This window comes from Nocardioides sp. NPDC092400, from assembly GCF_040684155.1.
Lineage (GTDB): Bacteria > Actinomycetota > Actinomycetes > Propionibacteriales > Nocardioidaceae > Nocardioides.
The window spans coordinates 164,320-220,747 of sequence record NZ_JBFBFJ010000003.1; the positions used below are offsets into that span (position 1 = coordinate 164,320).

Annotated in this window: 54 protein-coding genes (2 of these 54 running past the window's edge); 36 read left to right on the forward strand and 18 right to left on the reverse strand. The window is 73.6% G+C overall.

Annotated elements, in window-relative coordinates; genetic code table 11:
- From AB0N29_RS12615 to rplQ, 11 genes are all read left to right on the forward strand, one after another.
- Positions 1-344 carry the 3' portion of an adenylate kinase gene (locus AB0N29_RS12615; RefSeq protein WP_302268073.1) on the forward strand. 232 nt of this gene lie to the left of the window's left edge, so 344 of the gene's 576 nt are visible here — the last part of the coding sequence; the start codon falls outside the window, past its left edge; it ends in the stop codon at positions 342-344.
- Between the two features lie 16 nt (positions 345-360).
- A complete protein-coding gene (gene map, locus AB0N29_RS12620; protein ID WP_302271710.1) occupies positions 361-1,182 on the forward strand; it encodes a type I methionyl aminopeptidase in 822 nt (273 codons plus the stop codon).
- A gap of 224 nt (positions 1,183-1,406) precedes the next feature.
- The gene (locus tag AB0N29_RS12625; protein ID WP_302268072.1) at positions 1,407-2,399 is read left to right on the forward strand and encodes a TerC family protein; all 993 of its coding nucleotides are present in this window, start codon (positions 1,407-1,409) and stop codon (positions 2,397-2,399) included.
- Between the two features lie 37 nt (positions 2,400-2,436).
- Positions 2,437-3,489 (forward strand): LLM class flavin-dependent oxidoreductase, encoded by a 1,053-nt coding sequence (locus AB0N29_RS12630; protein ID WP_364867142.1) that lies wholly within the window; start codon positions 2,437-2,439, stop codon positions 3,487-3,489.
- A 324-nt stretch (positions 3,490-3,813) separates the two neighbouring features.
- Positions 3,814-4,035, forward strand: coding sequence for a translation initiation factor IF-1 (gene infA, locus AB0N29_RS12635; protein ID WP_011757309.1), 222 nt, complete (start codon positions 3,814-3,816; stop codon positions 4,033-4,035).
- A 28-nt stretch (positions 4,036-4,063) separates the two neighbouring features.
- Positions 4,064-4,177 (forward strand): 50S ribosomal protein L36, encoded by a 114-nt coding sequence (gene rpmJ, locus AB0N29_RS12640; protein WP_056862094.1) that lies wholly within the window; start codon positions 4,064-4,066, stop codon positions 4,175-4,177.
- A 170-nt stretch (positions 4,178-4,347) separates the two neighbouring features.
- Positions 4,348-4,722 carry a 30S ribosomal protein S13 gene (rpsM, locus tag AB0N29_RS12645; RefSeq protein WP_302268065.1) on the forward strand — a complete coding sequence of 125 codons (375 nt, stop codon included), beginning with the start codon at positions 4,348-4,350 and terminating at the stop codon, positions 4,720-4,722.
- A gap of 62 nt (positions 4,723-4,784) precedes the next feature.
- Positions 4,785-5,192 carry a 30S ribosomal protein S11 gene (rpsK, locus tag AB0N29_RS12650; protein ID WP_154615536.1) on the forward strand — a complete coding sequence of 136 codons (408 nt, stop codon included), beginning with the start codon at positions 4,785-4,787 and terminating at the stop codon, positions 5,190-5,192.
- Positions 5,193-5,222: 30 nt separating this feature from the next.
- Complete coding sequence (gene rpsD, locus AB0N29_RS12655; RefSeq protein ID WP_302268063.1) at positions 5,223-5,831, forward strand: 30S ribosomal protein S4; 609 nt, start codon at positions 5,223-5,225, stop codon at positions 5,829-5,831.
- 142 nt (positions 5,832-5,973) lie between these two features.
- Positions 5,974-6,990, forward strand: coding sequence for a DNA-directed RNA polymerase subunit alpha (locus AB0N29_RS12660; RefSeq protein ID WP_302268062.1), 1,017 nt, complete (start codon positions 5,974-5,976; stop codon positions 6,988-6,990).
- Positions 6,991-7,227: 237 nt separating this feature from the next.
- Positions 7,228-7,818 carry a 50S ribosomal protein L17 gene (gene rplQ, locus AB0N29_RS12665; protein WP_302268061.1) on the forward strand — a complete coding sequence of 197 codons (591 nt, stop codon included), beginning with the start codon at positions 7,228-7,230 and terminating at the stop codon, positions 7,816-7,818.
- 89 nt (positions 7,819-7,907) lie between these two features.
- On the opposite strand, the gene AB0N29_RS12670 is transcribed toward rplQ, so the two are convergent.
- Entirely contained in the window at positions 7,908-8,273 is a 366-nt protein-coding gene (locus AB0N29_RS12670) for a GntR family transcriptional regulator (RefSeq protein WP_364867149.1), read from the reverse strand.
- A gap of 22 nt (positions 8,274-8,295) precedes the next feature.
- On the opposite strand from AB0N29_RS12670, the gene AB0N29_RS12675 reads away from it, so the two are divergent.
- On the forward strand, positions 8,296-9,216 hold the full coding sequence (locus tag AB0N29_RS12675) for a carbohydrate kinase (RefSeq protein WP_364867152.1): 921 nt from the start codon (positions 8,296-8,298) through the stop codon (positions 9,214-9,216).
- Positions 9,217-9,238: 22 nt separating this feature from the next.
- Here the strand turns inward: AB0N29_RS12675 and AB0N29_RS12680 are convergent, their stop codons facing one another.
- Positions 9,239-10,894, reverse strand: coding sequence for an FAD-dependent oxidoreductase (locus AB0N29_RS12680; protein WP_364867154.1), 1,656 nt, complete (start codon positions 10,892-10,894; stop codon positions 9,239-9,241).
- 27 nt (positions 10,895-10,921) lie between these two features.
- On the opposite strand from AB0N29_RS12680, the gene truA reads away from it, so the two are divergent.
- Positions 10,922-11,752, forward strand: a complete 831-nt coding sequence (truA, locus tag AB0N29_RS12685; protein ID WP_302268057.1) for a tRNA pseudouridine(38-40) synthase TruA — start codon at positions 10,922-10,924, stop codon at positions 11,750-11,752.
- A complete protein-coding gene (locus tag AB0N29_RS12690) occupies positions 11,749-12,402 on the forward strand; it encodes a methyltransferase (RefSeq protein WP_364867156.1) in 654 nt (217 codons plus the stop codon). The genes truA and AB0N29_RS12690 overlap by 4 nt, the downstream gene beginning before the upstream one ends.
- A 24-nt stretch (positions 12,403-12,426) precedes the next feature.
- Here AB0N29_RS12690 and AB0N29_RS12695 read toward each other — a convergent pair whose 3' ends face one another.
- Positions 12,427-12,975: a hypothetical protein gene (locus tag AB0N29_RS12695; RefSeq protein ID WP_302268056.1), complete on the reverse strand. Its 549-nt coding sequence runs from the start codon at positions 12,973-12,975 to the stop codon at positions 12,427-12,429.
- Between the two features lie 91 nt (positions 12,976-13,066).
- Positions 13,067-13,825, reverse strand: a complete 759-nt coding sequence (locus tag AB0N29_RS12700) for a ZIP family zinc transporter (RefSeq protein WP_302268055.1) — start codon at positions 13,823-13,825, stop codon at positions 13,067-13,069.
- A 494-nt stretch (positions 13,826-14,319) separates the two neighbouring features.
- Between AB0N29_RS12700 and AB0N29_RS12705 the strand changes: the two genes are divergently transcribed.
- Positions 14,320-15,612, forward strand: coding sequence for an HNH endonuclease signature motif containing protein (locus tag AB0N29_RS12705; RefSeq protein WP_364867158.1), 1,293 nt, complete (start codon positions 14,320-14,322; stop codon positions 15,610-15,612).
- A 422-nt stretch (positions 15,613-16,034) separates the two neighbouring features.
- Positions 16,035-16,310 (forward strand): hypothetical protein, encoded by a 276-nt coding sequence (locus tag AB0N29_RS12710; protein WP_364867161.1) that lies wholly within the window; start codon positions 16,035-16,037, stop codon positions 16,308-16,310.
- Positions 16,311-16,347: 37 nt separating this feature from the next.
- Here AB0N29_RS12710 and AB0N29_RS12715 read toward each other — a convergent pair whose 3' ends face one another.
- Genes AB0N29_RS12715 through AB0N29_RS12725 form a run of 3 tightly spaced genes read right to left on the reverse strand, consistent with a single transcriptional unit; the run spans position 16,348 to position 19,504 of the window.
- Entirely contained in the window at positions 16,348-17,295 is a 948-nt protein-coding gene (locus tag AB0N29_RS12715; RefSeq protein WP_364867164.1) for an alpha/beta hydrolase, read from the reverse strand.
- 43 nt (positions 17,296-17,338) lie between these two features.
- A complete protein-coding gene (locus AB0N29_RS12720) occupies positions 17,339-18,490 on the reverse strand; it encodes an acyl-CoA dehydrogenase family protein (protein ID WP_364867166.1) in 1,152 nt (383 codons plus the stop codon).
- A gap of 48 nt (positions 18,491-18,538) precedes the next feature.
- A complete protein-coding gene (locus tag AB0N29_RS12725; protein ID WP_364867168.1) occupies positions 18,539-19,504 on the reverse strand; it encodes a phosphatase PAP2 family protein in 966 nt (321 codons plus the stop codon).
- Between the two features lie 149 nt (positions 19,505-19,653).
- Between AB0N29_RS12725 and AB0N29_RS12730 the strand changes: the two genes are divergently transcribed.
- Positions 19,654-21,351 (forward strand): ATP-binding cassette domain-containing protein, encoded by a 1,698-nt coding sequence (locus AB0N29_RS12730; RefSeq protein ID WP_364867170.1) that lies wholly within the window; start codon positions 19,654-19,656, stop codon positions 21,349-21,351.
- A gap of 36 nt (positions 21,352-21,387) precedes the next feature.
- Here the strand turns inward: AB0N29_RS12730 and AB0N29_RS12735 are convergent, their stop codons facing one another.
- A complete protein-coding gene (locus AB0N29_RS12735; RefSeq protein WP_364867172.1) occupies positions 21,388-22,752 on the reverse strand; it encodes a trypsin-like peptidase domain-containing protein in 1,365 nt (454 codons plus the stop codon).
- 101 nt (positions 22,753-22,853) lie between these two features.
- Between AB0N29_RS12735 and AB0N29_RS12740 the strand changes: the two genes are divergently transcribed.
- Entirely contained in the window at positions 22,854-24,467 is a 1,614-nt protein-coding gene (locus tag AB0N29_RS12740; RefSeq protein ID WP_364867174.1) for a long-chain-fatty-acid--CoA ligase, read from the forward strand.
- A 209-nt stretch (positions 24,468-24,676) separates the two neighbouring features.
- Positions 24,677-27,085, forward strand: a complete 2,409-nt coding sequence (locus tag AB0N29_RS12745) for a choice-of-anchor A family protein (RefSeq protein ID WP_364867176.1) — start codon at positions 24,677-24,679, stop codon at positions 27,083-27,085.
- A gap of 18 nt (positions 27,086-27,103) precedes the next feature.
- Here AB0N29_RS12745 and AB0N29_RS12750 read toward each other — a convergent pair whose 3' ends face one another.
- Entirely contained in the window at positions 27,104-27,775 is a 672-nt protein-coding gene (locus AB0N29_RS12750) for an HAD family phosphatase (RefSeq protein ID WP_364867178.1), read from the reverse strand.
- Positions 27,766-29,055, reverse strand: a complete 1,290-nt coding sequence (locus AB0N29_RS12755; RefSeq protein ID WP_302268039.1) for a citrate synthase — start codon at positions 29,053-29,055, stop codon at positions 27,766-27,768. The genes AB0N29_RS12750 and AB0N29_RS12755 overlap by 10 nt, the downstream gene beginning before the upstream one ends.
- A 271-nt stretch (positions 29,056-29,326) precedes the next feature.
- Between AB0N29_RS12755 and rplM the strand changes: the two genes are divergently transcribed.
- The 3 genes from rplM to glmM are packed head-to-tail and all read left to right on the forward strand — an operon-like array spanning position 29,327 to position 31,668.
- The gene (gene rplM / locus AB0N29_RS12760) at positions 29,327-29,770 is read left to right on the forward strand and encodes a 50S ribosomal protein L13 (protein WP_300961843.1); all 444 of its coding nucleotides are present in this window, start codon (positions 29,327-29,329) and stop codon (positions 29,768-29,770) included.
- A gap of 36 nt (positions 29,771-29,806) precedes the next feature.
- Positions 29,807-30,316 (forward strand): 30S ribosomal protein S9, encoded by a 510-nt coding sequence (rpsI, locus tag AB0N29_RS12765; RefSeq protein WP_300952885.1) that lies wholly within the window; start codon positions 29,807-29,809, stop codon positions 30,314-30,316.
- 8 nt (positions 30,317-30,324) lie between these two features.
- Positions 30,325-31,668, forward strand: a complete 1,344-nt coding sequence (glmM, locus tag AB0N29_RS12770) for a phosphoglucosamine mutase (RefSeq protein WP_302268036.1) — start codon at positions 30,325-30,327, stop codon at positions 31,666-31,668.
- Positions 31,669-31,720: 52 nt separating this feature from the next.
- Here glmM and coaA read toward each other — a convergent pair whose 3' ends face one another.
- Entirely contained in the window at positions 31,721-32,731 is a 1,011-nt protein-coding gene (gene coaA, locus AB0N29_RS12775) for a type I pantothenate kinase (protein WP_302268035.1), read from the reverse strand.
- 66 nt (positions 32,732-32,797) lie between these two features.
- Here coaA and glmS point away from each other — a divergent pair, with 66 nt between their 5' ends.
- Together glmS and AB0N29_RS12785 are read left to right on the forward strand one after the other, a co-directional pair.
- Complete coding sequence (gene glmS, locus AB0N29_RS12780) at positions 32,798-34,642, forward strand: glutamine--fructose-6-phosphate transaminase (isomerizing) (RefSeq protein ID WP_302268034.1); 1,845 nt, start codon at positions 32,798-32,800, stop codon at positions 34,640-34,642.
- A gap of 13 nt (positions 34,643-34,655) precedes the next feature.
- Positions 34,656-35,009 carry a holo-ACP synthase gene (locus AB0N29_RS12785; protein WP_302268033.1) on the forward strand — a complete coding sequence of 118 codons (354 nt, stop codon included), beginning with the start codon at positions 34,656-34,658 and terminating at the stop codon, positions 35,007-35,009.
- Between the two features lie 37 nt (positions 35,010-35,046).
- Here the strand turns inward: AB0N29_RS12785 and AB0N29_RS12790 are convergent, their stop codons facing one another.
- Complete coding sequence (locus AB0N29_RS12790) at positions 35,047-35,244, reverse strand: hypothetical protein (protein WP_364867184.1); 198 nt, start codon at positions 35,242-35,244, stop codon at positions 35,047-35,049.
- An 882-nt stretch (positions 35,245-36,126) separates the two neighbouring features.
- Here AB0N29_RS12790 and AB0N29_RS12795 point away from each other — a divergent pair.
- From AB0N29_RS12795 to tsaD, 7 genes are all read left to right on the forward strand, one after another.
- Entirely contained in the window at positions 36,127-37,503 is a 1,377-nt protein-coding gene (locus AB0N29_RS12795; protein WP_364867186.1) for an NAD(P)H-hydrate dehydratase, read from the forward strand.
- Between the two features lie 28 nt (positions 37,504-37,531).
- Positions 37,532-38,686 (forward strand): alanine racemase, encoded by a 1,155-nt coding sequence (alr, locus tag AB0N29_RS12800; protein WP_364867188.1) that lies wholly within the window; start codon positions 37,532-37,534, stop codon positions 38,684-38,686.
- A complete protein-coding gene (locus AB0N29_RS12805) occupies positions 38,683-39,750 on the forward strand; it encodes an alpha/beta hydrolase (RefSeq protein WP_364867190.1) in 1,068 nt (355 codons plus the stop codon). Before alr ends, AB0N29_RS12805 begins: the two co-directional genes overlap by 4 nt.
- Positions 39,747-40,682 carry a tRNA (adenosine(37)-N6)-threonylcarbamoyltransferase complex ATPase subunit type 1 TsaE gene (gene tsaE / locus AB0N29_RS12810; protein ID WP_302268028.1) on the forward strand — a complete coding sequence of 312 codons (936 nt, stop codon included), beginning with the start codon at positions 39,747-39,749 and terminating at the stop codon, positions 40,680-40,682. The genes AB0N29_RS12805 and tsaE overlap by 4 nt, the downstream gene beginning before the upstream one ends.
- A complete protein-coding gene (gene tsaB / locus AB0N29_RS12815) occupies positions 40,679-41,320 on the forward strand; it encodes a tRNA (adenosine(37)-N6)-threonylcarbamoyltransferase complex dimerization subunit type 1 TsaB (protein ID WP_364867192.1) in 642 nt (213 codons plus the stop codon). Before tsaE ends, tsaB begins: the two co-directional genes overlap by 4 nt.
- On the forward strand, positions 41,317-41,769 hold the full coding sequence (rimI, locus tag AB0N29_RS12820) for a ribosomal protein S18-alanine N-acetyltransferase (protein ID WP_364867194.1): 453 nt from the start codon (positions 41,317-41,319) through the stop codon (positions 41,767-41,769). The genes tsaB and rimI overlap by 4 nt, the downstream gene beginning before the upstream one ends.
- A gap of 61 nt (positions 41,770-41,830) precedes the next feature.
- Positions 41,831-42,895: a tRNA (adenosine(37)-N6)-threonylcarbamoyltransferase complex transferase subunit TsaD gene (gene tsaD, locus AB0N29_RS12825; RefSeq protein WP_364867196.1), complete on the forward strand. Its 1,065-nt coding sequence runs from the start codon at positions 41,831-41,833 to the stop codon at positions 42,893-42,895.
- A gap of 27 nt (positions 42,896-42,922) precedes the next feature.
- Here the strand turns inward: tsaD and AB0N29_RS12830 are convergent, their stop codons facing one another.
- The 4 genes from AB0N29_RS12830 to AB0N29_RS12845 form a co-directional block, all read right to left on the reverse strand.
- Positions 42,923-44,671, reverse strand: coding sequence for a phytase (locus AB0N29_RS12830; RefSeq protein WP_364867198.1), 1,749 nt, complete (start codon positions 44,669-44,671; stop codon positions 42,923-42,925).
- 119 nt (positions 44,672-44,790) lie between these two features.
- On the reverse strand, positions 44,791-47,010 hold the full coding sequence (locus tag AB0N29_RS12835) for an MMPL family transporter (RefSeq protein WP_364867200.1): 2,220 nt from the start codon (positions 47,008-47,010) through the stop codon (positions 44,791-44,793).
- Between the two features lie 118 nt (positions 47,011-47,128).
- Positions 47,129-48,283 carry a hypothetical protein gene (locus AB0N29_RS12840; RefSeq protein WP_364867202.1) on the reverse strand — a complete coding sequence of 385 codons (1,155 nt, stop codon included), beginning with the start codon at positions 48,281-48,283 and terminating at the stop codon, positions 47,129-47,131.
- The gene (locus AB0N29_RS12845; RefSeq protein WP_302268019.1) at positions 48,280-48,813 is read right to left on the reverse strand and encodes a SigE family RNA polymerase sigma factor; all 534 of its coding nucleotides are present in this window, start codon (positions 48,811-48,813) and stop codon (positions 48,280-48,282) included. The genes AB0N29_RS12840 and AB0N29_RS12845 overlap by 4 nt, the downstream gene beginning before the upstream one ends.
- A gap of 158 nt (positions 48,814-48,971) precedes the next feature.
- Between AB0N29_RS12845 and AB0N29_RS12850 the strand changes: the two genes are divergently transcribed.
- From AB0N29_RS12850 to AB0N29_RS12860, 3 genes are all read left to right on the forward strand, one after another.
- Positions 48,972-50,084, forward strand: coding sequence for an S-(hydroxymethyl)mycothiol dehydrogenase (locus tag AB0N29_RS12850; protein ID WP_364867205.1), 1,113 nt, complete (start codon positions 48,972-48,974; stop codon positions 50,082-50,084).
- The gene (locus AB0N29_RS12855) at positions 50,084-50,728 is read left to right on the forward strand and encodes an MBL fold metallo-hydrolase (protein WP_364867207.1); all 645 of its coding nucleotides are present in this window, start codon (positions 50,084-50,086) and stop codon (positions 50,726-50,728) included. The genes AB0N29_RS12850 and AB0N29_RS12855 overlap by 1 nt, the downstream gene beginning before the upstream one ends.
- A gap of 77 nt (positions 50,729-50,805) precedes the next feature.
- Positions 50,806-51,840, forward strand: coding sequence for a B12-binding domain-containing protein (locus AB0N29_RS12860; protein ID WP_364867209.1), 1,035 nt, complete (start codon positions 50,806-50,808; stop codon positions 51,838-51,840).
- A gap of 6 nt (positions 51,841-51,846) precedes the next feature.
- Here AB0N29_RS12860 and AB0N29_RS12865 read toward each other — a convergent pair whose 3' ends face one another.
- Positions 51,847-53,025 carry a class I SAM-dependent methyltransferase gene (locus tag AB0N29_RS12865; RefSeq protein WP_364867211.1) on the reverse strand — a complete coding sequence of 393 codons (1,179 nt, stop codon included), beginning with the start codon at positions 53,023-53,025 and terminating at the stop codon, positions 51,847-51,849.
- A 197-nt stretch (positions 53,026-53,222) separates the two neighbouring features.
- Between AB0N29_RS12865 and groES the strand changes: the two genes are divergently transcribed.
- Positions 53,223-53,519, forward strand: a complete 297-nt coding sequence (groES, locus tag AB0N29_RS12870; protein WP_166195350.1) for a co-chaperone GroES — start codon at positions 53,223-53,225, stop codon at positions 53,517-53,519.
- 92 nt (positions 53,520-53,611) lie between these two features.
- Positions 53,612-55,234 carry a chaperonin GroEL gene (groL, locus tag AB0N29_RS12875; RefSeq protein WP_302268013.1) on the forward strand — a complete coding sequence of 541 codons (1,623 nt, stop codon included), beginning with the start codon at positions 53,612-53,614 and terminating at the stop codon, positions 55,232-55,234.
- 103 nt (positions 55,235-55,337) lie between these two features.
- On the opposite strand, the gene AB0N29_RS12880 is transcribed toward groL, so the two are convergent.
- Positions 55,338-56,428, reverse strand: partial view of a glycosyltransferase family 39 protein gene (locus tag AB0N29_RS12880; RefSeq protein WP_364867213.1) — the 3' portion only. It continues 421 nt past the right edge of the window; only the last 1,091 of its 1,512 coding nucleotides appear in the window; its start codon lies beyond the right edge, outside the window; the stop codon is at positions 55,338-55,340.

A 56,428-nucleotide genomic window follows, 5' to 3' on the forward strand; every position in this document is an offset into this window, starting at 1 on the left:
AGCCCGGCTTCCTGCTCGACGGCTACCCGCGCACCCTCGCGCAGGTCGAGGAGCTCGACGGGATGATCGCCTTCACCGGCCACTCCCTCGACGCCGTGGTCTGCCTGACCGTCGACGCCGACGAGATCGTCCAGCGGCTGCTCCAGCGCGCGCAGGTCGAGGGCCGGGCCGACGACACCGAGGACGTCATCCGGCGTCGCCAGGAGGTGTACGTCGAGCAGACCGAGCCGCTCATCGCGGTCTACGGCGAGCGCGGCATCCTGGTCTCGGTCGACGGCATGGGCGAGGTCGACGAGGTCACGAAGCGGATCTTCGACGCCCTCGACGCCATCCCCGAGTCCTGACCGGGACGGGGCCGGGCTGATGGGGCTGCGCGACCGGGGCGTCGAGATCAAGACCCCCGAGCAGATCGCGTCGATGCGACGCGCCGGGCTGGTCGTGGGGGAGACCCTCGAGCTGCTGCGCGGCCACGTCCGCGCCGGCACCAGCACCGGTGAGCTCGACGCCATCGCCGAGGACAACATCCGCTCCTCCGGCGCGACGCCGTCGTTCAAGGGCTACCACGGCTTCCCCGGCTCGATCTGCGCCTCGGTCAACGACGAGGTCGTCCACGGGATCCCCGGCGACCGCGTGCTGGCCGAGGGCGACGTGGTCTCGATCGACTGCGGGGCCATCGTCGACGGCTGGCACGGCGACGCCGCGGTCACGGTCGCGGTCGGCGCCGTGCCGGCCGAGGTCACCGAGCTGATGCGGGTGACCGAGGAGGCGATGTGGCGCGGGATCGCGGCAGCCCGCCTGGGCGGCCGGGTCACCGACATCTCCCACGCCGTCGAGCAGCACGTGCGCTCGCAGGGGTCCTACGGGATCCTCGAGGACTACACCGGCCACGGCATCGGCTCGGCCATGCACCAGCCGCCCGACGTCCCCAACTACGGCCGGCCGGGCCGCGGCCCCAAGCTGGTCCGCGGCCTCGCGCTCGCGGTCGAGCCCATGGTCACCCTCGGCGGCAAGGACGTCTCGACGCTCGCCGACGACTGGACGGTCGTCACTGACGACGGCACCTGGGCCGCCCACTTCGAGCACAGCTTCACCCTCACCGAGCGCGGCGCCTGGGTGCTCACCGCGCTCGACGGCGGCGAGGCGGCCCTGACCGCGCTCGGCGTGCCGTACGGCGGCTCCTGAGCCGCCCGGCCCGCTCGCACGCCCGGCCCGCGGGGGTCGCGGACGCCCGGGATGGGTAACGCACCCCCAAGCCCGTGCGAGGATGTCCCCCGCAGGGGGGAGTATTCCTTCGCCGCGGTCTCGTCAGCACGTCCGGTGATCCGAACCGGTCCGGGGCCGTGGGTCGCCACCGCGGCGGAAGAGACCTCTGACGTTCTGTCGTCCGCCTGACCAGGAGGAACCCTGTGGAAGTCTCCGCCCTCGAGTGGGGCATCACGATCGGCATCACCGTCGCGGTGCTGCTGTTCGACGTCGTCGTCATCGCCCGCAAGCCGCACGAGCCCTCGCTGCGCGAGTGCACGGTCTACCTGAGCATCTACGTCGGTGCGGCGATCATCTTCGGCGCCTGGGTGTGGATCTTCCACGGGCACGACTTCGGGATCGAGTTCTACACCGGCTGGTTGGTGGAGTACTCGCTGTCGGTCGACAACCTGTTCGTCTTCATCGTCTTGATGTCGGCGCTGGCGGTGCCGCGGAAGTACCAGCAGGAAGCCCTGATGGTGGGCATCATCCTGGCGCTGATCTTCCGCGCGATCTTCATCGCGGTCGGCTACCAGCTGGTCGAGAACTTCTCGTGGGTCTTCTACATCTTCGGCGCGTTCCTCATCTACACCGCCGTCAGCCTGGTGCGCAGCTACCGGGGCGGCGAGGAGGAGCACCCGGAGGAGAACCGCCTGGTGAAGTTCGCCCAGCGCCGGCTCAACGTCGCCGAGGACTACCGCGGCCTGAGCCTGTGGTGGAAGGAGAACGGCGTCCGCGTCGTGTCCCCGATGCTCATCGTGATCGTCGCGCTCGGTGCCACGGACATCATGTTCGCGCTCGACTCGATCCCGGCGATCTTCGGCATCACCCAGGAGCCGTACCTCGTCTTCACGGCGAACGTCTTCGCGCTGATGGGCCTGCGCCAGCTCTACTTCCTGCTCGGCGGGCTCCTGCAGCGGCTGGTCTACCTCTCGCTCGGGCTCGCGTTCATCCTGGCCTGGATCGGCGTCAAGCTGATCGTCCACGCGCTGCACGAGGGCCACGTCATCGGCTTCGAGGTGCCCACCCTGGCGAGCCTCGCGGTCATCATCCTGACCCTGGCGATCACCGCGTGGCTGAGCCTGGCCAAGACCCGGCGCGACGAGAAGGCCGAGATGACGGCCTCCAACCCGCCGGCGCCCAAGCCCTCGGAGTGACGGAATAGGGCGGGGCCGGGTCGGCGTTCCCCGGGGGATGACCGACCACAGCCCCGCCCTCTCCGTGCTCGACCTGGTCCCGGTCCGCAGCGACCAGGCGACCACCGACGCCCTGCGTGCGTCGACGTCGCTCGCCCGGGCGGCCGACCGCCTCGGCTTCCGTCGCTACTGGGTGGCCGAGCACCACAACATGGCCGCCGTCGCCGCCACCAACCCGCCGGTGCTCATCGGCGTGCTGGCCGCGGCGACGGAGCGCATCCGGCTGGGGTCCGGGGGAGTGATGCTCCCCAACCACGCACCGCTCGTGGTGGCCGAGCAGTTCGCGCTGCTCGAGGCGGCGTTCCCGGGTCGGATCGACCTGGGCATCGGCCGCGCGCCGGGCACCGACCCGGTGACGAGCTGGGCGCTGCGGCACGGCGCCGGCGGGGTGAGCGACGAGGCCGTCACCCGGTTCCCCGAGTACGTCGACAACGTGCTGGCGATGATGGACACCGCCGGCGTCGGGATCTCGGTCCAGGGCCGCACCCACGCGTTGCGGGCGACCCCGGCCGCCACCTCGGTGCCGGCCATCTGGCTGCTCGGCTCCTCGGACTACTCGGCGCGCCTCGCGGCGGAGAAGGGCATGCCTTACGTCTTCGCCCACCACTTCTCCGGGCAGGGGACCGCCGAGGCGCTCGAGCTCTACCGCAGCACCTTCCGGCCCTCGCCCGAGCTGGCCGAGCCGCGCACCTTCCTGACCGTCAACGCCGTCGTGGCCGACGACGCGGCGGAGGCACGCCGGCTGGCGCTGCCCCAGCTGCAGATGATGCTCGCGCTGCGCACCGGCCAGCCGCTGGGTCCGGGCCGCCTGGTCGAGGAGGCCGAGAAGCTGCAGGCCGAGATGCCGCCGGCGCACCAGCAGCTCATGGACTCCATGGCCGAGCGCTGGATCATCGGTGGCCCCGAGGAGTCCCGCTCGCGCCTGGCCGGGCTGGCGGCGACGTACGGCGTCGACGAGGTCATGGTGGCCCCGGTCGCCGCGGCGTACGTCGGCACCGAGCCGACCGCGAGCCCCACCCGCGAGCGCACGCTCGAGCTGCTCGCGGCCTGAGACGTCCTCCGGGCGGCACGCCCGGGGGTGTGCGCACCTCCCCGGCACGGATTCGTGTTATGGAGCGCGGTGCGCCTAGACTGCAACGTCGGCCCAACGTGGGTCTGTTTCGTGGTGCCTCGCGGCTGCCCGGAGCCAGTGCGGACGTCCCGCTCCTCGGAGCGATCGTCGGTGCGTGCCGGGAAGAGGACCACGGACGGCTGCACGAGGTCCACCGGCGCGCTGGAGACAGCACGCCGGAGGTTCCCGGGCCACCCGCAGGCGGTCCGCGCCGCAGGCGGTGCAGACACGGTGGACGACGACCGACAACAGATTGTGGAGGACATGCCGAAGAAAGAAGGCGTGATCGAGATCGAGGGCACCGTCGTGGAGGCCCTGCCCAACGCCATGTTCCGCGTCGAGCTGAGCAACGGCCACAAGGTTCTCGCCCACATCAGCGGCAAGATGCGGCAGCACTACATCCGGATCCTCCCCGAGGACCGCGTGGTGGTGGAGCTCTCGCCGTACGACCTCACGCGGGGTCGCATCGTCTACCGCTACAAGTAGCAGCCGACCCACCAGAAGGGCCTGAACAATGAAGGTCAACCCGAGCGTCAAGAAGATCTGCGACAAGTGCCAGGTGATCCGTCGCCACGGCCGCGTCATGGTGATCTGCGAGAACCCTCGCCACAAGCAGCGCCAGGGCTGAGTCCCGCTGCCGCCGGCCCCCGGGCCGCGCACAACTGAACAACAACAACGTGATCGCTCACCCGCCACCCGGCGGGTCAACCACCTCCGGTGCAGAGGCCGGAGCCTGGTCCACCACGGACCAGGGCGCGACACGACCGACACCTCTGCGGAACTGCAAAGGAACGCCACATGGCACGCCTCGTTGGTGTGGACCTCCCGCGCGACAAGCGCATCGAGATCGCACTCACCTACATCTACGGCATCGGCCGTACCCGCTCCCAGCAGCTGCTCGCGGCCACCGGGGTCAACCCGAACCTCCGCGTGCACGAGCTGGGTGACGAGGAGCTGGTCAAGCTCCGCGACGAGATCGAAGCCAACTTCAAGATCGAGGGTGACCTCCGTCGCGAGGTCCAGGCTGACATCCGCCGCAAGATCGAGATCGGCAGCTACCAGGGTCGCCGCCACCGCATGGGCCTCCCGGTCCGCGGTCAGCGCACCAAGACCAACGCGCGTACCCGCAAGGGCCCCAAGCGCACGGTTGCCGGCAAGAAGAAGGCCAAGTGATCCGACGCCTCGGCGTCTCACTGCCTTCCACCTCACAGACCAGCTAACTCAGGAGATACTGCATGCCTCCCAAGAGCCGCAACGCGGCCGGCGCCAAGAAGGTGCGCCGCAAGGAGAAGAAGAACGTCGCCCAGGGCGAAGCCCACATCAAGAGCACGTTCAACAACACCATCGTCACGATCACCGACCCCACCGGTGCGGTGATCTCGTGGGCCTCGGCCGGCACCGTCGGCTTCAAGGGCTCGCGCAAGTCCACCCCGTTCGCCGCGCAGATGGCCGCTGAGGCCGCCGGTCGTCGGGCGATGGAGCACGGCATGAAGAAGATCGACGTCTTCGTGAAGGGCCCGGGTTCGGGCCGCGAGACGGCGATCCGCTCGCTGGGTGCGATCGGCCTCGAGGTCGGCACCATCCAGGACGTCACGCCCGCTCCGCACAACGGCTGCCGCCCGCCCAAGCGCCGCCGCGTCTGATCGCCCGCTGAGAACAGGAGACTTTGAGAAATGGCCCGTTACACCGGCCCCATGACCCGGAAGTCGCGCCGTCTCGGCGTCGACCTCGTCGGCGGTGACGGCGCGTTCGAGCGTCGTCCCTACCCGCCTGGCCAGCACGGCCGCGGCCGCATCAAGGAGAGCGAGTACCTCCTGCAGCTGCGCGAGAAGCAGAAGGCCCGCTTCACGTACGGCGTGATGGAGAAGCAGTTCCACAACTACTACACCGAGGCCTCGCGTCGCGCCGGCAAGACCGGTGACAACCTGCTCCAGCTGCTGGAGTGCCGCCTCGACAACGTGGTCTACCGCGCCGGCTTCGCCCGGACCCGCCGCCACGCCCGCCAGCTGGTCGTCCACGGCCACTTCAAGGTCAACGGCAAGAAGGTCGACATCCCGTCGTACCAGGTGAGCGCCCACGACGTCATCGACGTCCGGGAGAAGTCGCTCGAGACCACGCCGTTCATCGTGGCCCGCGAGACCCACGGCGAGCGCGTCGTCCCCGCCTGGCTCGAGGCGCTGCCGACCCGCATGCGGATCCTCGTGCACCAGCTCCCCGTCCGGGCCCAGATCGACATCCCGGTCCAGGAGCAGCTCATCGTGGAGTACTACTCCAAGAAGTGATCCGAGGGGGCTCCGCCTCCTCACCCCTCGTCGGGGTCCGGCCGGCTCCGGCCGCCGGGCCCCGTCGGGACCCAGCTACAACTTCCGCCGACTGCAGTTCGGGCCCGTCATATAGCGGGTGGGCCCGGGAAGGAAAACACCAGTGCTGATCGCACAGCGCCCCACCCTGTCGGAAGAGACCGTCGACGAGTTCCGCTCGCGGTTCGTGATCGAGCCCCTCGAGCCCGGCTTCGGCTACACGCTCGGCAACTCGCTGCGCCGTACCCTCCTGTCGTCGATCCCCGGTGCCTCGGTCACGAGCATCAAGGTCGACACCGTCCTCCACGAGTTCTCGACGATCGAGGGCGTCAAGGAGGACGTCACCGAGATCATCCTGAACCTCAAGGGCCTCGTCGTCTCCTCCGAGCACGACGAGCCGGTCACCATGTACCTGCGCAAGTCCGGTGCCGGTGACGTCACCGCCGCCGACATCGCGCCCCCGGCCGGTGTCGAGGTGCACAACCCCGACCTGAAGATCGCGACCCTCTCGGAGAACGGCAAGCTCGAGATGGAGCTCGTCGTCGAGCGTGGCCGCGGCTACGTCTCCGCGGTGCAGAACAAGGGCGCCGACAACGAGATCGGCCGGATGCCGGTCGACTCGATCTACAGCCCCGTGCTGAAGGTGACCTACAAGGTCGAGGCCACCCGAGTCGAGCAGCGCACCGACTTCGACAAGCTCGTCATCGACGTCGAGACCAAGCCGTCGATCCGTCCCCGCGACGCGATCGCCTCGGCCGGCAAGACCCTCGTCGAGCTCTTCGGCCTCGCTCGTGAGCTCAACGTCGAGGCCGAGGGCATCGACATCGGCCCCTCGCCCGTCGACGAGCAGCTCGCCGCCGACCTCGCCCTCCCGGTCGAGGACCTGCAGCTGACCGTCCGGTCCTACAACTGCCTCAAGCGCGAGGGCATCCACACCGTGGGTGAGCTCATCAGCCGCTCGGAGCAGGACCTGCTCGACATCCGCAACTTCGGTGCGAAGTCGATCGACGAGGTCAAGGCCAAGCTGGTCGAGATGGGTCTGTCCCTCAAGGACAGCGCCCCCGGCTTCGACGCCGCCGCCGCCCTCGCGGCGTACGGCGACGACGACGACGACGCGTTCGTCGAGGACGAGCAGTACTGAGCTGGATGGCGGGAGCGTGTCGCCAGTGGGACTCCGTCCCACGCGGCTTCGCCGCCGGGCGACACGCTGCCCCGCTCCGCAGTTGACGTGGGTGCCGCTCGAGGTCCACTGGCGGCCCTCGGGCCGCCACCTCGGGTGACCACCACGTCGCACGACTGAGACAAGCTGACCGAGGGCGAACCCGCCCGCGGCCTACTACCCCGGTACCTGGTACGGCCGGGGAGGAACGAGAGAGACATGCCGAAGCCCACCAAGGGTCCCCGCCTCGGCGGCGGCCCGGCGCACCAGCGCCTCATCCTGGCGAACCTGGCCACCCAGCTCTTCGAGCACGGCCGGATCGTCACGACCGAGGCCAAGGCGCGCGCGCTGCGCCCGCACGCCGAGAAGCTGATCACCAAGGCGAAGAAGGGCGACCTGCACAACCGCCGCGAGGTCCTCAAGACCGTCCGCGACAAGGGTGTCGTCCACACGCTCTTCACCGAGATCGCGCCGACCTTCTCCGAGCGCCCGGGTGGCTACACCCGGATCACCAAGCTCGGCCCCCGCAAGGGCGACAACGCCCCCATGGCGGTCATCGAGCTGGTGACCGAGGCCTACGCCCCGTCGGCCCCCAAGGCGAAGGCCGCGCCGGCCGCCGCCGCGGCGCCCGCCGAGGAGACCGTCTCGGAGGACACCACCACCGAGGCCGGCCCGACCGAGCTCGCCGAGGAGGCCTCCCCCGAGGAGAGCGTCGTCGCCGAGGAGGGCACCGAGCTCACCGAGCCCGTGTCCGAGGAGGCCGCCGAGGCCGAGGCCGCTGCGGAGTCCGAGGACGAGTCCAAGGCCTGATCGGCCGCAGCGATCCACCTGCACCACCACCGACCCGCCCGGTCCTCCGGGCGGGTCGGTGCCATTTCCGGGGGCGCGCGGCCCGGCGGCTACCAGCCGCCCTCGACCAGCCGGACCGCCTCGGGGAGCGTCAGCCCCGCGCGGCGCGCGGCAGCGACGTACGCCGCCCCTGCACGCTCGGCCTCGGCCCTGGTCCCGGCGTCCGCCCCGGCGGGCCGGGAGGCGACGAAGGTGCCGCGACGGCCCTCGGTGACCACGACGCCGTCGGCCTCCAGCGCACGGTAGGCCTTGGCGACGGTGTTGACCGCCAGACCCAGCTCGGCGGCGACGCCCCGCACCGTCGGCAGGCGCGTGCCGGCGGGTAGGTCGCCGGCGGCCACGCGACCCGCGAGCTGGGCCCGCAGCTGCTCGAACGGCGGGGTCGGGTCGTCGGCGTCCAGCGGGTGCACCTGCATGGCGTCACCCTAGGGTGGCGCCATGGAGCCGGGTGCGGAGCAGGACGTGCTGGTGGTGGGGGAGTCGCTCGTCGACGTCGTGCGCGCGGCGGACGGGACGACGCGCGAGCACCCCGGGGGCAGCGCGGCGAACGTCGCCGTCGCGCTGGCCCGGCTCGGGCGGCCCGTGCGGTTCGCGACGGCGTACGCCGAGGACGACCACGGGGCGATGCTCGCCGAGCACCTCGCGGGCTCCGGCGTCCGGCTCGCCACCGACCCCGCGACGATCAGCCGCACCTCGACCGCGCTCGCCACGATCGGCACCGACGGGGCGGCCAGCTACACCTTCGACCTGGCCTGGGAGCTCGGGCCGGTGGACCCGGACCCCGCGCCCGTCGTGGTGCACACCTGCTCCCTGGGCGCGGTGCTGGCGCCCGGCGCGGAGGACGTCGTCGCCCTGCTCCGGCGGCTGCGGGACCGGGCGACGGTGACGTACGACGTGAACGCGCGGCCGGCGGTCACCGGCACCGGACCGGACGTGGTCGCCCGGGTGGAGCGGGTCGCGGCACTGGCGGACCTGGTCAAGGCCAGTGACGAGGACGTCGCCGCCCTGTGGCCGGACCTCGACGAGGCCTCCGCCGTCTCCCGCCTGCTGGACCTCGGGCCGGCCGCGGTGGTGGTGACGCGGGGTGGCGAGGGGGCGACGTGGACCGGTGCGCGGAGCGCGGTCGAGGTGGCCTCCCTGCCGGTCGAGGTCGCGGACACGATCGGGGCCGGCGACACCTTCGGGGCGGCGCTGGTCGACGCGCTGTGGGAGCGGGGCCTGCTCGGCGCCGACCGGCGCGCGGCACTGGGCGCGATCGGCGACGAGGAGGTGGCCGCCGTGCTCGACCACGCCGCGCGGGCGGCGGCGGTGACGGTGTCCCGGCCCGGCGCCGACCCGCCGTACCGCCACGAGCTCTGACGCGGCGGCCTGAGGCAGCTCGCTAGGGCGCCAGCCACTGGTGGACGAGCGGCACCACCGAGGCGCCCTCGCCGCTCGCGGCCGCGACCCGCTTCATCGAGCCGGCGCGGATGTCGCCGGCGGCGAAGACGCCGGGCAGGGTCGTCGCGAGGTTGGCGGGCGGCAGGCCGTCGTGCCAGCGGTCCTTGGGCACGTCGCGACCGGTGAGCACGAAGCCGCGGTCGTCGCGCGCCACGGCATCGGGCAGCCAGTCCGCCTGCGGCTCGGCGCCGAGCAGGAGGAACAGGCCTCCCACGCTGCGTCGCGTGAGTTTCCCGTCGCGGGTGTCGCGGACGGAGATCCACTCCAACCGGCCGTCGCCGCCGCCGTCGACCACCTCGCTGCAGGTGGTCACCGTGATCCGGGGGTTGTAGGCGATCTCGCCGAGGAGGTACTGCGACATGGTCTCGGCCAGGCTGGGGCGGCGGACGAGGACGGTGACCGAGCGGGCGAAGCGGGCCAGGTGCACCGCGGCCTGGCCGGCCGAGTTGCCGCCGCCCACGACGACCACGTCCTGGTCCTCCATCTCGCGCGCGGCGGTCATCGCGGCGCCGTAGAAGACGCCGCTGCCCACCAGCTCCTCGAGCGGCTCGACCCGGAGCTTGCGGTAGGCGACGCCGGTCGAGACCACCACGGCGCGGGCGGCGACGTCGCCGCCGTCGGTGCGCACAACGTGCGGCACCTCGCCCTCGCCGGGCACCAGCCCGTGCACGGTCCAGCCGGTGACGAAGCGGGTGCCGAACCGCAGGGCCTGGTTCCGCGCCCGCTGGGCCAGCCGCATCCCGGAGATGCCGCGCGGGAAGCCCAGGTAGTTGCGGATCATCGAGCTGGTGCCGGCCTGCCCACCGATGGCCTCGGCCTCCAGCACCACGCAGGTGAGCCCCTCGGAGGCGGCGTACACCGCCGTCGCCAGCCCGGCCGGCCCGCCGCCGACCACGCACACGTCGACGGTGCCGTCCACGTCGAGGTCGCTCGGCGCGCCGTACAGGCTCATCGCCACGGTGCGCACCGTGGCGTCCTCGACGACCGGGCGCTCGGGCGCCCACACGAGGGGGTACGCCGCGTCGTCGGAGCCGTCGCCGAGGAGGTGGCGCGCGACGGGGTCGTCGGGGTGGTAGACGCGGCTGGCCATGCCCATCCGGTCCAGGAAGTCGCGGATGGCGAGCACCCGGCCGTCGCGGACGGGGCTGATGATCTTCGCGGAGACGACCTCCGGCTCCGCGATGGTGGCGCCCCAGTCGCTCAGCAGGTCGGTGACGGCGTGGTGGAACTCCTCGTCGCGGGTGCCGCGCGGCATCAGCAGGTAGGCGTCGTACTTGCCCTTGGCCATGCCCGCGCGCAGGGCGGGGGCGTCGGCCAGGAACCGGTCCCAGTGCGCGGCGATCATCCGGCGGGCGTTGGGGACGACGGCACGCCAGCGGTGGAAGCCCTCGAGCACGTGGCAGTCGGGCAGCACCGACTCGGCGACGAACATCGCGACCGTGCCGCCGCCCGCCACGATGTCGCGGGCGACCTCCTCGGCCTCCGCGCAGCTGCGGGCGCAGCGCACGTCGTACTCCCGCTCGTAGCGTCCGAAGGCGTCCTGGAGGTCGTCGACGTGGTGCTCGGAGACCAGGACGATCGCGGGGGCTGCGCTCACGGGGACAGCGTACGGAAGGATGAGGGGGTGCGGATCCGGATCGACCTCGCCTACGACGGCGGCGGCTTCCACGGCTGGGCGGCCCAGCCCGGCCTGCGGACCGTGCAGGGGGAGCTCTCGGCGGCCGCGGCGACCGCGCTGCGGGTGCCCTCCGTGCACCTGGTGTGCGCTGGCCGCACCGACACCGGCGTCCACGCCCGCGGGCAGGTGGTCCACCTCGACGTCGAGCCCGAGGCACTGGCCCACTCGGCCGGCCGCTCCCCGGACCCGCCGCTCGAGGCGCTCGTGCGGCGGCTCAACGGCATCCTCCCCGCCGACGTGCGGGTACGCCGCGCGGTAGAGGCGGCACCGGGCTTCGACGCCCGCTTCTCCGCGCTGTGGCGGCGCTACGCCTACCGGGTCGCCGACAGCCCGGCGGCCGTCGACCCGCTGGTGCGCGGCCACGTGCTCGCGTGGCCGCGCCCGCTCGACGTCGACCTCCTCAACGAGGCCGCCGTCCTGCTCGTCGGCCAGCACGACTTCGCGTCGTTCTGCAAGCAGCGCGAGGGCGCGACGACGATCCGCGTGCTGCAGGAGCTGTCCTGGCGGCGGCTGCCGTCGGGCGTGCTGGAGGCGACCGTGCGCGCCGACGCGTTCTGCCACAGCATGGTGCGCTCGCTGGTGGGTTGCCTGATCGCCGTCGGCGAGGGCCGCCGGCCGGTGGCCTGGGCGGGCGACGTCCTGGCCGCCGAGCGCCGCGACGCCTCCGTGGCCGTCGTGCACGCGCACGGACTGACGTTGGAGGAGGTGGCCTACCCGCCCGACGCCGAGCTCGGGGCGCGGGTCGAGCTCACCCGCGCGAGGAGGACCGCACCGTGACCGATGCCCACCCCGATGCCCACCCCGAGGACCAGCCCGAGGACCTGCCCGGGCAGGACGAGCACTACTTCTCCGCCGACCCGACCGTGCCGTTCAAGCGGGCGGCGGTGACCGCGGAGGTCTGGGGGCGGAGCCTGTCCCTGGTGAGCGGTTCCGGCGTCTTCGCGCGCGGTCGCGTCGACATCGGGACCGCGGTGCTCTTCCGCGAGACCGAGCCGCCCGCCGGCGGGCGGGTCCTCGACCTGGGCTGCGGCTACGGCGTCATCGGGCTCGCGGTCGCGGTCTGCGCGCCGGGGTCGACGGTCACCGCCGTCGACGTCAACGAGCGGGCGGTGCTGCTCGCCAACGACAACGCCGCGGCGCTCGGCGTCGCCGACCGCTACCGCGCCGCGGTGCCGGACGCCGTCGACCCGCACGCGACGTACGACGAGATCTGGTCGAACCCGCCGATCCGCATCGGCAAGCAGGCGCTGCACGAGCTGCTGCTCACCTGGCTGCCGCGGCTGGCGCCGCACGGGCGGGCGGTCATGGTCGTCGGGAAGAACCTGGGCGCGGACTCGCTGCAGCGGTGGCTGGGCGACCAGGGCTTCCCGACGACCAGGCTCGCGTCGGCCAAGGGCTTCCGTGTGCTGGAGTCGCGCCGGGGCTGAGGCCGCCCCGGCCGCCGTCAGGCGTCAGGGGGCGAGCCGGCCGAGGAACCCCGTCTTCTGCTCGGTCGCGCGCTGCTGCTCGCCGGCGAAGGAGCTCACGACGACCAGCGCGCCGGTCAGCGCGGGCACCACCCACTGGAGCGCGGCCAGCTGCTTCTGGGCCTTCGCGACCTCCGGCGGGGTCCCCGCCTCGGGCTCGGTGCCCGAGGCTGCGGGCATCTGGGTCTCCTGGGAGACCTTCTTGCCCAGCGCGCGGGAGTACGCCGTCGCCCCGAGCGCGGCCGCGGTGAGGGCGGTCTTCGCGACCACCATCGAGCCGACGCCCTCCTGGCCGGCGACGCGGGTCTTGTTGCCGCCGAGCTGGCCGATGCTGCCGACGAGGTGGGCGCCGATCGCCGCGGCGTTCACGGGGGTCCAGCGGTCCCAGCCGGTGTTGGCCACGGCGCCGACGTCGGTGGAGGAGGTGGCCTGCGCGGCGGCGGGGTTGAGGGCGACGGCGTTGGCGAGCGTGCCGCCGAACCAGGCCGCGAGGCCGACGTCGTGCAGGGAGCGGGAGAGCGTGTTTCGAGCCATGGTCGGGTGACCTCCGGGGTCGATGGGGGAGCCCTCGCGGTACCCGTGGGGTGCCCGCGGATACGGCCGACGGCGCCTTGTCGGTGTGGCGTCAGATGCGCTCAATGCTGAACGCCACGATGAACCCGACCGTGGCGAGCAGCCCGGCGTAGAGATGGGTGTCCTCGAACGCCTCCGGGATCATCGTGTCGGCGATCATCGCGAGGATCGCCCCGGCCGCGACTGCGGTGATGACGGCGATGGTGGTCGGCGAGGCGCCGTCGAGCAGGAGCGCGCCGAGCAGGCCGGCGAGGCCGCTGGCCACCGCGATGCCGCCCCAGACGCCGAAGACGTAGCGGGCGCCGCGGCCGCTGCGCTTCATGCCGGCCGCGGAGGAGAGGCCCTCGGGCAGGTTGGAGATGAAGATCGCGGCGAGCACGGGCACCCCCACGCCGCCCCCGCCGAGCAACGAGATGCCCAGGACGACCGACTCCGGGATCCCGTCGAGCAGCGCGCCGACCGCGATGGCGGCGCCGCTGCCCTGCTGCTCCTCCTCCGAGGCCTGCTGGTCCTGCGAGCGCTTGCGGTGCCGGGCGCCGCGGCGGGCCAGGGCGATGTTGGCGGCGACGTACACCACCGCGCCGCCGAGGAAGCCGGTGGCGGTCGCCGCGAGGCCGCCGGTCCGCTCGGCCTCGTCGACGAGGTCGAAGGCGAGGGCGGACACCAGCACGCCGGAGCCGAACGCCATGACGCCGGCGACCACCCGCTGCGGGACGGCCACGAACCACGCGACGAGCGCGCCGACCACGAGCGCGCCACCGGCCAGGAGCCCCCAGCCGCCGGCCTGCAGCCACACGGGTACGTCGGTCACGGAGCCACGGTGTCCCACGGGGCGCCGGCCAATCAGTCGTGCCCCCTCCCGGCCTGTGTCGGTCGAGCGGCGAGCCCCGGCGAGCGTCGTCGAGACCCGCGCTGCTGGTCGAGCAGCGAACCCTGGCGAGCGTCGTCGAGACCGACCACTGCTGGTCGAGCAGCGAGCCCCGGCGAGCGTCGTCGAGACCCCCCGCTGCTGGTCGAGCAGCGAGCCCCGGCGAGCGTCGTCGAGACCCCGCACCGCTGGTCGAGCAGCGAGCCCCGGCGAGCGTCGTCGAGACCCCGCACCGCTGGTCGAGCAGCGAGCCCCCGGCGAGCGCCGTCGAGACCCCGCACCGCTGGTCGAGCAGCGAGCCCCGGCGAGCGTCGTCGAGACCCTGCACCGCTGGTCGAGCAGCGAGCGTCGTCGAGCGTCGTCGAGACATCCGTCGCCGCTCCACAACCGTGCGCTCGAACCTTCCATTCGAACACACGTGCGAGTAGAATGAGGCCATGGCCCTCACCGCGACGCTCGAGCACCCGCTGGACACCCCAGCCGACGTGCTCGCCGCTGCCCGTGCGAGCCAACGCGCGGCGAACGCCGCCGAAGCCGAACTCCTCCAAGCCGCAGTGCAGTGGTGCGTGATGCACCCCGCCGAATCGATCACCGGGTCGATCAGCACCTCTTCTGCGTGGTCGACGCTGAAGGGGTTCGGCGACAAAGCGATCGGCCTCGCCGGGGAGGGTGCACCGTTGGTGAGCGAGTTCGCCGTCATCGAGTTCGCCGCCGGGATCGGGAAGTCCGAGGACGCCGGCCGGACCTACCTCGCCGAGGCCCTCGAGCTGCGCTACCGCCTCCCCCGGACCTGGACGAAGGTCACCAACCTCGCCCTCCCCGCGTGGAAAGCCCGGTCCATCGCCCGGCGCACCCTGCACCTGGTCAAAGCCGGTGCAGGGTTCGTGGACACCCACGTCGCCCCCGTCGCCGCCACCATCGGCCCCGCCGCGCTCGACCGGCTCCTCGACGAAGCACTCGTCCGGTTCGACCCCGCCGAAGCCGAACGGGTCCGGTACGAACGCACCGAAGCCCGCCACTTCACCATCCAGACCCGACAGGTCTCCTACGACGGCCACGTCGACATCTGGGGCACCCTCGACCTCGCCGACGCCCTCGACCTCGAGGACGCGATCACCAAGGGCGCCGCCCGCCTCGCCCAGCTCGGGTCAACAGAGGCCGAAGGCGCACGGCGGGCGATGGCCGCCGGCGACATGGCCCGCCGCCAGCTCCAGCTGCAGTTCGACACCGACCCCACACCCCTCGTCGTCCACGTCCACCAGAAGGCGGGTGGTGAACTCGACGGCATCACCCGGGTCGAAGCCACGAGGGGGTTCGTGCTCACCACCCAGCTCGCCGAGTGGTGCACCCGCGCCGCCCGCGACGGCGCACACATCACCATCAAGCCCGTCATCGACCTGAACGAACGCATCCACGTCGAGGCCTACGAGGTCCCCGACCGCCTCTCCGTCCAGACCCGGCTGCGAGACCACCACTGCGTCTTCCCCTGGTGCACCCGCCCCGCCCACACCACCAGCAGAGTCGACGACGACCACGTCGTCCCGCACAGCAGGGGCGGGCCCACCGCCACCGAGAACATCGCCCCACTGTGCCGACGCCACCACCGCGTCAAGACCCACACCGGCTGGCACCAACACACACCCCGACCAGGGACCTACCTGTGGCGCAGCCCCACCGGGCAGACGTACCGGGTCGACCACCACGGCACCCACGACACCACCGAGACCTAGCCACCCCGCCGGAGCAACCAACCGGCGGGGCACAGGCACGCCCGCCGCGACCTCGACCGTGGTGTGCTGGTGCCATGAGGGCGACGCGTGCAGGAGGGGCCGTGCTGCTCGTGGTCGTCCTGGGCGCATGCTCCCCGGGAAGCGGCGGTGAGGACACTCCCGGGTCGGGCCCGGGTCCGGTCGACGAGGTGGCGGCGGTCGACGGGCCGCCGTGCCCGGCGCGGCTGCCTCAGGCGGAGGACGGGACCAGCGGGTTCGGGACGACCGAGCCGGCCGCTTCGACGCCCGACCTGGCTGGCGCCGATCGGGCGTGGACGTGCAGCTACCGGGCGGTCGAGGGCCACCGGTCGGCGGTCGGCGCGGTGTACCGCTGGGAGCGCCAGGGTGCGCCGACGACGGTGCCGGAGGCTCGTCTCGGCCGCGTGGACCGAGCACTCGCCGCCCTGCGCCCGGTCAAGGCGACGCGGGCCTGCCCGGCCGACCTCGGTCCGCGACACCTCCTGGTGCTGGTGCACGAGGGCGACCTGACCGCCGTTGCCGTCGACGACTTCGGTTGCGACGACGTGCGACTGAGCGACGACCCGTCGGCGACGGCACCCGGCGAAGGACGAGGCGAGGGTGAGGGCCAGCACGGCCGGGCGGTCCCCGGCGTGCTCGCCGGCGGCCGGGAGTTGCTCGACGCCCTCGGCCTCGGCTGACCGCGACCCGGGGTGTGCCCGGGGTGTGCCCGGCGGGTCAGCCGTGCAGCACCGCGCGGAACAGCGCGCAGGTCTCCTCGACGGCCGCCTGGGCGGCGGCCGAGTGCCGACCCATGTCGACGAAGCCGTGGATGAGGCCGGGGAAGGTCCGGTTCTCGACCGGGACCCCCGCATCGGCGAGCGCCCGGGCGTAGGCGTTGCCGTCGTCGCGCAGCGGGTCGAACTCCGCGGTCACCACGACGGCGGGGGCGAGGCCGTCGAGGCGGCCGTTGAGCGGCGAGAGACGCGGGTCGGACAGGTCGCCGGCGGTGCCGACGTACTGCGCCCCGAACCACTCCATCGTGCGCTGGTCGAGGAAGTAGCCCTCGGCGTTGTCGGTGTGCGAGGGGTAGGACCCGCCCATGTCGGTGACGGGGTAGACCAGCAGCTGGCCGGCGAGCGGACGGTCCTCGTCGCGGAAGGCCTGGGCGACCACGGCGGACAGGTTTCCGCCGGCCGAGTCGCCGGCCACGGCCATCCGGTCGTCCCCGCCGAGGTCGGCGAGGGAGTCGGAGACCCAGCGGGCGGCGGCGAGGGCGTCGTCGACGCCGGCGGGGAACGGGTGCTCCGGCGCGAGCCGGTAGTCGACCGAGACGACGACGGCGTCGCACAGCGTGGCGATGGTGCGGCAGGTCAGGTCGTGGGTGTCGAGGTCGCCGATGACGAAGCCGCCGCCGTGGAAGAACGCGACGGTCGGGAGGGTGTCCGCACCCGCGCGGGGGCGGTAGACCCGGGCCGGGCGCTCGCCGTCGCCACCGGGCACGGTGATCTCCTCGACCGCGTCGACGGCGGGGACGGACGCGGGGTCGCGCAGGTCGACGGTGAGCACCCGGAAGCCCTGGCGCGCCTGCTCGGGCGACTGCTGCCACATCGGCGGGTGGCCGGCGCCGGCCATCAGGCCGAGCAGGCCGGCGAGCTGGGGGTCGAGGTCCGGGTGCAGCGTCACGAGCGTCCTCCTGGGAGCCGGGTGCGGGTGGGGTGGAACGGGGTCAGACGAAGGCGTTGATGCCGGTCTCGGCACGCCCGATGAGCAGCTTCTGCACCTGGCTGGTGCCCTCGTAGAGCGTCATCACGCGAGCATCGCGGAGGTACTTCTCGACCGGGTGGTCGTCGACGTACCCCGCGCCGCCGTGGACCTGGATCGCGTTGTTCGCGGCGCGGACGGCGGCCTCGGAGGCGAAGAGCTTCGCCTTGGAGGCGGCGACCCCGAACGGCTCGCCGCGGTCGATGAGGTCCGCGCACCGCCACACCAGCAGTCGCGCGGCGTCCGCGTCGAGGGAGATGTCGGCGATCATGTCCTGGACGAGCTGGAAGCCGGCGATCGGGCGGCCGAACTGGGTGCGGCTCGTGGCGTACGAGACCGCCGCCTCCAGGCAGCCCTGGACGATGCCGACGCAGCCGGCGGCGACCGAGACCCGGCCCTTGTCCAGGGTGGTCATCGCGATCTTGAAGCCCTGGCCCTCCTCGCCCAGCCGGGCGGAGGCGGGGACGCGCACGTCGTCGAGGTAGAGCTCGGCGGTGGCCTGCCCCCGGAGCCCGAGCTTGCCCTTCACCTCGCGTGCCTCGAAGCCCGGCGCGTCGGTGGGGACGAGGAAGGCGCTGACCCCGCGGGCGCCGGGTCCGCCGGTGCGGGCGAAGACCAGGGCCACCTGCGCCCAGGTGCCGTTGGTGATGAAGAGCTTGCGGCCGGTGATGACGTAGTCGTCGCCGTCGCGCACCGCCCGCGAGGTGAGGTTGCCGGCGTCGGAGCCGGTGTCGGGCTCGGTCAGCCCGAAGCAGCCGAGGACCTCGCCCGACGCGATCCGGGGCAGCCACTCCTGCTTCTGCTCCTCGGTCCCGGCCGCCAGGATCGACTTGCCGACCAGGCCGTTGGAGACCGACACGATCCCGCGCAGCGCGGAGTCGGCCCGGCCCAGCTCCTCCATGGCCAGGACGTACGTCAGGTAGTCGCCGCCGAGCCCGCCGTACTCCTCGGGGATGGTCAGCCCGAAGAAGCCGATCTGCGCCATCGCGGGGATGATCGCGGTGTCGACGGCCTCGCGACGGTCCCACTCGGTGCGGTGCGGCACGGCTTCGCGCTCCAGGAACTCCCGCGCCAGCGCCCGGAAGCCCTCCTGCTCGTCGGTGAGGCTGAGGTCCATGCGGTCATCCTGCCCGGGCGGGCCGAACCGCGGGGCAGGACCCGGGGGTCAGTGGTGGGCGGGCGCCCGGTCCTGCCGACGCTCCCACCAGCCGCAGCCCGCGAGGACCAGCCCGGCGAGCGCGCCGCCGGCCACCACGTCGACGACGTAGTGCTCGGCGAAGTAGACCAGCGCCAGCGACATCGCGAGCGGGTACGCCGCGAGCAGCCACCGCCAGCGGGTGCGCAGCCGCAGGATCCCGTAGCCGGCGACGAGGAACGCGATGCCGGCGTGCAGCGACGGCATGGCGGCCACGGGGTTGCCGACGCCCTGCAGGACCAGGTCGAAGCGACCCAGGCCGAGGTCGGCCCAGCCCCGGCTGGTGATCCGGGTGACCTCGCCCATGTAGCCGTCCCGCGAGGCCATCCACGGCGGCGCCATCGGGTAGAGGATGTAGACGACCAGGGCGCCGAAGTTGATCGCCAGGTAGCGCCGCATCCAGCGCACCCACTCCGGGCGGCTGCGCAGCCACAGCACCGCCGCGAGGGTCAGGCCGGTGACGAAGTGCGAGGCGTAGACGGTCGTCAGCGCGACGTCGTACCAGCGAGGCGCGGAGTCACGCACGCACGGGTCGCCGCACCACGCCGCCTGCAGGTGCTCGCTGGGGGTGGTGCCGCCGCCGAGCCACTCGTCGACGCGGATGGGCATCGTGACGTGCACCGGCAGGCCGAGCTCGTCGGTCAGCCCGCGGCTGTAGAAGTAGATGACCAGGCCGACCACAGGCGGCCACCAGTCCCGGAGGAACTGCAGGTGGTACCGCGGCCGCTCGCCGACGTTCCAGGCGATCGTGCCGAGCCAGAGCCACACGAACACCTGCACGGTGTCGTTGGGGATGCCGAGCACCTCGGACCAGGCGATCAGCGCGACGACGTAGACGGCCATCGCGACGACCCGTGCGGGGCGGCGGGTACGCCGCGCCGGGGCCGGGCCGGGCTCGGCCGAGGGGTGCTCGGGCACCTCCTCGACCTGTGTCACGCACCTCATCCTAAAGAGGGGTCTGGGTCGTCCGCGAGCGCACCGCGGAGACCTGCGCGACACCTCGGGTGCAACCCGAGCGGGCGGGACGGCGGGCGGGACGGTTAACGAGGTGCGCGGCCGGGCGGCCTCGCGCACAATCAACGCTCGTGGGCCATGTGGACGTCGCCGGGGTGCGCTACGAGCTGCCGGACGGGCGGGTGCTGCTCGACGAGGTGTCCTTCCGGGTGGGGGAGGGCCAGAAGGTCGCGCTGGTCGGCGCGAACGGCGCCGGCAAGACCACGCTGCTGCGGATCATCACCGGCGAGCTCCAGCCGCACGCCGGCGTGGTGACCCGCAGCGGTGGGCTGGGCGTGATGCGTCAGCAGGTCGCGCACGGGTCGACGACGGTGGCCGACCTCCTGCTCAGCGTCGCCCCGCCCCGGGTCCGCGCGGCGGCTGCCGAGGTGGACCGCCTCGAGCTGGCGCTCATGGACACCGACGACGAGCGCACCCAGCTGGCCTACGCCACGGCCCTGGCGGAGTACGCCGACGCCGGTGGCTACGACGTCGAGGTCACCTGGGACGTCTGCACCACGGCCGCGCTCGGCGTGTCGTACGACCGGGCGAAGTACCGCGAGCTGACCACGCTCAGCGGCGGCGAGCAGAAGCGCCTCGTGCTGGAGGTGCTGCTGCGCGGGCCGGACCAGGTCCTCCTGCTCGACGAGCCGGACAACTACCTCGACGTGCCCGGCAAGATCTGGCTCGAGGGCCGGATCCGGGAATCGGACAAGACCGTGCTGATGATCAGCCACGACCGCGAGCTGCTGGACAACACCGCCACGCGCGTCGTCACCGTCGAGCTCGGCAGCGGCGGGCACGCCGCCGGCAACACCGTGTGGACGCACCCGGGCGGCTTCACCTCCTACCACCAGGCGCGCGCCGACCGGTTCGCCCGGTTCGCCGAGCAGCGCAAGCGGTGGGAGGAGGAGCACGCCAAGCTCAAGCAGCTGGTGCTCCACTACAAGATCAAGTCCGAGTACAACGACGGCATGGCCTCGCAGTACCGCGCAGCCCAGACCCGGCTGCGCAAGTTCGAGGAGGCCGGCCCGCCCACCGAGCAGCCCCGCGAGCAGCAGGTCACCATGCGGCTGCGCGGCGGGCGCACCGGCAAGCGGGCGGTGGTGTGCGAGCAGCTGGAGCTCACCGGGCTGATGCGTCCCTTCGACCTCGAGGTCTGGTACGGCGAGCGGGTGGCCGTGCTCGGCTCGAACGGGTCGGGCAAGTCGCACTTCCTCCGCCTGCTGGCGGCCGGCGGCAGCGACCCCGACGTCGAGCACCGGCCGGTCGGGGAGGTCGCGGTCGCGCCGGTCGCGCACACCGGCCGGGCCAAGCTGGGGGCCCGGGTGCGCCCGGGGTGGTTCGTGCAGACCCACGAGCACCCCGAGCTGGTGGGCCGCACCCTGCTGGAGGTGCTGCACCGCGGCGACGGGCACCCCGGCGGGCGCCAGGGCCTGGGGCGGGAGCAGGCCGCACGCGTGCTGGACCGCTACGAGCTGGCGCACGCGGGCGAGCAGACCTTCGAGTCGCTCTCCGGCGGCCAGCAGGCGCGGTTCCAGATCCTGCTGCTCGAGCTGTCGGGCGCCACGCTGCTGCTGCTCGACGAGCCCACCGACAACCTCGACGTCCAGAGCGCGGAGGCGCTCGAGGAGGGGTTGGCGGCGTTCGACGGTACGGTGCTGGCCGTCACGCACGACCGCTGGTTCGCCCGGGGCTTCGACCGCTTCCTGGTGTACGGCGCCGACGGGGCGGTCTACGAGTCCGACGGCCCGGTGTGGGACGAGGGCCGGGTGGCCCGGGCGCGGTGATCCGCCCCGGGGCCGCCCGGCCCCTGCCGGCAGGGTTCAGTCCTGCGTGGCGTCCGAGTCGAGTTCGAGGGTGACCGTCTGCTCCTCGTCACCGCGGAGGAAGGTCACCTCGACCTCGTCGCCGGGGCGGTAGGAGCGGATGGTGGCCACCAGCGAGTCGGCGCTGGAGATCATGGTGTCGTCGACCTTGGTGATGACGTCGTCGGACTCGATGCCCGCCTCGTCGGCGGTCGAGCCCTGGGTGACCTCGCCGACCCGGGCGCCGACCACGTCGCTGTCCTGCTCGGGCTGCTGCGGCTGCTGCTGCGGGCCGAGCTGGCCCTCGAGACCCTCGGGGAGCTGCACGGTCGCGGCGTCGCCGACGGTGATCCCGAGCCGGGCGTGGGTCGGCGTCTCGCCGTCGGTCATCTGCTCGACGATCGGCATGACGGGCTCCATCGGGATCGCGAAGCCCAGGCCGATCGAGCCGGACTCCGAGCCGGCGCTGTCCGAGGCGGTGCGGATGGAGGAGTTGATGCCGATCACCTGGCCGGCCATGTTGACCAGCGGGCCGCCGGAGTTGCCGGGGTTGATCGCGGCGTCGGTCTGGATCGCGGGGTAGGTGGTGGCGTTCTGCTGGTCGTCGGTGCCGACGTTCACGGGGCGGTCCAGCGCGCTGACGATGCCGCTGGTGACCGTGGACTCCAGGCCGAACGGCGACCCGATGGCCACGACCTGCTCGCCGACGTCCAGCGCCTCGGAGTCGCCGATCGTCGCCGGCGTGAGGTCCTCGACGTCCTGGGCCCTGATCACCGCGGTGTCGGTGAGCGGGTCGGTGCCGAGCACCTCGGCGTCGGCGCGGGTGCCGTCGTTGAACGCCACCGTGATCTCGCCGCCGTCGGCGGCCAGGTCGACCACGTGGTTGTTGGTCAGGATGACCCCGTCGGAGCTGAGGACGATCCCGGAGCCGGAACCGGCACCCTGGCTCCCGGCCACCTCGATCTGGACGACCGACGGCAGCACCGTGGCGGCCACCTGCTGGACCGACCCCTCCGGGGCCGGCTCGTCGGAGGTGCTCACGACCTGCGAGGTCGTCCGGTCGCTGCCGCCGGCCGAGGACGAGCCGTCGTCGTCGTACGCCGACCATAGTGCCGCGCCGCCGATGCCGGCGCCGCCGCCGACCACGAGGGCACCGGCGAGCACGGCCGCGGCGAAGCCGGACCGGCCGCGGCGCGGGGGAGCGCCGGCGGGTGCCGCGGGCGCGGCGCCGGCGGGCGGGCCGGTCGGCGCCGGCCCGGCGGGGTACGCCGGGTGCGCGGTGGTCGGCTGGTCGTCCCCAGCGGGGCGGCCCCCGGTGGGGGCGCCCCCGGTCGGACGCAGCGGGGCGGTGTCGTCGTGGGGGAATCGGTCGCGCTCGGTCATGTCTCCACGGTGCCCAGCGGGTCTGTGACGATCCTGAGACTGCGCTGGAGGTCTGTGCAGAACCCTCGACGGCACTTGTGATCTGAGCCACAATCACGCCCATGACGGCTACTGCACCGAACCCGGACCTCGACGCCCCCGCCCCCGCCCCGGTCTTCGTTGACGACCGCCTGGCGCACTGGGCGCGCACGACCCCCGACGCGGAGGCGATGACCTACCTCGGGCGCACCTGGACCTGGGCGCAGTGGGACGAGCGGGTACGCCGCGCGGCCGGCGCCCTGCAGGACCTCGGGGTCGGGCGGGGGGACGTCGTGGCGTTCCTCGACAAGAACCACCCGGCGTGCGTGGAGCTGTCGATGGCGGCCGGGTCCCTGGGGGCCGCGAACGCGATCGTCAACTGGCGCCTGGCCGGCGACGAGGTCGACTACGCGGTCAACGACTCCGGCGCGAGGGTGCTGGTCGTCGGCCGCGAGCTGATGCCCACCATCGAGGCGATCCGCGACCGGCTGCCCCGCGTCGAGCACGTCGTGGAGGTGACGCCGGAGGGGGAGCAGGGCGACGGGTGGGAGCGGTTGCTCGCCGCCGCCACGCCGGTCGGCCGGCAGCCCGACGTCGAGCCGGGCGACGTGTGCCTGGTGATGTACTCCTCCGGCACGACCGGTCGACCCAAGGGCGTCATGCTCACCCACGCCAACATGGTCAGCCACACGGTCAACGCCCACGACGGGTGGGGCTTCGAGCCGGGTGACAAGTCGATGGTCGCGATGCCGCTCTTCCACGTGGGCGGCTCGTCGTACGTCCTGTTCGGCATCCACGACGGCATCCCCAGCGTGATGACCCGCGACCCCGACGGCATGTCGCTGGCCGGCGCGATCCTCGCCGGGGCGAACCGCACCTTCCTGGTCCCGGCGGTGCTCGCCCAGGTGCTGCAGTCCGGCGAGGACGCGGTCAAGCTGTTCGGGGCGCTCAAGACCTACACCTACGGCGCGGCGCCGATGCCGCCGCCGCTGCTGCGGGCGGCGATGCAGGCCTGGCCCGACACCGACTTCATGCAGGTCTACGGGCTGACCGAGGTCGCCGGCGTCGCCACGCACCTGATGCCCGAGGACCACCGCACCGCCGAGGCGTCGGGCCACCCCGAGCGGCTGGTCTCGGCGGGCAAGGCGGTGCCCGGGGTCGAGATCCGGATCGTCGACCCGGCCACGCTCGAGGACCTCCCGGTGGGCACCCACGGCGAGATCTGGCTGCGGACGCCACAGCTGATGAAGGGCTTCCTGAACAAGCCCGAGGCGACCGCCGAGGTGGTCGTCGAGGACGGCTGGTTCCGCAGCGGCGACATGGGCCGGCTCGACGAGGACGGCTACCTCTTCGTCGAGGACCGGCTCAAGGACATGATCATCAGCGGCGGCGAGAACATCTACAGCCCCGAGGTCGAGCGGGTCCTCGCCGAGCACCCGGCGGTCATGGAGGTCGCCATCATCGGCGTCCCCGACGACACGTGGGGGGAGTCGGTCAAGGCGGTCGTCGCGCTGCACCCGGGCGCCTCGGCGACCGAGGAGGAGATCGTCGCCTACTGCCGCGAGCACCTCGCCCACTACAAGTGCCCGCGCAGCGTCGACGTGCTCGAGGCGCTGCCGCGCAACCCGACGGGCAAGATCCTCAAGCGCGAGCTGCGCGCGCCGTACTGGGAGGGGCGCAGCCGCGGCGTGAACTGAGGCAGGGGGAACGGGCCGGGACCGCGCCGGCCACGCCGGGGTAACAGTCCGCCCACAACCCCACGGCACCGCTCCACCCCTGCGAGTGTCCCCGCGGGATCCGCAACGGGGGGAGTGGTGTCGCCATGCGTGCACGCGTGCGTGGAGGTCGGGGTCGAGCCCGAATCGGTGTCGGCGGTGTCGTGGGGGCCGTCGGAGCCGTCGGGGCCGTGCTGGCCGGACTCGTCCTCCCGCCGGGCGCCGCGGTGGGCGCCGCCTCGGCACCCGCGGCCACGGCCTGCGTGGAGGTGACCAACGCCTTCGGGGAGGCGACCGGCTGGACGGAGTTCGTCGCCGGCGACGGCCGGCGGACCTCGGAGTCGGAGGGGACCGTGGCGTACGGCGGCGACCTGGTCGAGAGCTGGATGACCGTCGGTGGCCACCTGCAGGGCAGGTGGCCGGCGGGCGACCCCGCGCTCGTCGTCGCCGGCCGGGCGGGCACCTTCAACCTCAACGCCGGGAGCGCCTGGTTCGGGCCCGGGCAGGGCGCCGGGCACCAGGTCAACTACAACGGCGGGGGCCGCCTGCTGGCGAGCAACCCCGTCGACTTCGCTGCCGGCTTCGCGCACCTCGAGGCGCTCTCGGCCACGCTGGGCGCAGCCGCCGACACCGGTGCCGTCGTCGAGCAGGGCGACGTGCAGAACCGGGTGCTGGTCCTGCGGGGCACCGACCCCCGGCTCAACCTGGTGACGCTGACCCCGGCGCAGCTCGCCACCGCCCGGACCATCGCGTACGACGTGCCGTCCGGCTCGGCGCTCGTCGTCAACGTGCCCGGCGCCTCGGTGGCCTTCCCCGACCAGGTGAAGAACACGCTGACCCCCGGCGGCGCGCAGCCGACCACCGCGGGCGTCCAGGCGCGGGGGCCGGTCATCTGGAACTTCCCCGGCGCCACCGACGTGGCGCTGCGCCTCGGCTCGGACCTCGGCGGCCACGTGCTCGCGCCCCGCGCAGCGGTGAGCGCCCGCAACGTGGTCGTCGGCCAGGTCATCGCCGCGTCCTTCGACTCCACCAACGAGACCCACGTGGCCTTCCTGCCCACCACGGTCTGCCTGCCGGGCACGCCCGCCACCCCGCCCGCGCGGCCGGACGTCGCCGTCACCAAGACCGCCTCGACGCCCACCCCCGCCGGGGGCTCGACGCTGACCTGGACGCTCACCGCGCGCAACGTCGGCACGGTCCCGGCGCCGGAGACCGTGGTCACCGACGTCCTGCCCGCGGGCGTCACCCCCGGGCCGCTGCCGACCGGGTGCACGCTCGCCGCCCGGACCGTGACCTGCGCTGCCGGGACGCTCGCGCCCGGGGCGAGCGCCTCCTTCCCGGTCGTCGTCGTGGTCGACCCGGTCGCGGGCGCCGGGGCGCCGGCCGACCGGTGGCTGCTGCACGAGCTCACCCCCACCAAGCAGGAGCAGCACGTCGACCTCGAGCCCGGCGAGACCCGTTCGGTCACCGCGACGTGCGCCGCGCCCGACGCGCTGGTCAGCGACGGGCAGGCCCGGGTCGACCACGTCGACCAGGGCGCCGGCTCCCTCACCGATGTGCGCGTGCTGCGCTCCGAGGCCACCGGACCCCGGTCGTGGAAGGTCGTGCTGCGCAACGACGCCACCGGCCGCGCCCAGGCGAAGCTGTTCCTCGTGTGCCTGCCGGCCAGCACCGAGGTCACCGAGGGCCACCGGCACCCGCTCGCCCTCGACCCGGTATCCGTCGCCGCGACGCCGACGTGGGGCACCGGCCGGCAGACCGCGACGCTGGCGTGCCCCGCCGGCACCGCGCCGGTCGCGCCCGGCTTCGCGCTGGCCGGCGGCGCCGCCCGCTGGTCGGGGTCCGAGCCGGTCACGGGCGGCTGGCGCTTCACCTTCGACGTCACCGACCCCGCCACGGTCGCCCTGTCGCTGCGCTGCCTGCGCCGGGAGGTCGCCGCCGTCGACGGGCACACCCACGACCTGCGGCTCGACCACGTCGTCCGGACCGTCACGCTCCCGCCCGGCCGGGTCGTCGAGGAGCAGGTCGCCTGCGCCGACGACGCCAAGGGGGTCCTCGCGACCTGGTCGCTGCCGACCGGGGTGGTCCAGCTCGGCAACGACCCGCGGCTCAAGGCGCGCGCCTTCCGGCTGCTCAACACCACGAGCGTCCCGCAGCAGGCGGTGGTCGACCTCGAGTGCCTCGCCGACCGGCCGGGCCCGGAGGTCCGCGGGCACGACCTGCCCGTCGTCCTCGCCAACACCGCGACGGTCACCACGAGCGGCGACGACGCCAGCGCGTCAAACGACACCGCCACCTCGGTCGTCACCGTGACCCCGGGCCGGACCACCGCGGTGCCGGCGGCGGCGCGGGTCGCCGGGCGGACGGTCGTGCTGCCGGTGGTCTCCTCGATGCCCGGTGCGGCCACGATCACGGTGCGGGGGAGCGGCGCCCGGGCGCTCGGGCGCGCGACGGTCGTGCTCCGCCCCGGCGGCGTCGCCACCGCGCGCGTGCGGCTCACGGGGTCCGGCCGCGCGGCGGTGCTGCGCTCCGGCCGGGTCGCCGTCGAGGTCGACCCGGCCCGGGGGCCCACCACGCGGCGTACCGTCCGGGTGGGCTGAGCCGGCGGCCGGGCAGCCTCAGACGGGCAGGCCGGCGGAGCGGAGCCGGGCGCGGGTGTCCTCCGCGCCGGTGAACAGGACGCCGGTCATGCCGAGCGCCCGCGCCGCCTCGATGTTGCTCGCCCGGTCGTCCACGAACGCCAGGGCGGCCAGCGGCAGGCCCATCCGGTCGGCGACCAGCTCGTAGGCGCGGCGGTCGGGCTTGGCGACCCGCTCGGTGCCGGAGACGACCACGCCGTCGAGCAGCGCGATCACCTCGAAGCGCTCCGGCGCGTGCGGGTAGAGCTCGTCGGACCAGTTCGTCAGCCCCCACTGCGGCACCCCCGCCGCGTGCAGCTCGCGCACCAGGTCCGCGGTGCCGGGGACCTCACCGAGCAGGGAGGCGGCGAAGTTCGCCCGGTAGGCCAGCGCGTGCTCGACCCAGTGCGGGTGGGTACGGCGCACCTCGGCCTCGGCGTCGTCCCAGGTGCCGCCGGAGTCGGGGCCGTGGTTCCACGCCATGAAGTCGAAGTCGGTCGCGGCCAGGAAGCGCCGCGCCTCCCCCTCGCCCACGCCCGCCGCGATCGCGGCGACCGGGTCCCAGTCGATGAGGACGTTCCCGAAGTCCCACACCACCCCCTCGACGCGCACGACCCCGGACGGCTGGCCGTCCGGGGTCGTGGGGTGGTGCGGGTCGCCGGTCAGGCCCACCGCTCCGAGGCCGGGACGAAGTCCAGGCCGCGGTCGCCGGTGTAGATCTGCTTCGGGCGGGCGATCTTCTGCTCCTTGTCCTGGACCAGCTCGTGCCACTGGGCCAGCCAGCCCGGGGTGCGGCCGATCGCGAAGAGGACGGTGAACATCTCCGGCGGGAACTGGAAGGCCTCGTAGATCAGGCCGGAGTAGAAGTCCACGTTGGGGTAGAGCTTGCGCTTGACGAAGTACTCGTCCTCGAGCGCGATCTTCTCCAGCTCCAGGGCGATGTCGAGCAGCGGGTTGGTGCCGGTCACCTCGAAGACGTCCGTGGCGGCCTTCTTGATGATCCGGGCGCGCGGGTCGTAGTTCTTGTAGACCCGGTGGCCGAAGCCCATCAGGCGCTCGTTGCCGTCCTTCACGCCGGCGATGAAGGCCGGGATGTTCTCCTTCGAGCCGATCCGGCGCAGCATCCGCAGCACGGCCTCGTTGGCGCCGCCGTGCAGCGGGCCGTAGAGGGCGCCGACGCCCGCCGCGACCGCGGAGTACGGGTCGACCTGGGTCGAGCCGACCGAGCGCACGGCGTTGGTCGAGGCGTTCTGCTCGTGGTCGGCGTGCAGGATGAACAGCACGTCGAGCGCCTTGACCAGCCGCTCGTCGGCCTCGTACTTCGACTCGCTCATCTTGAACAGCATCGAGAGGAAGTTGGCGGTGTAGCCGAGGTCGTTGTCGGGGTAGACGTACGGCTTGCCCTGCGCGTGGCGGAACGACCAGGCGCCGAGGGTCGGCATCTTCGCGATCATGCGCACGATCTGCATGTGGCGGTTGTCGTCGTCGCTGATGTTGCGCGCGTCGGGGTAGAACGTCGACAGGGCCCCCACCGACGCCATCAGCATCCCCATCGGGTGCGCGTCGTACCGGAAGCCCTGCATGAAGCTCTTGACGTTCTCGTGCACGAACGTGTGGTAGGTGATCTCGTGCACCCAGGCGTCGTACTGCGCCTTGTCGGGCAGCGATCCGTGGATCAGCAGGTAGGCCACCTCGAGGAAGGTGGACTTCTCCGCCAGCTGCTCGATGGGGTACCCGCGGTACTCGAGGATCCCCTTGTCACCGTCGATGTAGGTGACCGCGCTGCGGCACGAGGCGGTGTTCACGAAACCGGGGTCGTAGACGGCCAGGCCCGGAGCGTCCTCTCCGGCCTTGATCTTCCCGAGGTCGGCGGCCTTGATGGTGCCGTCGAGGATCGGGACGTCGTACTCCTGTCCGGTGCGGTTGTCGCGGACGGTGAGAGAGTCAGTCACGCTGCCCAACCTAGACCGCGGTCGGCAACCGCGTTAACCCGGTGTCCCGCGAGGCGGTCATCGGGGCCCTCTCGTTTTGACCGGGCCCGCGCCCCAGCCGTAGTCTTGCCGGTCGCGACTCCTGCCGCGCTCGTCCCGTTCCGCGGGGTGGGTGCAGATCCGGACGCCGACGTACGTCGGGCGAGCCGGGCCGTGTTCGTCAGAAGCCGCAGCAGCACCACCCGGCCGGGCCCACTGGCCGGGAACCACGAACGAAGAGAGCAGAACAGACGTGCGTACGTACGCCCCGAAGCCCGCTGACATCCAGCGCGAGTGGCACGTGATCGACGCGACCGACATCGTCCTCGGTCGCCTCGCCGTGCAGAGCGCCAACCTCCTGCGTGGCAAGCACAAGCCGATCTTCGCGCCGAACGCCGACACCGGCGACTTCGTCATCGTGATCAACGCCGAGAAGGTCGCGCTGTCGAGCAACAAGAAGACCACCAAGATGGCCTACCGCCACTCCGGCTACCCGGGCGGCCTCTCGGCCACCCCGGTCGGCGAGCTCCTCGAGAAGGACGCCCGCAAGGTCATCGAGAAGGCGGTCTGGGGCATGCTCCCCAAGAACCGCCTCGGTCGGCAGATGCTGAAGAAGCTCAAGGTCTACAGCGGCCCGAACCACCCGCACCAGGCCCAGAAGGCCGTCCCGTTCGAGATCACCCAGATCTCCCAGTAATCGACTGCCCTACCGAAAGTCTGAGTGAGGATCACCGTGGCTGAGACCACCGACACCACCACCGAGGTCGAGGAGACCTACGAGGTCAACGAGCAGGGCGTCGCCTACAGCTCGGAGAGCGCGCCGTCCGCCGACGCGCCGGCCCGTCCCGCGACCATCGCCCCCGGCGCGGCCACCGGCCGCCGCAAGGAGGCCGTCGCCCGCGTCCGCATCGTGCCGGGCACCGGCGTCTGGACCGTCAACGGACGGACCCTGGACTCCTACTTCCCGAACAAGCTGCACCAGCAGGTCGTGAACGAGCCGTTCGCCGCCCTGCAGCTCGAGGGTCGCTTCGACGTCATCGCTCGCATCCACGGCGGCGGCATCACCGGCCAGGCCGGCGCCCTGCGCCTCGGCGTGGCCCGCTGCCTCAACGCGATCGACCTCGACGCGAACCGCCCGACCCTGAAGAAGGCCGGGCTGCTCACCCGCGACGCTCGCGTCATCGAGCGCAAGAAGGCCGGTCTGAAGAAGGCGCGCAAGGCGCCGCAGTTCAGCAAGCGCTGACGTCCCGCGTGGGTCGTCTTTTCGGCACGGACGGGGTCCGGGGCCAGGCGAACGGTGTGCTCACCGCTTCGCTGGCCCTGGACCTTTCCGTTTCCGCCGCCCGGGTCCTCGTCGACCGAGGTGAGTTCAGCGGGTCCCGCCCGCTGGCCGTCGTCGGTCGCGACACCCGCATCTCCGGTCAGTTCCTCGAGCACGCGGTCGTCGCGGGCCTCGCGTCCGCGGGCGTCGACGTGCTGCGCGTCCGCGTCGTGCCCACGCCCGGCGTGGCGTACCTGACCGACGCGCTCGGCGCCGACGTCGGCGTGGTCATCAGCGCCTCGCACAACCCGATGCCCGACAACGGCATCAAGTTCCTCGCCCGCGGCGGCGTCAAGCTCGACGACGCCCTCGAGCAGGCGATCGAGGGGCTCATGGGCCAGCCCTGGCAGGCCCCGGTCGGCGGCGACGTCGGCCGTGTCACGCCGTACGCCACGCCGATCGACGAGTACGTCGACCACCTGGTCGGCACGGTGCAGCCGCTCCGCGGGCTCCGCGTCGTGCTCGACTGCGCCCACGGCGCCGCGTCCGTCGCCGGACCGCGTGCCCTCGAGGCCGCCGGTGCGACCGTGATCGCGATCAACGCCTCGCCCGACGGCCTCAACATCAACGACGGCTGCGGCTCCACCCACCTCGGCCCGCTGCAGGCGGCCGTCCGCGAGCACGGCGCCGACGCGGGCTTCGCGCTCGACGGCGACGCCGACCGCTGCCTGGCGGTCGACGCCTCCGGCGAGGTCGTCGACGGTGACCAGATCCTCGCCATCCTCGCCCTCGGCCTGCGCGACGCCGGCCACCTCAAGGACGACTCGGTCGTCGCCACCGTGATGAGCAACCTCGGCTTCGTCCGCGCGATGCGCGAGGCCGGGATCGCGGTGCGCCAGACCGCGGTGGGGGACCGGTACGTCCTCGAGGAGATGAACGCCCACGGCTTCTCCCTCGGCGGCGAGCAGTCCGGCCACGTGATCATGCGCGAGCACGCCACCACCGGCGACGGCACCCTGACCGCCCTGCACGTGCTGGAGCAGATGGCGATCACCGGCCGCTCCCTGGCCGACCTCGCGTCGGTCATGACCCGCTTCCCCCAGGTCCTCGTCAACGTCCCCGGCGTCGACAAGACCCGCACCGACGACGAGGCCCTCTCCGCCGCGGTCGCCGCGGAGGAGGCCGCCCTCGGCGACACCGGCCGGGTGCTGCTGCGTCCCTCCGGCACCGAGCCGCTGGTGCGCGTGATGGTCGAGGCGCCGACCGAGGACGCCGCCCGCGGCGTCGCCGACCGGCTCGCCGGCGTCGTCCGCGACCGGCTGGCCCTGGCCTAGCCGGACCCGGCCCGGCCCGGCTTGGACTGGGTCGGGCCTGGCCGGGGTCCGGCTAGAGCTTGCGCAGCCGCACGTACCGCACCGAGTGGTCGCGGTCCTTGCGCATGACCAGGGTGGCGCGGGAGCGGGTGGGGAGGATGTTCTCCACCAGGTTGGGGCCGTTGATGGTGTCCCAGATCCGCTCGGCCTCGGCGACGGCCTCCTCGTGGGTCAGCGCGGCGTACTTGCTGAAGTAGCTGCCGGGGTCGCGGAACGCGGTCTCGCGCAGGCGCAGGAACCGGGAGACGTACCAGTCGCGGATCTTGTCGCGACCGGCGTCGACGTACACGCTGAAGTCGAAGAAGTCGCTGACTGCCAGGCTCGTGCGGCCGTCGTCGCGCACCCGGGCGGGCTGCAGGACGTTGAGGCCCTCGACGATGACGATGTCGGGCCGCTTCACGACGACCTTCTCGCCGCGGACGACGTCGTAGACCAGGTGTGAGTAGACCGGCGCCTCGACCTCGTCCTTGCCGGACTTGATGTCGACGACGAAGCGCAGCAGCGCGCGCCGGTCGTAGGACTCCGGGAAGCCCTTGCGGTGCAGGATGCCGCGCCGCTGCAGCTCGGAGTTGGGGTAGAGGAACCCGTCGGTGGTGACCAGCGCGACGTTCGGGTGCTCGGGCCAGTGGGCCAGCATCTGCTGGAGCACGCGGGCGGTGGTCGACTTCCCGACCGCGACCGAGCCGGCGACGCCGATGACGAACGGCGTGCGCGGCGGCGTGCGCCGGTGCAGGAAGTCCTCCTGCTTGCGGTGCAGCCGGCCCGCGGCCTCGACGTACAGGCTCAGCAGGCGGCTCAACGGCAGGTAGACGTCGCGGACCTCGTCGAGGTCCAGGTTGTCGCCGAGGCCGCGCAGGGTGCGGATCTCCTGCGCGCTCAGCGGGCTCTCCGCGCCGGTGCCGAGGGCGGCCCAGGCGCTGCGGTCGAGCTCGATGTAGGGCGACGGCTCCTTGTGGGACTCGTCGTGGTGCGCGGAGCCGGGTCCGACGACCGGACCCGCCGTGCCGGACGACCCATGCGACATGGCGGCGATTGTTGCAGCCGCGCGACGAAGCGGGGCGCGCGGTCCCACGTCGTTAGAGTGGGGCCCATGTGCGGGATCGTCGGGTACGTCGGGGACAAGCAGGCCCAGGACGTCGTCATCGAGGGGCTGCGCAGGCTGGAGTACCGCGGGTACGACTCTGCCGGGATCGCCCTCGTCGACGGCGGAACCATCGCCTCTGCGAAGAAGGCCGGGAAGCTGGCCAACCTGGAGAAGGTCATCGCCGACCAGCCGTTGCCGGCGTCGACGACCGGGATCGGGCACACCCGGTGGGCGACCCACGGTGCGCCCAACGACCCGAACGCCCACCCCCACCTCGGCTCGGCGGGCCGGGTGGCGCTGGTGCACAACGGCATCATCGAGAACTTCGACGACCTCCGCGCCCGGCTCGAGGCGGACGACCACGTCCTGCTCTCGGAGACCGACACCGAGGTCGCGGCGCACCTCCTGGAGCTCCAGGTGGAGTCCGGCGTCGACCTGACCACCGCCATGCAGCGGGTGTGCCAGCAGCTCGAGGGCGCGTTCACGCTGGTCGCGGTGGACGGCCAGGACCCCTCGCGGGTGGTGGCCGCCCGCCGGAACTCCCCGCTGGTCGTGGGCCTGGGCGAGGGCGAGAACTTCCTCGGCTCGGACGTGGCGGCGTTCATCGAGCACACCCGTGAGGCGCTGGAGCTGGGCCAGGACCAGGTCGTGACGATCACCCGCGAGGGTGTGGAGGTCACGACGTTCGACGGTGCGCCCGCCGAGGGCGTGCGCTACCACGTGGACTGGGACCTCTCGGCCGCCGAGAAGGACGGCCACGACTGGTTCATGCGCAAGGAGATCTTCGAGCAGCCCCGCGCGGTCGCGGACTCGCTGCTGGGGCGCCACACGCGGACCGGTCTGCTGCAGCTGGACGAGATGCGCCTCTCCGACCAGGAGCTGCGCGACATCGACAAGATCATCATCATCGCGTGCGGCACGTCGTTCTACGCGGGCCTGGTGGCGAAGTACGCGATCGAGCACTGGACGCGGGTGCCGGTCGAGGTCGAGCTGGCCAGCGAGTTCCGCTACCGCGACCCGATCCTGGACTACTCCACGCTGGTCGTGGCCATCTCGCAGTCGGGGGAGACCGCGGACACCCTGCAGGCGATCCGGCACGCGCGCACCCAGCGCTCGAAGGTGCTGGCGATCTGCAACACCAACGGGTCGACGATCCCGCGGGAGTCCGATGCGGTGATCTACACCCACGCGGGCCCGGAGATCGGGGTGGCCTCGACCAAGGGGTTCCTGACCCAGCTGGTGGCCTGCTACCTGTTGGCGCTGTACCTCGCGCAGGTCAAGGGCACCCGGTACGGCGACGAGATCACCGAGATCATGCACCAGCTCGAGGCGGTGCCCGACCAGATCGCGTCGGTGCTGGAGCGCTCCGAGCAGGTCTACGAGCTGGCGCGCTCGCACGTGGAGACCCGGTCGGTGCTGTTCCTGGGGCGGCACGCGGGCTACCCGGTGGCGCTGGAGGGGGCGTTGAAGCTCAAGGAGCTGGCCTACATCCACGCCGAGGGGTTCGCGGCCGGCGAGCTCAAGCACGGGCCGATCGCGCTGGTCGAGGAGGGGCTGCCGGTGCTGTGCGTCGTACCTCCGCGGGGGCGGGACCAGCTGCGGGAGAAGATGGTCTCGGGGATCCAGGAGGTCCGGGCGCGCGGTGCGCGGACGATCTGCCTGGTCGAGGAGGGTGACGACTCGATCGAGCCGTACGCCGACCACGTGATCCGGCTGCCGCGGGTGCCGGTGCTGCTGCAGCCGCTGGTGGCGGTCGTGCCGCTGCAGCTGTTCGCCTGCGAGCTGGCCACCGCGATGGGCCACGACGTCGACCAGCCCCGCAACCTGGCCAAGTCCGTCACCGTCGAGTGAGGGCGGTCCGGTCGTGCCGGTGATCGGCGTGGGGATCGACGTCGTCGACATCGAGCGGTTCGGAGTCTCCCTGTCGCGGACGGCGGGGCTCAGCGCGAGGCTCTTCACCCCCGAGGAGGCGTCGCGCCCGCTGGCCTCGCTGGCGGCCCGGTTCGCCGCCAAGGAGGCACTGGCCAAGGCCCTCGGCGCACCCGTCGGCCTCGCCTGGCACGACGCCGAGGTGGTCTCGGAGTCCTCCGGCCGCCCGCTGATGGAGATGCGTGGCTCGGTGCTCGCCCGGGCCGAGGAGCTCGGCGTCGCCTCCGTGCACCTCTCGCTCTCCCACGACGCCGGCGTCGCCTCCGCCGTCGTGGTGCTGGAGTCCTGACCCGCCTCCGGATCGCGGTCGTGTGCCCCAGGACGCGTCAGGCCGCGGCGTCGGGCACACGACCCGGCACGCCGAGCGCCAGCAGGTCGCGCGCGACGTCGTCGGGCTCGTGCAGGAGCTCGTACGCCGTGCAGCGGACGACGATCCGGTCGCGGCCCGCCAGCCGCCGGGTGCGTCGCAGGTCGTCGGTGTACTGGCGGACCTCCATGTGGAAGTCGCCGTCCACCTCGAGCACCAGCGTGGTGCCGTCGGGAAGGGGCCACTCGCAGTCGGTGAAGCGGCGACGGCCGGCGGAGTCGACGCGAGCGACCTGGCGGCGTGCTGAGGCATGCCGTAGCGGCGGCAGAGCCGTCCGACGGCACGCTCCGCGCCGGAGTGGGCGCCGGCGTCGGCGTGGCTGAGGGTGGCCGAGAAGGACCGGCCGCCCCGCAGGGGGCGCAGCTGGTCGATCCACTCGATCATCCGCGACGGGGTCGAGAGGCGCTGCTGGACGCAGGCGGCTACCAGGGCGTGGGCCGGGCGGACCGGTGCGACGTACGCCGCGTGCAGGAGGACCGCGGGCTCAAGCTCGCAGCGCGGGATACCTGGCCTCGTGGACCGGAGGAGGTCGAACGGCCGTCGGCTCCGGAAGAACCGCACGCCGTCGACCGCCTCGAAGGCGAGCTGGTCGTCCACGAGGACGGTGACCTCGGTCGCCTCCCACCCCCGGAGGCCGTGACGAGCCGCGGCGGTCAGGCCGCCGAGCATGCTCCGGGGCCCGGCGTGGAGGACGGCGGACCACTCGCGCTGCTCGGCGGTCAGGGTGCCGGTCACCGTGCTGACCACCCGGGGGGTCGCGAGGGTCCAGCGCCCGGCAGCCAGCTGGTTCCGGACCCGGTCGGCGTCGATCCCGAGCGCGAGCAGCTGGCGCCGTGCGACCACGCCGTGCTGGCGACCCAGCAGCGTCGTCAGGGCGGGCTCCATGGCGACGAGGGTGACCGGTCCGCGCGTCTCGTGCTGGAGCCTCTCCACAGCCCACCCGCCCAGTCCGGGTCGTGTGCCCGAGGACGCGACGGAGCGCGTCGTCAGGCACACGACCCGTCGCCGCGCCCTCCATGTCCCGGATAGCGTCGCGCCCATGCGGTACGCCCACACGGTCGAGCAGGTGCGAGCGGCGGAGCGGGAGCTGATGGCCCGGGTGCCGGAGGGGACGCTGATGCAGCGGGCGGCCACCGGGCTGGCGCACGCGGTGGTCGACCTCCTCGGGAGCGCGTACGGCGCACGCGTGCTGCTGCTGGTCGGGCCCGGGGACAACGGGGGCGACGCGCTGCACGCCGGTGCGCTGCTGGCCCGGCGCGGCTGCGCGGTGGAGGCGGTGCTGGTGGCCGAGCGGGCCCACGACGGCGGGCTGGCCGCGCTCCGGGCGGCCGGCGGACGGGTCGTCGACCGGCCGACGCGCAGGCCGGACGTGGTCGTCGACGGCATCGTCGGCATCGGGGGCCGACCGGGGCTGGCACCGGCAGCGCAGGCGGCGCTGGAGCAGGTGGCGGGGGTGCCGGTCGTGGCGGTCGACGTCCCGTCCGGCGTCGACGTCGACACCGGCCGGTCCGACGGCGCGCACGTGGTCGCCGACCTGACCGTCACCTTCGGCACCCACAAGGCCGCGCACCTCGTCGACCCCGCGGCCGAGGCGTGCGGCACGGTCCACCTCGTCGACATCGGCCTCGACCTGCCGCCGGCGGGCGTCGAGGCGCTGCAGGCCGAGGACGTCGCCCGCCTGCTGCCGCGCCCCCGGCCGCAGGACCACAAGTACACGCGGGGCGTGGTCGGCGTCCGCGCCGGCTCGGCGCAGTACCCGGGCGCCGGGCTCCTGAGCGTCGCGGGCGCCGCGTGCGGCCTCGCCGGCATGGTGCGGTACGTCGGCGAGCAGCCGGTCGCGGACCGGGTGCGCGAGGCCCACCCGGAGGTGGTCGGCGCCGGCCGCGTCCAGGCGTGGGTCGTGGGGTCGGGCGGTGGCGAGCACGCGGACGAGGCGCTCGAGGAGGCGCTGGCCGACGAGGTCCCGACCGTCGTCGACGCCGACGCGCTGCAGCACGTCCGGCGCGGGCCGCGCGACCTCGTGCTGACCCCGCACGCCGGCGAGCTCGCCGCGATGCTCGGGCGCGAGCGCGCGGAGATCGAGTCCGACCCGCTCGGCTGGGCCCGCACCGCCGCGGGGGAGCGCGACGCGGTGGTGGTGCTCAAGGGCCGCCACACGGTGACCGCGCGGCCCGACGGGCGGGTGCGCGTGACGACGACCGGGACCCCCTGGCTGGCCACGGCCGGCGCCGGGGACGTGCTCGGCGGGGTGGTCGGGGCGCTGCTCGCCGCGGGCCTCGAGCCGTTCGACGCGGCGAGCGCCGGCTCGTGGCTGCACGGGGCCGCCGCGACCCTGGCCGGCGCCGGTGGCCCGCTCGTCGCGACGGAGGTCGCTCGCGCCCTGCCCGCCGCGGTGCGGAACCTGCCCCGACCCTGACCGGGGCCGGGTGGGAGAATGGCCGGCCATGAGCCCCCTGCCGGTCCCGCGCGCCGAGGTCGTCGTCGACCTCGCGGCCGTCCGGCACAACGTCCGCCGGCTCGCCGAGCACTGCGGCGTGGCGATGATGGTGGTGGTCAAGGCCGACGGGTACGGCCACGGCATGGTCGAGGTCGCCCGTGCCGCCCGTGCCGCCGGCGCGCCGTGGCTCGGGGTCGCCACGATCGACGAGGCGCTCGCGCTGCGTGCGGCGGGCGACACCGGTCGGGTGCTGTGCTGGCTGACCGTCCCGGGGGAGGACTACGACCGCGCGATCGCCGCCGACCTCGACCTCACGGCGTACTCCCTCGCCGAGCTGACCGAGGTCGAGGCCGCCGTCCGCCGCACCGGCACCCCCGCCCGTCTCCAGCTCAAGATCGACACCGGTCTCTCCCGGGGCGGCGCGACGCCCGCCGACTGGCCGGCGCTCGTCGCCGCGGCGCGCGAGGGCGAGCTCGCCGGCCACTGGCGCGTCACCGGTACCTGGTCCCACCTCGCCGCCTCCGACGAGCCCGACCACCCGGCCAACGACAGCCAGGAACGCGTCTTCCGTGAGGCCCTGGCGGTCGTCGAGGCCGCTGGCCTGGAGCCGGAGGTCCGGCACCTCGCCAACAGCGCGGCGGCGGTCTTGCGGCCGAGCGCCCGGTTCGACCTCGTGCGGTGCGGGCTCGCGTCGTACGGCCTGGACCCTGCGCCGGGCCACACCCCCGACCTGGGCCTGGTCCCGGCGATGACCGCGCGGGCGACGCTGGCGATGGTCAAGGACGTCGAGGCCGGCGCCGGTGTCTCCTACGGCCACACCTGGGTCGCGGACCGGGCCACGACGCTGGGCCTGGTGCCCGTGGGGTACGGCGACGGCGTGCCGCGCTCGGCCAGCGGCGCCGCCTCGGTGGCGGTCGCCGGGAAGCAGCGGCCGGTCCGCGGCCGGGTGTGCATGGACCAGCTCGTGGTCGACCTCGACGGCGACCGGCCCGAGCCGGGGGAGGACGTCGTGCTGTTCGGCACCGGGCACGACGGCGCGCCGACGGCGCAGGACTGGGCCGAGGCCGCCGGCACCATCAGCTACGAGATCGTCACGCGGATCGGCGGCCGGATGACCCGCACCCACCTCCACGGCGGGCCCGACGGCGGGCCCGAGGCATGAGCCCCCGCCGTGCCCTCGCCGGCGCCGCCCTCGGCGCGACCGGCATCGCCGCCGCCGGCACCGTCGTCGGCGTCACCCGCCGCCGACGCGAGCTGTCCCGCCGGCCGGCCCCCAGCACCGCCGACCACCCCGACGTCCCGCTGGGGTCGCTGCGGTCCGAGCCGCTGACGGTCGTCGCGGACGACGGGGTGCCGCTGCACGTGGAGGTCGACGAGCCGGAGGTCCCCAGCGACGTCACCGTCGTGCTGTGCCACGGGTACGCCCTCACCCTGGACTGCTGGCACTTCCAGCGGCTGCACCTGCGCCGTGCCGGGGTCCGCGCCGTCCTCTACGACCAGCGCTCGCACGGCCGCTCGGGCCGGTCCGCGGGCGAGGGCGCGACGATCGACCAGCTCGGCCGCGACCTGCACCGGATCATCGAGGAGGTCGTCCCCGACGGGCCGGTCGTCGTCCTGGGCCACTCGATGGGCGGGATGACGGTCGTCGCGCTGGTCGAGCAGCACCCCGAGCTCTTCGGCGACCGGGTCACCGGGGTGGGCCTGGTCTCGACCACGGCCGGCGGCCTCGACGTCGGACGCCTCCTGCTGCCGGTCGTCCCGGCGCGGATCGGGCTGCCGCTCGCGCAGCGGACGATCGCCACGCTGGCCCGCCGGCACCGCAGCGTCGACCGGTTCCGCCGGCTCGGCAAGTCGGTCGCGATGGTCGCCACCGACCTGTTCGCGTTCGGCGACGACGTGCCGGCGTCGTACGTCGAGTTCGTGGACTCGATGCTCTCGGCGACGCCGTACGAGGTGGTCGCGCAGTTCTTCCCGGCCTTCGGCGGGCTGGACAAGTTCGACGCCGTGGAGGTGCTCGGCCGCGTGCCCACGACGATCATCTGCGGCACGTCGGACCGGTTGACGTCGATCGGGCACAGCCGCAAGCTGCACGCCCGGATCGCCGGGTCCCGGCTGGTCGAGTGCGAGGGCGCCGGCCACATGGTGGTGCTGGAGCGGCACCAGCAGGTCGACGCGGAGCTCGACCGGCTGCTGGCCGCCGTGAGCGAGGAGGCGGTGGCCCGGTGAGCGACGTCCAGGTGGTCCGCGTGGGGCCGGAGGCCGCCGCGCAGGTGCTGCAGGTGGTGCGGGAGGCGTTCGCCGCCCGGCCGCCCCTCGACCCGCCCGCCGACGCGCTCGGCGAGACCGAGGAGACCATCGCGACGATGCTCGCGCCGCACGGCGGCCTCCTCGCCCTCCTCGACGGGGAGCCGGTCGGCGCGCTCGTCCTCGACCCGGTGGGGAACACCGTCTACCTGCGCCGCTTCGGGGTCGTCCCCACGGCGCAGGGCCACGGCATCGCCGGCAGGCTCATCGAGGCGGTCGTCGACCACGCCGAGGGGTACGACGACGTCACCGTCGTGGCCCGTGAGGAGCTGCCGCGGACGATCCGGTTCTGGGACCGGCAGGGCTTCCGCGAGATCGCCCGGCGCTCGCCGCTGGTCGAGATGCGCCGCCCCCTGCGGACCGCGGTCTTCCAGGCACCGACGCCCGACGCGATGCACGCGCTCGGGCGCTCGCTGGCCGGCCAGCTCGCCCCCGGCGACCTGATCGTGCTCAGCGGCGAGCTGGGTGCGGGGAAGACCACGCTGACCAAGGGGATCGGCGCCGGCCTCGGTGTCCGCGGGGAGATCACCTCGCCCACCTTCGTCATCGCGCGCGTGCACCCCTCGCTCGTCGGGGGCCCGGACCTCGTCCACGTCGACGCCTACCGGCTCGGCGGCATGGAGGAGCTCGACGACCTCGACCTCGACACCGACCTCGACCACGCCGTCACGGTCGTGGAGTGGGGCGAGGGCCTGGCCGAGGGGCTCACCGACTCCCGGCTCGAGGTCCGGATCGTGCGGGCCCTGGCCGACGAGGTGGCCGACGACCCCGACGACGAGCTCGACCCGCGGCGGGTCGAGATCACCCCGGTGGGCCCCCGGTGGCACGCCCTCTCCTTCCGAGGACTCGGATGACCCTGCTGCTCGCCCTGGACACCGCCACCCCCTACGTCACCGTCGCGCTGCACGACGGCGACGACGTCGTCGCCGAGCTCGTCTCCGAGCGCGCCATGAAGCACGGTGAGCAGCTCGCCCCGCTCGTCGCCGACGCCCTGGCGCAGGTCGGCGCCGTCCGCCAGGACCTCACCGCGGTCGCTGCCGGCGTCGGGCCGGGCCCCTTCACCGGCCTCCGCGTCGGGCTGGTCACCGCGCGCACGCTCGGGTTCGTGCTGGACGTTCCGGTGTACGGCGTGTGCTCGCTCGACGTGCTCGCCGCGGAGGCCGTCGCGGCGGGGATCGGTGCCGAGTTCTGCGTGGCGACCGACGCCCGGCGCAAGGAGGTCTACCTGGCGACGTACGACGCCGACGGCACCCGCCTGGACGGGCCGGTCGTCGAGCGCCCGGCCGCGGTGGCGACCGAGCGGCCGGTCGTGGGCGAGGGCGCGGTGCTCTACCCCGAGTCGTTCCCCGACGCCCGTGGCCCGGTCCGCCCGAGCGCCGGCTGGCTGGCGCGGGTGGTGACCGAGGAGCGCGCCGAGCTGCTCGACCCCGAGCCGCTCTACCTCCGCCGGCCCGACGCCGAGCTGCCGGGCAAGCCGAAGCCGGTCTCGTGACCGTCCGGACGGCCACCCCCGAGGACCGCGACGCGGTCGTCGCCCTGGAGGACACCTGCCTCGGCGACGACGCCTGGTCGCCCGGGCTGGTGGCCGAGGGCCTGGCCGGGAACGTGCCGACCGTGGTCTACCTGGTCGCCGAGGACGGGGGGACCGTGGTGGGCCACGCCGTGGCCAGCATCGTCGCCGACATCGCCGAGCTCCAGCGGATCGCCGTCGACCCCGCCCACCGCCGGGGCGGGCACGCGAGCGCGCTGCTCGACGAGGTGGTGCGCCGCTCGAAGGAGGGCGGCGCCGAGCGGCTCCTGCTCGAGGTGCGCGAGGACAACGCCGGGGCGCTGGCGTTCTACGCGGCGCGCGGGTTCGTCGAGGTCGACCGCCGACGGCGGTACTACCGCGACGGGGCGACCGCCGTCGTGCTGCGCCGCGGGCTGCGGAAGGGCTGCTGAGCGGCCCGCGCCGGGGCCACCACCCACCTCGCGCGCGGCGCGCCGCACGGCAGCGCGCACAATGGGGGGCGTGACGGACGCGCCCCTCGTGCTCGGTATCGAGACCTCCTGCGACGAGACCGGTGTCGGCATCGTCCGCGGCCACGACCTGCTGGCCGACGCGGTCGCCAGCAGCGTCGACGAGCACGCCCGCTTCGGCGGCGTCGTGCCGGAGGTCGCCAGCCGGGCCCACCTCGAGGCGATGGTGCCGACGATCGAGCGGGCCTGCGAGACCGCCGGCATCCGGCCCTCCGACGTCGACGCGGTCGCGGTGACCAGCGGCCCCGGCCTCGCCGGCGCGCTGCTCGTCGGCGTCGCCGCCGCCAAGGCGCTCGCGATCGGGCTCGACAAGCCGTTGTACGGCGTGAACCACCTCGCCGCGCACGTCGCCGTCGACCAGCTCGAGCACGGTGCCCTCCCCGAGCCCTGCATCGCGATGCTGGTGAGCGGCGGCCACTCCAGCCTGCTGCGGGTGACCGACGTGACCGGAGCCGAGGGCGGGGTGGACCCGATGGGGGCGACCATCGACGACGCGGCCGGTGAGGCCTTCGACAAGGTCGCGCGGCTGCTCGGCCTGCCATTCCCCGGCGGGCCGCACATCGACCGGGCGGCCCGGGAGGGCTCCTCGGTCTACGTCGACTTCCCGCGCGGCCTCACCTCCCGCCGCGACCTCGAGCGGCACCGGTTCGACTTCTCCTTCTCCGGCCTCAAGACCGCCGTGGCGCGGTGGGTCGAGGCACGCGAGCGGTCCGGCGAGCCGGTGCCCGTGGCCGACGTCGCCGCGTCGTTCCAGGAGGCGGTCTGCGACGTGCTGGTGCGCAAGGCGCTCGACGCCGCCGCCTCCGAGGGCATCGAGGACCTCCTCATCGGCGGCGGGGTGGCGGCCAACTCCCGGCTGCGCCACCTGGCCGAGGAGCGGGCCGCGAAGCTCGGCATCCGGGTCCGCGTGCCGCGGCCGGGCCTGTGCACCGACAACGGCGCGATGGTCGCCGCCCTCGGCGCCGAGATGGTCGCCCGCGGCCGGACGCCCTCCGCGCTGGACCTGCCCGCCGACTCCTCGCTGCCGGTCACCGAGGTCCTCGTCTGAGTCGTGCTCGGCAGCCCCGCTCCGGGATCAGCCGGCCGGGGCCGGGGCGAGCAGGACGGTCCAGGTCGTGGCCTTGGCCGACGCGGCGTCGGCGGTGGCGGCGAGACCGCCGGTGCTCCCGGTGGGGACCGGACCGCCCGGGTCGGTCAGCAGGGTGGTGGTGCGTCCGCCGCCGGTGCCCGCGGAGGTCGAGCGCACCTGCTCGCCGGCCGGTGGGGTCCAGGCGGTCGTGGACGAGGACCGGTCCGACCAGTACGACACGCGCCAGGTCCCCGGCGAGGCCACCGTGGCGAGGGGTGTCACGTGCACGGCGGTGCGCGCCGGCTCGCCGGCGGCGACAGCCCCCGCGAACGGCCCGGTCGTCCGGGTGCCGCGGTACGCCGCCAGGGTGAGCGACCCCTTCACCAGCTGGGTCGGGAAGCCGACCGCCACGTCGGAGCCGGCGTCCTCGGCCGTCGCGACCCGCTGCCAGGCCGTCGTCCGCAGGGTGCCGTCGGTGACGGAGCCCAGCCGCGTCCACCCGGGCCCGGGGCCGCTCAGGGTCTCGGTGCCGGTGCCCCGGGAGAGGAAGAGCAGCAGTCCGTCACCCGGCTCGACGTCACCCGGCACGGTGACCGACCAGGTCCTGGCGTTGCCGTCGTCGGCCGCGGTGCCGACCGGCGCGATCGTGCCCGGGTCCGGGCCCGGCGGGGAGCCGGTCGGGACGACGGTCTCCAGGGGGACGTACTTGAAGCTCTGGTTCCCCTCCTCGCCGGGCGCCACGTTGTGGTCGTCCTGGCAGACGAAGACGCCGTCCGGGAACGCCGGGCCCAGGTCGGCGGTGCTCGCCGTGATGCCGTCGGTGCGGTCGCAGTCGTCGGCCGCCGAACCGTCCCCGACCCGGAACGACGAGACGTGGTCGTTGGTCACCCGGTCGTAGACGACGAAGTAGCTGGCGCCGGGGTCGGCGGCGTGCTGGGCCGAGGCGATCACCTGCCCCGACCCGTCGGGCCGGTCGACCAGCGTCACGCCCTCGATGTCCAGGGCGAGGTGGCCGCCGGTGTCGGTGACGGTGTCGACGACCTCGCGCGAGGCGCCCGCGGACGGCTCGGCCCCGTAGCGCCACAGCGCCCGCTCCTCCTCGCTGACGTAGAGGGCGCCGGTGTCGTCGTCGGCCACGCACCCCTCCGCCTCGGAGCCGACCTGCAGGTCGCGGACCAGGGTCCCGTCGAGCAGGCCGTCGGCGTCGGCGTCGTCGAGCCGGTACTGCCGCAGCCGGCCGCCGATCGTGATGAGGACGACGTAGGTCTCCCCGGTGGCCGGGCTGGTGTAGAGGCACAGGCCCTCGCCGTCGCCGTCGACCCCCGCCCCCTCGGTCGTCCGCCGCAGCTGCCTCGTGCTCGCGTCGACGTCGTAGAGCTGCAGGCCGTCGTGGTAGACCGCGACCACGTCGCGCACGGCCCCGCCGACCTCGACGCCCTGGCGCACGTCGACGTTGCCCCAGAACGTCGTCCCGCCCGACAGGCGCTCGACCAGCCGGCCCTCCATGTCGTAGGTCTCCAGGCCGCCGAGCTTGTCGTTGCCGATGACCAGCGACCTCGCCGGGTCGTCGGGGTGCACCCACACGGCGGGGTCGTCCAGCGCGTCACCGGCGTGGGCGACCGGCGCCGTCTCCCGCAGGGCGGGCACCACCGTGACCGGGTCGGCCGCCACCGCGGGCGGCACCACCGCCGCGCCGGCGCCGAGGAGGGCGAGCCCGCTGAGGGCGACCAGGACTTGTGCGCGACGACCGTTCACCAGTGCCTCCCGAGGACTCGTCCCGGGTGACGCTAGGCACCGGGGGAGCCACGGTGGCCGCCGGCCGGGCAGGACCCCCAACGTTGGGGATCCGCCCGGACGGCGGCCACCGAGAGGGCCTACCTCCCGGCGGAGACCTCCGCGCCGGGCTCGGAGGTGCCGGGCTCGGAGGTGCCGGGCACGGAGGCGGTGGGGTCCTCGGCGTCCGAGCCGTGACCGGGCCGCTTCTCGTCGCCGTGGCCGGGCCACCAGGCGGCGTGCCCGATCAGCGCGGTGAGGGCCGGGGTGAAGAACATCGACATCACGAACGCCGCGACCAGGATGCCGAACGACAGCGCGAAGCCCATCGACATCATCAGGCTGTTGCCGCTCAGCATCAGCGAGGCGAACGTGCCGGCGAGGATGACACCGGCCGCCGCGATCGTCGGCCCCGCGTGCTTCACGGCCTCGGCGGCGGCGTCGCGCGGGCTGCGGCCCTCCCGCGCCTCCTCCCGGAGCCGGGCGATCATCAAGATGTTGTAGTCCGTGCCGAGCGCGGTGACGAAGAGGTAGATGTAGATCGGCAGCATGAAGATCAGGCCCTCGTCCCCGCCGATGTGCTGGAAGACGATCACCGTCGCGCCCAGCGTCGCGGCGAAGCCGAGTCCCACCGCGGCCATCAGGTACCACGGGGCCACCAGGCTGCGCAGCAGCAGCGCCAGGATCACCATGATCACGAGCGCGGCGACCGGGAAGACCACCGAGTAGTCGCGCGCCATCGCGTCCTGGAGGTCCGCGAAGACCGACGGGGTGCCGCCGACGTACGCCTCGGTGCCGTCGGGCGCCTCGCTGTGCGCGACGTCGCGGATTGGGCCCTCGACGTCCTTCATGGCGGCGTCGGAGGCGGGGTCCTCGGCCAGCACCAGGCTGATCTGCGCGGTGCTGCCGTCCTCGGAGAGCTGCGGCGGGTAGACCTGGTCCACGCCCTCGGCCTCGCCGAGCGCCGCGGCGTACGACTCCAGCGCCGACTCCTCCAGCGTGCCGCCCTCGTCGGCCCGCACGATCACCGGGACCGGCTCGGAGGCGCCGGCGGAGAAGTGGTCCTGGAAGGTCTCGAGCGCCTGGGTGGACTCCACGTCCTCGGGCAGGCTCGCGCTGAAGTCGAAGGACGGGCTGAACTGCAGAGCGAAGAGCGCGAGCACCGCCATCAGCAGCCCCGAGGCCGCGGCGAAGACACCCGGGCGACGGCCCAGCGAGCGGCCGGCCTGGGCGAAGCGGGCCGCCTCGGGCTCGCGGCGCCACTTCTTGGAGGGCCAGAACAGGGCCCGGCCGAGCACCGTCACGACCGCCGGCACCAGGGTGAGGGCGGCGACGAGGGTGACGGCGACGGCGATCGCGAGGGCGGGGCCGATCGCCTGGAAGATGCCGAGCGAGCTGAGCAGCAGCGCGAGGAACGCGACGATCACCGCGCCGCCGGCCGAGGCGATGGCCTCGCCCGCGCGCTCGAGGGCGTGCACGACCGCCGCCCTGGTGTCGGCGCCCTGGCGCAGCCGCTCGCGGTAGCGGAAGAGGAAGAACAGGATGTAGTCGGTGCCGATGCCGTAGAGCACGACCACGAGGATCGTCTCGATGGAGGAGTCGGCCTTGAGGTCGAAGGCCTCGTTGGCCCAGCCGATGAGGCCGGTGGCGATCATCGAGACGAGCGTGACGATCACGACCGGCATCAGGCAGATGATCACGCTGCGGAAGATGATCGCGAGCAGGCCGACGATCAGCACGATGGTGGCGATGCCGACGATGGCCAGCGAGCGCTCGCTGGAGTCCTGGGAGTCCAGGCCCTGGAGGACCGAGCCGGTCGACTGCACCTCGAGGTCGGTGCCGTCGGTGAGTTCGGCGAGGTCCTCGCGCAGGGCCTCGCCGTCCTCGAACGCCTGCGGGTCGAACCCGGTGGCGCCCTCGGCGAGGCCGATCACGCCGAGCTGGGCCAGCCCGTCCTCGGCGAGCTGCGGCTGTCCGTCCGGGGTGGTCGTCACGACCTGGGGGACGAACGTCTCCTTCCCCAGCCGAGGCCCGAGCTCCTCGGCGATCCGGCCGACCTCGGCCTGGTCGTCCTCGGTCAGGGCGGCTCCGTCGGCGCGCTCGAAGACGAGGATCGCCGCCGGCGTGGTGGCGCCGGGGAACTCCGTGGACTGCAGCTCGGTCGCCTTGACCGACTCGTAGTGGTCGGGCAGGAACTCCGACTCCTCCTGCGTGGTCTGCAGGGCGGGCGCGAAGGCGACCACGCCCACCGCGACGATCACCCACGCGGCGATGACGAACCAGGGACGACGGGAGGCGAGGTTGCCGAGCGCTCTGAACACGGCTCTCACCGTAGTGCTCGGCGCCGACGCCGCGCCTCCGATTTCCGGCCGTCCCAGGGGAACACCAGGGGAACCGTCAGGGGTGCCCCGGGAACCACCGAGGTGCCCCGCAGAGGGCTCAGGGTGCCGTCGGCAGCACGTACGGCGACGAGACCTCCGCGATGTCCCCGGGCAGCGGGGCGGCCGGCCCCGCGACCCTCGTCTCGCTGCCGTCGGTGCCGATCCGCACCACCGACCACTCGCCGTCATCCAGGACCGCGACCAGGACGTGCTCCTCGTCCTCCCAGACGAAGCCGTCGAGGGCGTCGGCGATCGGGATCTCGTGGAGCACCGCCCCGGAGCGGGCGTCCCGCAGCCGCAGCTCCCGCGCGCCCGCTCCCTCGGCGAAGGTCGTGGCGACGCGCGTGCCGCCGGGGGAGAAGACGTGGACGTTCTCCACGCAGTCCTCCCACAGCGGCCCGGCCGCCCCCGGCTCCCAGACGGCCGTGCACTGGTGGAGGTCGTCGGGCGCGGGCCGGTCGACCCCGGCCACGAGCGCGTCGTCGGGTGCGACGGCGGTGACCAGCGGGATCTGCGGCAGGTAGGGCTCGACCGGCCCCTCGGTCGGGACCAGGTACGTCGGCCCGAACCCCGCCTCGCCGTTCTCGGTCACCACCACGCCGCAGTCCTCCGGGCACTCGCCCACGATGCCGCGCGGCTGGAGCTCGGTGCCGCCGGTGACCCGGCCGAGCCGGGTCGTCTCCCCGGTGGCCCCGTCGAGCAGGACCACCTCGTCGCCGGGCAGCAACCAGGCCGCGTGCCGTCCGTCCCCGTCGACGACGAACGACGCGCCCGGCGAGACCGGCCACGTGGTCCGCAGGGAGCCGTCGGCGTCGTGGAGGGAGACGACCTCGGTCCCCTGGCGCGTCGCGCCGGCGACGTACCCCTCGCCCACGGCGGCCCAGCCGCGCACCGCCCGCACGCCGGCGAGCGGGACCTCGGTGCCGTCGAGCAGGCGGACGGTGCCGCCCTCGAGGTAGCCGGGGTCCGGCACGGACACCGCGGGCGCCGGCTCGACGACGCGGTCGTCACCGCCGGAGGCGGCGAGGACCCCGAGCGGCACCCCGACCGCCACGAGCAGCACGGCCACGGCCCCCGCGGCGGCGCCCCGCCGGCGCCGCCGGATGGTGCGGGCCGCGCCCTTGACGTCGTGGAGGGTGAGCGGGGCGTCCAGGAGCAGGTCGGCGCGGGAGCGCAGGTCCCGCTGCAGGCGGTCCTCGAAGGTGTCGGTCATCGCTCCTCCTCCCGGGAGGTCGGGTCCAGGTGGCTCGGGGTGCGTTCGCGCAGCGTCGCGAGGGCGCGGCTGCACTGGGACTTCACGGTGCCGACGGAGACGCCGAGCGCCTCGGCGGTCTCGGCCTCGGTCAGCTGCTCGTAGTAGCGCAGGACGAGCACGGCGCGCGCCCGCCGCGGCAGCGTCTGGACGACGGACCACAGCTGGCCGCCCGTCCCGTCGTCGTACGCCGGGAGCACCGGCGGTGGCTCGGGGACCTGGTCGGTCGCGTGCTCGCGCTTCCGCCAGCCGCGGCGCCACAGCGAGGTGTGCTCGTTGACCATGATCCGGCGGACGTAGGCGTCGACCGCGCCCCGGTCGCGCACGCCGTCCCACGCCAGGTAGAGCTTGGCCAGCGAGGTCTGGAGCAGGTCCTCGGCCGTGTGGCGGTCGCCGCCGGTCAGCAGGTACGCCGTGCGCAGCAGCGCCGGCTGCCGGGCGGCGAGCCAGTCGGTGAACTCGCGGTCGCGCGCGACCTCGCGATCAACCATGGCTGCAGTGTCGGTGCCCGTCGCCGCGACGAGCCTGGTGGGTGGCATGTCGACCTCCGTGGTGTCTCGTGCAGAGGACGCCACGGCCCTGCGGAAGGTTGCAGCCCTCCGTCCTAGGGTGATGGCAGCCCAGCACCACAACCCAGGAGGAGCACCGAATGCAGCAGGTCAAGGCGGTCGTCGCCCGCGGCAAGGGACAGCCGGTCGAGGTGACGACGATCAACGTGCCGGACCCGGGCCCGGGGGAGGCGGTCGTCGCGATCCAGGCGTGCGGCGTGTGCCACACCGACCTGCACTACCGCGAGGGCGGCATCAACGACGAGTTCCCGTTCCTGCTCGGCCACGAGGCCGCGGGCGTGGTCGAGGCCGTCGGCGAGGGCGTCACCGACGTGGTCCCGGGCGACTTCGTCGTCCTGAACTGGCGCGCGGTGTGCGGCGAGTGCCGCGCCTGCAAGCGCGGCGAGCTCCAGTACTGCTTCAACACCCACAACGCCACCCAGCGGATGACCCTCGCCGAGGGCGACGACGCCGGCACCGAGCTGAGCCCCGCCCTGGGCATCGGCGCTTTCGCCGAGAAGACGCTCGTCGCGGCCGGCCAGTGCACGAAGGTCGATCCCTCCGCCCGCCCCGCCGCCGTCGGCCTGCTCGGGTGCGGCGTGATGGCCGGCATCGGCGCGGCCATCAACACCGGCGCCGTCACCCGCGGGAAGTCGGTCGCGGTCATCGGCTGCGGCGGCGTCGGCGTGGCCGCGGTCGCCGGCTCCGCGCTGGCCGGCGCGAGCCCGATCATCGCGATCGACATCGACGCCCAGAAGCTCGGGGCCGCGAAGCGGCTCGGCGCGACCCACACCATCGACTCCTCGAGCGAGGACGTGCTCACGCGCGTCAAGGAGATCTGCTCGGCGACGTACGAGGGCGCCGAGGGTGCGGACGTCGTCATCGAGGCCGTCGGTCGCCCGGAGACGTGGGAGCAGGCGTTCTACGCCCGCGACCTGGCCGGCACCGTCGTGCTCGTCGGCGTGCCGACCCCGGACATGAAGGTGCCCGAGCTGCCGCTGATCGACGTCTTCGGCCGCGGCGGCTCCCTGAAGTCCAGCTGGTACGGCGACTGCCTGCCCACCCGCGACTTCCCGATGCTGGTGGACCTCTACCAGCAGGGCCGGCTCGACCTCGACGCCTTCGTGACCGAGGAGATCGGCATCGACGACGTGGAGGCGGCGTTCGAGAAGATGCACCACGGCAACGTGCTGCGCTCGGTGGTGGTCTTCTGATGACCGCGGACAGCAGCGCCGGCGCGGTCCGGGTCGACCACGCCGTCGTCAGCGGCACGTTCAGCCTCGACGGCGAGACCTTCGACGTCGACAACAACATCTGGGTCGTCGGCGACGACTCCGAGTGCGTCGTCGTCGACGCCCCCCACGACGTCGAGGCGATCATGGACGTGGTCGGCGACCGGACGGTCAAGGCGATCCTGCTGACCCACGCCCACGACGACCACTGTCGGGTCGCCCCGGCGCTGCGCGAGCGGGTCAACGGCGGGTCGGGCGCCCCGATCCTGCTGCACCCCGACGAGCGGCCGCTGTGGGAGCTCACCCACACCGACCGCCTGTGGGACCTCGACCTCGCCGACGGGTCGGAGGTCACCGTGGCCGGCGTGGTGCTGCGCGCGCTGCACACCCCCGGCCACGCGCCCGGTGCGGTCTGCTTCTCCGCGCCGGACCTGAGGTGCGTCTTCACCGGGGACACGCTCTTCCAGGGCGGGCCCGGCGCGACGGGTCGCTCCTACAGCGACCGCCCCACCCTCGAGGCGTCGATCCGCGCGAAGCTGTTCGCGCTCCCCGACGAGACGGTCGTCCACACCGGGCACGGTGACGACACCACGATCGGCGCGGAGAAGGCGGCGCTCGGGGCCTGACCGAGCCCCTCGGCCCGGGACCGGGGGCGTTGGAACGCTCCAAGAATGTGGGGCGCCGGTTCCGGGCAGAGGAGCGCGTGGACCAAGCTCGGGCGGACTACTGGGGCGCGCTGCGCGAGGGGGACCGGGCCGGTGCGCTCGCGGCCGTCAAGCGGATCCGCGACGCCGGCCGGACCCACCTGGAGATCATCGACGAGGTCATCGTCCCCGCCCAGGAGCGGCTCGCGCAGTGCTGGTTCAGCGGCGAGTGGACCCTGGAGCAGGAGCAGGCGGCCACCTCGATCAACGAGGGCCTGGTGCACTGGCTGTGCTCGTTCGCGCCGGCTCCGCCCGCGGACCGGCCCCTGGTCGTCGTCGCGACGCCCGACCGCCAGGAGCTGCCCGCACTGGTGCTGGCCGAGGGGCTGGCGGCGTCGGGCTACCGCACGACCTTCGTCGGCGGCGCCGCGGTGGGGACCGACCTGCTGCGCCAGGTCCTGACCCGCAAGCCCCGGGCGCTGCTGGTGACCGCCGGGCGCACCTCGTCGCTGGCGGCGCTCAAGCCGCTGCTCGAGAACGTCCGCGCGACCGGCATCCCGGTCCTCGCCGGCGGACCCGCCTTCGGTGGCGACCCCGCCCGGGCGACCGCCGTCGGCGCGACGGCGTACGCCGCCTCGGTCGCCGAGGTCGTCGTGCTGCTCGAGCAGCTGCCCCGGCGGCTGCCGACGCAGGCACCGGAGCCGGCGAGCCCGGCGGAGGTGGAGGCGGCCTGGCTCGCCGAGTTCCGCCACGAGATCACGCCGTACGTGCTCCGGGCGCTGGCCGCCCGGCACCCGTTCGCCGTCCGGCCGGCGTGGTGGGCCGAGCTCGAGGAGCACGTCGAGCACGTCCTCGGGTGCCTGGCGTCCTCGCTGGTGACCGGTGACGAGACGATCATGGTCGAGGTCCGCGACTGGCTGACCCAGGTGCTCGCGGCCCGCGGTGCGGACGCCGTGCTGGTCCAGGACCTCTGGGAGCTGCTCGCGGTCCCGCTGCGCGGCCACCCGCTGGCCCGGGTGCACCTGGCCGGGTCCGCGCCCGTGGGCGGGACGACCGACGGCGGGTTCACCGACGGCCTCGCGACCTCGGTCTAGCCGCGCTCAGGCCAGCGGGCGCACGAGCAGCGCCGTGCCGGCGCCGGCGACGCGCGTGAGCACGACCGTCCCCGCCTCGTCCCCGCTCAGCGCCAGCCGCTTGCGCAGCTGCTCCGGCACGACGTCGACGCCGCGCTTCTTGATCGTCAGCGTGCCGATGCCGCGCTCGCGCAGGGCGGCGCGCAGCGCCTTCTCCCGGTACGGCAGCTCCTCGAGCACCTCGTAGCCGCGCGCGACGGGCGAGCGGTACGCCGCGTCGCCGGTGACGTAGGCGATGTGCTCGTCGACCAGCCCGCCCTGCACGGCGGCCGCCACGGCGGTCACCAGGCCGGCGCGGACGACGGCACCGTCCGGCTCGTAGAGGTAGCGGCCGACCGGGCGCACCCCGACGCCCCCCTCGCCGAGCGGCGGGGCGTCCTCGTCGGTCAGCGTGGCCAGGCCCCCCTCGCCGATCACGGTCGCGCGGCGGCCGGTCGTCGCGAGGCCGCCGGACCACAGCGCGGCCTCCTTGACCTCGCCGTGGTCGCTGACCCACTCCGCCTCGACCCCGTGGGGCGCCAGCGCGTGCGGGATGCCGGGGGCCACCTTCACGCAGGAGTCGCGGCGCAGGAGGCGCTCGACGAACGGCCAGGGCGGGGTCCAGTCGTCGACGTCGAAGGTGCGCCCGCGGGCGCCCCGGCGCGCGGGGTCGGCGAAGGCGACGTCGAAGGGGGAGGGGTCGACCGTCGTCGCGTCGGCGACCATGACGGCCCCGGGCAGGTCGAGGGCGGCGAGGTTGGCCTCGGCGACCGCGACGCGGACCGGGTCGAGGTCGACCCCCGCGCAGGTGAGGCCGGCGCCGGCCGCCGCGACCAGGTCGCCGCCGATCCCGCACCCGAGGTCGACGAGCGTCCGCGCGGCGTACGCCTGCAGGCGGGCGGCGCGGTGCCGCGCGACGGGCAGCCGGGTGGCCTGCTCGAGGCCGTCGGGGGTGAAGTACATCCGGGCGGCCAGGTCGCCGAACTTGGCGCGCGCCCGCTCGCGCAGCCGGGCCTGGGTCAGCGCCGCGGCGGCGTGCTCGGGCGTCGCGTCCCGCCGCAGCGCGGTCTGGGCCGCGAGCGGCTCGGCCTCGACGAGCTCCTCGGCCCGGTCGAGCAGGGCCTGGCCGGCGTCGGTGAGCAGCCAGCGGAAGGCGTCGAGGTCCACCCCGCGATCCTCGCAGGCCGGGGGTCCCTGGCACTCGCGCGAGGTGAGTGCTAGTTTCTGTCCTGGCACTCTCCCCGTGGGTGTGCCAGCGCTTGCCTACCGAGCACGACCCCCGCGACGGCGTGCTCCGGGACCGCAGGCACCAGACGTGCACCACCCGCCTGAGACATCTGAGTTTGAAAGTGGAGGTCGACATCGTGTCGGTCAACATCAAGCCCCTCGAGGACCGCATCGTCGTCAAGCCGCTCGACGCCGAGCAGACCACGGCCTCCGGCCTGGTCATCCCGGACACCGCCAAGGAGAAGCCCCAGGAGGGCGAGGTCGTGGCCGTCGGCCCCGGCCGCTTCAACGACGACGGTGACGAGCGCGTCCCCATGGACATCTCCGTGGGCGACAAGGTCATCTACAGCAAGTACGGCGGCACCGAGGTGAAGTACTCCGGCGAGGAGTTCCTCATCCTCTCCGCGCGCGACGTCCTCGCGATCGTTTCCTGATCTCTCCCGGGTCGTGTGCCTGACGACGCGCTTCGGCGCGTCGGACGGCACACGACCCGGTCCTCTTTCCCGCACCACCTGCTAGGAGAGTCATGCCCAAGATCCTGGAGTTCGACGAGTCCGCCCGTCGCGCGCTCGAGCGCGGCGTCGACGCGCTCGCCAACGCCGTCAAGGTGACGCTCGGCCCCAAGGGCCGCTACGTCGTCCTCGACAAGAAGTGGGGCGCCCCGACGATCACCAACGACGGCGTGACCGTCGCCCGTGAGATCGAGCTGGACGACCCGTTCGAGAACCTCGGCGCCCAGCTGTGCAAGGAGGTCGCCACCAAGACCAACGACGTCGCCGGTGACGGCACCACCACCGCGACCGTCCTCGCCCAGGCGATGGTCCACGAGGGCCTCAAGGCGGTCACCGCCGGCGCCAATCCGATGGGCCTCAAGCGGGGCATGGACGCCGCGGCCGAGGCCGTCGGCAACGCCCTGCGCGACGCCGCCCGCGAGGTCGAGACCCGCGAGGACATGGCGTCGGTCGCGACGATCTCCTCGCGCGACAGCCACATCGGCGACCTGCTCGCGCAGGCCTTCGACAAGGTCGGCAAGGACGGTGTCATCACCGTCGAGGAGTCCAACACCATGGGCACCGAGCTGGACTTCACCGAGGGCATGCAGTTCGACAAGGGCTACATCAGCCAGTACTTCGTGACCGACCCCGAGCGGATGGAGGCCGTCATCGACGACCCCTACATCCTGCTGCACCAGGGGAAGATCTCCTCCGTCTCCGAGCTGCTGCCGCTGCTGGAGAAGGTCATCCAGGCCGGCAAGCCGCTCTTCATCCTCGCCGAGGACGTCGACGGCGAGGCGCTGTCGACGCTGGTGGTCAACAAGATTCGCGGCACGTTCAACGCCGTCGCGGTCAAGGCCCCCGCCTTCGGCGACCGCCGCAAGGCGATGATGCAGGACATCGCGACCCTGACCGGTGGTCAGGTCATCGCCCCCGAGGTCGGCCTCAAGCTCGACCAGGTAGGCCTCGAGGTCCTGGGCCGGGCGCGCCGCGTCGTCGTCACCAAGGACGAGACGACGATCGTCGACGGCGCCGGTGACGCCGCCGAGGTCGAGGGCCGCGTCAACCAGATCAAGGCCGAGATCGAGAACACCGACTCCGACTGGGACCGCGAGAAGCTCCAGGAGCGCCTCGCGAAGCTGGCCGGCGGCGTGTGCGTGATCAAGGTCGGCGCCGCCACCGAGGTGGAGCTGAAGGAGAAGAAGCACCGCATCGAGGACGCCGTCTCCGCGACGCGCGCCGCGATCGAGGAGGGCATCGTCCCCGGCGGTGGCTCCGCGATCATCCACGCCGTCTCCGTCCTCGACGACGACCTCGGCCTCACCGGTGACGAGGCCGTCGGCGTCCGCGTGGTCCGCAAGGCGGCCGACGAGCCGCTGCGCTGGATCGCCGAGAACGGTGGCGAGAACGGCTACGTCGTGACCACCAAGGTCCGCGAGCTCGGCGTCGGCAACGGCTACAACGCCGCCACCGGCGAGTACGGCGACCTGGTCGCCCAGGGCGTCCTGGACCCGGTCAAGGTCACCCGCTCCGCGCTGGTCAACGCCACCTCGATCGCGGCGATGCTGCTGACGACCGAGACGCTGGTCGTCGACAAGCCCGAGGAGGAGGACGAGACCGCGGCCGCAGGCCACGGTCACGGCCACGGTCACTGAGACCCAGCACCACCAGCACCACCAGCACCGAGACGGCGCCGGTCCCCGCGAGGGGGCCGGCGCCGTCGGCGTTCCCGAACCTGCCGCAGGAGCGGAGCGGCCCTCAGCAGTCGACCTCGAGCGCGGGCCGGTCGAGGCCGCGCAGGAGGTAGACCGGCCGGTCCGAGCAGCCGGTGCCGTGCCGCTCGTAGCGGGCCCGCACCGCGTCGTGCAGCTCCTCGGCGCCGGGGGCGCCCCACGCTCCCCACGGCACCCAGGCGACCAGCCAGGTCGGCGCGTCGGGGCCCTCGACCAGGGTGCGCAGGTCGCCGTACCCGTGGTCGAGGGTGCGCATTGGCAGGCTCCACAGGTGGGGGTACGGCGTGGCGAGGCCACTGCTCAGCTGCAGGTCCGCGCGGCCGCCGAAGACGACCAGGGTGTCGCCCGGCTCGGCGGCGGCGGCGATGGCGGTGCCGGTGTCGGCCTCGTGGAACTCCTGGTAGTCCAGCGCGTTCCAGCCCGCCCAGCCCAGCAGGCAGACCAGGGAGGAGACGGCGCTGAGCCCGATGACGACGCGCATCGTCCGGCCGCGACCGGTGCGGTGCCGGGCGAGCAGCGCCGCGCACAGCGCGGTCGCGGGGACCAGCCCGAAGAGGTAGTCGCGCCAGTAGCTGCCGCCGAGCGCGAGCGCGAGGCCGTCGGCGACGACGATCCCGACCGTCGCGGCGGTGACCACCGGGTCGGCGCGCCACTCGCGGCGGACGTGGACGAGGAAGCCGCCGATGACCAGCAGCATCCCCGCGGCGAGGGCGGCGAAGGCGAGCGTCGCAGCCCGGGCGGCCGGTGCGTCGGCGCCGCTGTCGCCGAGGACGGCGGTCGCGTCGGTGCGGAAGCCGTAGACGGTGTACCAGACCTCCTCGAGGTGGACGCCGGCCGCGAGCGCCCAGGTCACCGTGGCCAGCACGGGTACGGCGACCCCGCCGACCGCGGCCGCGGCCAGGCGGGCGAACGTGCGCGTGTCCAGCCGGCCGGTGAGCCGGGCGGCGACCAGCAGGACGGCTCCGAAGGCCAGCCCGCCGACCAGGCTCTGCTTCATCCCGAGGGCGGTGGCCGCCAGCAGGCCCGCCAGGAACGCGTGCCCGGCCGAGTGGCGCTCGAGGGCCTCGAGCGCCAGCCAGATCGACCCGAGCAGGAACGGCAGCGCCAGGATCTCGC

Coding starts and splice junctions, on each gene's coding strand:
- AB0N29_RS12630 (WP_364867142.1), top strand. CDS start 2,437: ATGACCGACCACAGCCCCGCCCTCTCCGTGCTCGACCTGGTCCCGGTC.
- infA (WP_011757309.1), top strand. CDS start 3,814: ATGCCGAAGAAAGAAGGCGTGATCGAGATCGAGGGCACCGTCGTGGAG.
- rpmJ (WP_056862094.1), top strand. CDS start 4,064: ATGAAGGTCAACCCGAGCGTCAAGAAGATCTGCGACAAGTGCCAGGTG.
- rpsM (WP_302268065.1), top strand. CDS start 4,348: ATGGCACGCCTCGTTGGTGTGGACCTCCCGCGCGACAAGCGCATCGAG.
- rpsK (WP_154615536.1), top strand. CDS start 4,785: ATGCCTCCCAAGAGCCGCAACGCGGCCGGCGCCAAGAAGGTGCGCCGC.
- rpsD (WP_302268063.1), top strand. CDS start 5,223: ATGGCCCGTTACACCGGCCCCATGACCCGGAAGTCGCGCCGTCTCGGC.
- rplQ (WP_302268061.1), top strand. CDS start 7,228: ATGCCGAAGCCCACCAAGGGTCCCCGCCTCGGCGGCGGCCCGGCGCAC.
- AB0N29_RS12670 (WP_364867149.1), bottom strand. CDS start 8,273: ATGCAGGTGCACCCGCTGGACGCCGACGACCCGACCCCGCCGTTCGAG.
- AB0N29_RS12675 (WP_364867152.1), top strand. CDS start 8,296: ATGGAGCCGGGTGCGGAGCAGGACGTGCTGGTGGTGGGGGAGTCGCTC.
- AB0N29_RS12695 (WP_302268056.1), bottom strand. CDS start 12,975: ATGGCTCGAAACACGCTCTCCCGCTCCCTGCACGACGTCGGCCTCGCG.
- AB0N29_RS12705 (WP_364867158.1), top strand. CDS start 14,320: ATGGCCCTCACCGCGACGCTCGAGCACCCGCTGGACACCCCAGCCGAC.
- AB0N29_RS12720 (WP_364867166.1), bottom strand. CDS start 18,490: ATGGACCTCAGCCTCACCGACGAGCAGGAGGGCTTCCGGGCGCTGGCG.
- AB0N29_RS12735 (WP_364867172.1), bottom strand. CDS start 22,752: ATGACCGAGCGCGACCGATTCCCCCACGACGACACCGCCCCGCTGCGT.
- AB0N29_RS12740 (WP_364867174.1), top strand. CDS start 22,854: ATGACGGCTACTGCACCGAACCCGGACCTCGACGCCCCCGCCCCCGCC.
- coaA (WP_302268035.1), bottom strand. CDS start 32,731: ATGTCGCATGGGTCGTCCGGCACGGCGGGTCCGGTCGTCGGACCCGGC.
- glmS (WP_302268034.1), top strand. CDS start 32,798: ATGTGCGGGATCGTCGGGTACGTCGGGGACAAGCAGGCCCAGGACGTC.
- AB0N29_RS12795 (WP_364867186.1), top strand. CDS start 36,127: ATGCGGTACGCCCACACGGTCGAGCAGGTGCGAGCGGCGGAGCGGGAG.
- alr (WP_364867188.1), top strand. CDS start 37,532: ATGAGCCCCCTGCCGGTCCCGCGCGCCGAGGTCGTCGTCGACCTCGCG.
- AB0N29_RS12805 (WP_364867190.1), top strand. CDS start 38,683: ATGAGCCCCCGCCGTGCCCTCGCCGGCGCCGCCCTCGGCGCGACCGGC.
- tsaB (WP_364867192.1), top strand. CDS start 40,679: ATGACCCTGCTGCTCGCCCTGGACACCGCCACCCCCTACGTCACCGTC.
- tsaD (WP_364867196.1), top strand. CDS start 41,831: ATGGGGGGCGTGACGGACGCGCCCCTCGTGCTCGGTATCGAGACCTCC.
- AB0N29_RS12840 (WP_364867202.1), bottom strand. CDS start 48,283: ATGACCGACACCTTCGAGGACCGCCTGCAGCGGGACCTGCGCTCCCGC.
- AB0N29_RS12845 (WP_302268019.1), bottom strand. CDS start 48,813: ATGGTTGATCGCGAGGTCGCGCGCGACCGCGAGTTCACCGACTGGCTC.
- AB0N29_RS12850 (WP_364867205.1), top strand. CDS start 48,972: ATGCAGCAGGTCAAGGCGGTCGTCGCCCGCGGCAAGGGACAGCCGGTC.
- AB0N29_RS12855 (WP_364867207.1), top strand. CDS start 50,084: ATGACCGCGGACAGCAGCGCCGGCGCGGTCCGGGTCGACCACGCCGTC.
- groL (WP_302268013.1), top strand. CDS start 53,612: ATGCCCAAGATCCTGGAGTTCGACGAGTCCGCCCGTCGCGCGCTCGAG.